55 protein-coding genes and 2 pseudogenes (1 of these 57 only partly in view) are annotated in these 55,767 nt (G+C 64.0%); 31 read left to right on the forward strand and 26 right to left on the reverse strand.

Going from position 1 to position 55,767, the window contains the following annotated elements; translation table 11 throughout:
• Positions 1 to 326: 326 nt before the first annotated feature.
• From U0S50_RS15095 to U0S50_RS15110, 4 genes and pseudogenes are all read right to left on the reverse strand, one after another.
• Positions 327 to 1,241 (reverse strand): Abi family protein, encoded by a 915-nt coding sequence (locus tag U0S50_RS15095; RefSeq protein ID WP_067111988.1) that lies wholly within the window; start codon positions 1,239 to 1,241, stop codon positions 327 to 329.
• A 228-nt stretch (positions 1,242 to 1,469) separates the two neighbouring features.
• Complete coding sequence (locus U0S50_RS15100; RefSeq protein ID WP_067111991.1) at positions 1,470 to 2,396, reverse strand: nucleotidyltransferase and HEPN domain-containing protein; 927 nt, start codon at positions 2,394 to 2,396, stop codon at positions 1,470 to 1,472.
• Between the two features lie 65 nt (positions 2,397 to 2,461).
• The gene (locus tag U0S50_RS15105) at positions 2,462 to 2,587 is read right to left on the reverse strand and encodes a hypothetical protein (RefSeq protein ID WP_255211504.1); all 126 of its coding nucleotides are present in this window, start codon (positions 2,585 to 2,587) and stop codon (positions 2,462 to 2,464) included.
• Between the two features lie 28 nt (positions 2,588 to 2,615).
• Positions 2,616 to 2,855, reverse strand: a pseudogene (locus U0S50_RS15110) (ParB/RepB/Spo0J family partition protein); the annotation flags it as partial.
• Between U0S50_RS15110 and U0S50_RS15115 the strand changes: the two are divergent.
• The 10 genes from U0S50_RS15115 (at position 2,854) to U0S50_RS15160 (ending at position 13,922) form a co-directional block, all read left to right on the forward strand.
• On the forward strand, positions 2,854 to 4,068 hold the full coding sequence (locus U0S50_RS15115; protein WP_255211502.1) for a TonB-dependent receptor: 1,215 nt from the start codon (positions 2,854 to 2,856) through the stop codon (positions 4,066 to 4,068). The pseudogene U0S50_RS15110 and the gene U0S50_RS15115 sit on opposite strands and share 2 nt — an antisense overlap.
• A 384-nt stretch (positions 4,069 to 4,452) precedes the next feature.
• Complete coding sequence (locus U0S50_RS15120) at positions 4,453 to 4,773, forward strand: energy transducer TonB family protein (RefSeq protein ID WP_082797190.1); 321 nt, start codon at positions 4,453 to 4,455, stop codon at positions 4,771 to 4,773.
• Positions 4,774 to 4,851: 78 nt separating this feature from the next.
• A complete protein-coding gene (locus U0S50_RS15125) occupies positions 4,852 to 5,553 on the forward strand; it encodes a VIT1/CCC1 transporter family protein (protein ID WP_067111996.1) in 702 nt (233 codons plus the stop codon).
• A 79-nt stretch (positions 5,554 to 5,632) separates the two neighbouring features.
• Positions 5,633 to 6,358: a cytochrome b/b6 domain-containing protein gene (locus tag U0S50_RS15130; RefSeq protein WP_067112008.1), complete on the forward strand. Its 726-nt coding sequence runs from the start codon at positions 5,633 to 5,635 to the stop codon at positions 6,356 to 6,358.
• A gap of 85 nt (positions 6,359 to 6,443) precedes the next feature.
• On the forward strand, positions 6,444 to 7,121 hold the full coding sequence (locus U0S50_RS15135; RefSeq protein WP_067112000.1) for a response regulator transcription factor: 678 nt from the start codon (positions 6,444 to 6,446) through the stop codon (positions 7,119 to 7,121).
• On the forward strand, positions 7,118 to 8,134 hold the full coding sequence (locus tag U0S50_RS15140) for a sensor histidine kinase (protein WP_067112003.1): 1,017 nt from the start codon (positions 7,118 to 7,120) through the stop codon (positions 8,132 to 8,134). Before U0S50_RS15135 ends, U0S50_RS15140 begins: the two co-directional genes overlap by 4 nt.
• Before the next feature lie 58 nt (positions 8,135 to 8,192).
• Positions 8,193 to 9,305 carry an efflux RND transporter periplasmic adaptor subunit gene (locus U0S50_RS15145; RefSeq protein ID WP_067112005.1) on the forward strand — a complete coding sequence of 371 codons (1,113 nt, stop codon included), beginning with the start codon at positions 8,193 to 8,195 and terminating at the stop codon, positions 9,303 to 9,305.
• Between the two features lie 9 nt (positions 9,306 to 9,314).
• The gene (locus tag U0S50_RS15150; protein WP_322309567.1) at positions 9,315 to 12,386 is read left to right on the forward strand and encodes an efflux RND transporter permease subunit; all 3,072 of its coding nucleotides are present in this window, start codon (positions 9,315 to 9,317) and stop codon (positions 12,384 to 12,386) included.
• Complete coding sequence (locus U0S50_RS15155; RefSeq protein ID WP_067113265.1) at positions 12,379 to 12,678, forward strand: DUF3240 family protein; 300 nt, start codon at positions 12,379 to 12,381, stop codon at positions 12,676 to 12,678. Before U0S50_RS15150 ends, U0S50_RS15155 begins: the two co-directional genes overlap by 8 nt.
• Complete coding sequence (locus tag U0S50_RS15160; protein ID WP_067113263.1) at positions 12,675 to 13,922, forward strand: TolC family protein; 1,248 nt, start codon at positions 12,675 to 12,677, stop codon at positions 13,920 to 13,922. Before U0S50_RS15155 ends, U0S50_RS15160 begins: the two co-directional genes overlap by 4 nt.
• A gap of 7 nt (positions 13,923 to 13,929) precedes the next feature.
• Here U0S50_RS15160 and U0S50_RS15165 read toward each other — a convergent pair whose 3' ends face one another.
• From U0S50_RS15165 to U0S50_RS15195, 7 genes are read right to left on the reverse strand one after another with little or no spacing between them, the layout of a single operon-like run.
• Positions 13,930 to 14,790: a class I SAM-dependent methyltransferase gene (locus U0S50_RS15165; RefSeq protein WP_067113255.1), complete on the reverse strand. Its 861-nt coding sequence runs from the start codon at positions 14,788 to 14,790 to the stop codon at positions 13,930 to 13,932.
• Entirely contained in the window at positions 14,787 to 16,271 is a 1,485-nt protein-coding gene (locus tag U0S50_RS15170) for an efflux transporter outer membrane subunit (RefSeq protein WP_067113254.1), read from the reverse strand. Before U0S50_RS15170 ends, U0S50_RS15165 begins: the two co-directional genes overlap by 4 nt.
• Positions 16,268 to 17,392 carry an ABC transporter permease gene (locus U0S50_RS15175; protein WP_067113252.1) on the reverse strand — a complete coding sequence of 375 codons (1,125 nt, stop codon included), beginning with the start codon at positions 17,390 to 17,392 and terminating at the stop codon, positions 16,268 to 16,270. Before U0S50_RS15175 ends, U0S50_RS15170 begins: the two co-directional genes overlap by 4 nt.
• 6 nt (positions 17,393 to 17,398) lie before the next feature.
• Positions 17,399 to 18,556: an ABC transporter permease gene (locus tag U0S50_RS15180; RefSeq protein ID WP_322309568.1), complete on the reverse strand. Its 1,158-nt coding sequence runs from the start codon at positions 18,554 to 18,556 to the stop codon at positions 17,399 to 17,401.
• Entirely contained in the window at positions 18,553 to 20,325 is a 1,773-nt protein-coding gene (locus tag U0S50_RS15185) for an ATP-binding cassette domain-containing protein (RefSeq protein ID WP_067113542.1), read from the reverse strand. Before U0S50_RS15185 ends, U0S50_RS15180 begins: the two co-directional genes overlap by 4 nt.
• Before the next feature lies 1 nt (position 20,326).
• On the reverse strand, positions 20,327 to 21,358 hold the full coding sequence (gene hlyD / locus U0S50_RS15190; RefSeq protein ID WP_067113539.1) for a secretion protein HlyD: 1,032 nt from the start codon (positions 21,356 to 21,358) through the stop codon (positions 20,327 to 20,329).
• The gene (locus U0S50_RS15195) at positions 21,355 to 21,963 is read right to left on the reverse strand and encodes a TetR/AcrR family transcriptional regulator (protein WP_067113536.1); all 609 of its coding nucleotides are present in this window, start codon (positions 21,961 to 21,963) and stop codon (positions 21,355 to 21,357) included. The genes hlyD and U0S50_RS15195 overlap by 4 nt, the downstream gene beginning before the upstream one ends.
• A 237-nt stretch (positions 21,964 to 22,200) precedes the next feature.
• On the opposite strand from U0S50_RS15195, the pseudogene U0S50_RS15200 reads away from it, so the two are divergent.
• Positions 22,201 to 22,326, forward strand: a pseudogene (locus U0S50_RS15200) (LysR family transcriptional regulator); the annotation flags it as partial.
• A 380-nt stretch (positions 22,327 to 22,706) separates the two neighbouring features.
• Here the strand turns inward: U0S50_RS15200 and U0S50_RS15205 are convergent.
• Both U0S50_RS15205 and U0S50_RS15210 read right to left on the reverse strand, forming a co-directional pair.
• Positions 22,707 to 22,901 (reverse strand): hypothetical protein, encoded by a 195-nt coding sequence (locus U0S50_RS15205; protein ID WP_067113527.1) that lies wholly within the window; start codon positions 22,899 to 22,901, stop codon positions 22,707 to 22,709.
• A 545-nt stretch (positions 22,902 to 23,446) separates the two neighbouring features.
• Positions 23,447 to 23,746 (reverse strand): DUF736 domain-containing protein, encoded by a 300-nt coding sequence (locus U0S50_RS15210; RefSeq protein ID WP_067113525.1) that lies wholly within the window; start codon positions 23,744 to 23,746, stop codon positions 23,447 to 23,449.
• 744 nt (positions 23,747 to 24,490) lie between these two features.
• Here U0S50_RS15210 and U0S50_RS15215 point away from each other — a divergent pair.
• The 6 genes from U0S50_RS15215 (at position 24,491) to U0S50_RS15240 (ending at position 29,679) form a co-directional block, all read left to right on the forward strand.
• Positions 24,491 to 25,759: a tyrosine-type recombinase/integrase gene (locus U0S50_RS15215; RefSeq protein ID WP_286750525.1), complete on the forward strand. Its 1,269-nt coding sequence runs from the start codon at positions 24,491 to 24,493 to the stop codon at positions 25,757 to 25,759.
• 147 nt (positions 25,760 to 25,906) lie between these two features.
• On the forward strand, positions 25,907 to 26,326 hold the full coding sequence (gene tnpA, locus U0S50_RS15220; protein WP_322309569.1) for an IS66-like element accessory protein TnpA: 420 nt from the start codon (positions 25,907 to 25,909) through the stop codon (positions 26,324 to 26,326).
• The gene (gene tnpB, locus U0S50_RS15225; protein WP_137754517.1) at positions 26,323 to 26,670 is read left to right on the forward strand and encodes an IS66 family insertion sequence element accessory protein TnpB; all 348 of its coding nucleotides are present in this window, start codon (positions 26,323 to 26,325) and stop codon (positions 26,668 to 26,670) included. Before tnpA ends, tnpB begins: the two co-directional genes overlap by 4 nt.
• 62 nt (positions 26,671 to 26,732) lie before the next feature.
• The gene (gene tnpC, locus U0S50_RS15230; RefSeq protein ID WP_322309570.1) at positions 26,733 to 28,265 is read left to right on the forward strand and encodes an IS66 family transposase; all 1,533 of its coding nucleotides are present in this window, start codon (positions 26,733 to 26,735) and stop codon (positions 28,263 to 28,265) included.
• A complete protein-coding gene (locus U0S50_RS15235) occupies positions 28,262 to 28,873 on the forward strand; it encodes a plasmid pRiA4b ORF-3 family protein (RefSeq protein ID WP_037555259.1) in 612 nt (203 codons plus the stop codon). The genes tnpC and U0S50_RS15235 overlap by 4 nt, the downstream gene beginning before the upstream one ends.
• A 287-nt stretch (positions 28,874 to 29,160) precedes the next feature.
• Entirely contained in the window at positions 29,161 to 29,679 is a 519-nt protein-coding gene (locus tag U0S50_RS15240; protein WP_322309571.1) for a DUF305 domain-containing protein, read from the forward strand.
• Between the two features lie 189 nt (positions 29,680 to 29,868).
• On the opposite strand, the gene chrA is transcribed toward U0S50_RS15240, so the two are convergent.
• The gene (gene chrA, locus U0S50_RS15245; RefSeq protein ID WP_322309572.1) at positions 29,869 to 31,095 is read right to left on the reverse strand and encodes a chromate efflux transporter; all 1,227 of its coding nucleotides are present in this window, start codon (positions 31,093 to 31,095) and stop codon (positions 29,869 to 29,871) included.
• On the opposite strand from chrA, the gene U0S50_RS18540 reads away from it, so the two are divergent.
• Both U0S50_RS18540 and hutC read left to right on the forward strand, forming a co-directional pair.
• A complete protein-coding gene (locus U0S50_RS18540) occupies positions 31,076 to 31,423 on the forward strand; it encodes an alpha/beta hydrolase (RefSeq protein ID WP_353745131.1) in 348 nt (115 codons plus the stop codon). The genes chrA and U0S50_RS18540 overlap by 20 nt on opposite strands.
• A gap of 182 nt (positions 31,424 to 31,605) precedes the next feature.
• Positions 31,606 to 32,340, forward strand: coding sequence for a histidine utilization repressor (hutC, locus tag U0S50_RS15250; RefSeq protein WP_217373014.1), 735 nt, complete (start codon positions 31,606 to 31,608; stop codon positions 32,338 to 32,340).
• A 6-nt stretch (positions 32,341 to 32,346) separates the two neighbouring features.
• Here hutC and U0S50_RS15255 read toward each other — a convergent pair whose 3' ends face one another.
• The 10 genes from U0S50_RS15255 to U0S50_RS15300 form a co-directional block, all read right to left on the reverse strand.
• Positions 32,347 to 33,078 (reverse strand): PepSY domain-containing protein, encoded by a 732-nt coding sequence (locus U0S50_RS15255; protein WP_003046347.1) that lies wholly within the window; start codon positions 33,076 to 33,078, stop codon positions 32,347 to 32,349.
• Entirely contained in the window at positions 33,075 to 33,779 is a 705-nt protein-coding gene (locus U0S50_RS15260) for a PepSY domain-containing protein (protein WP_003046351.1), read from the reverse strand. Before U0S50_RS15260 ends, U0S50_RS15255 begins: the two co-directional genes overlap by 4 nt.
• An 11-nt stretch (positions 33,780 to 33,790) precedes the next feature.
• Positions 33,791 to 34,897 (reverse strand): TonB-dependent receptor domain-containing protein, encoded by a 1,107-nt coding sequence (locus U0S50_RS15265; RefSeq protein WP_322309659.1) that lies wholly within the window; start codon positions 34,895 to 34,897, stop codon positions 33,791 to 33,793.
• A gap of 33 nt (positions 34,898 to 34,930) precedes the next feature.
• Positions 34,931 to 36,496 carry a TonB-dependent receptor plug domain-containing protein gene (locus tag U0S50_RS15270; RefSeq protein ID WP_322309573.1) on the reverse strand — a complete coding sequence of 522 codons (1,566 nt, stop codon included), beginning with the start codon at positions 36,494 to 36,496 and terminating at the stop codon, positions 34,931 to 34,933.
• Positions 36,497 to 36,883: 387 nt separating this feature from the next.
• Positions 36,884 to 37,408: a DUF411 domain-containing protein gene (locus U0S50_RS15275; RefSeq protein WP_217373012.1), complete on the reverse strand. Its 525-nt coding sequence runs from the start codon at positions 37,406 to 37,408 to the stop codon at positions 36,884 to 36,886.
• A gap of 40 nt (positions 37,409 to 37,448) precedes the next feature.
• Positions 37,449 to 38,516 (reverse strand): copper resistance protein B, encoded by a 1,068-nt coding sequence (locus U0S50_RS15280; RefSeq protein ID WP_217373011.1) that lies wholly within the window; start codon positions 38,514 to 38,516, stop codon positions 37,449 to 37,451.
• Positions 38,513 to 40,357 (reverse strand): copper resistance system multicopper oxidase, encoded by a 1,845-nt coding sequence (locus U0S50_RS15285; protein WP_217373010.1) that lies wholly within the window; start codon positions 40,355 to 40,357, stop codon positions 38,513 to 38,515. The genes U0S50_RS15280 and U0S50_RS15285 overlap by 4 nt, the downstream gene beginning before the upstream one ends.
• Before the next feature lie 127 nt (positions 40,358 to 40,484).
• Positions 40,485 to 41,051 (reverse strand): RNA polymerase sigma factor, encoded by a 567-nt coding sequence (locus U0S50_RS15290; RefSeq protein WP_217373009.1) that lies wholly within the window; start codon positions 41,049 to 41,051, stop codon positions 40,485 to 40,487.
• Complete coding sequence (locus tag U0S50_RS15295; RefSeq protein ID WP_217373008.1) at positions 41,048 to 41,485, reverse strand: periplasmic heavy metal sensor; 438 nt, start codon at positions 41,483 to 41,485, stop codon at positions 41,048 to 41,050. The genes U0S50_RS15290 and U0S50_RS15295 overlap by 4 nt, the downstream gene beginning before the upstream one ends.
• Before the next feature lies 1 nt (position 41,486).
• Entirely contained in the window at positions 41,487 to 41,753 is a 267-nt protein-coding gene (locus U0S50_RS15300) for a hypothetical protein (protein ID WP_217373007.1), read from the reverse strand.
• Positions 41,754 to 41,895: 142 nt separating this feature from the next.
• Here U0S50_RS15300 and copC point away from each other — a divergent pair, with 142 nt between their 5' ends.
• From copC to U0S50_RS15360, 12 genes are all read left to right on the forward strand, one after another.
• Entirely contained in the window at positions 41,896 to 42,279 is a 384-nt protein-coding gene (gene copC, locus U0S50_RS15305) for a copper homeostasis periplasmic binding protein CopC (protein WP_217373006.1), read from the forward strand.
• A 19-nt stretch (positions 42,280 to 42,298) separates the two neighbouring features.
• Positions 42,299 to 43,252, forward strand: a complete 954-nt coding sequence (copD, locus tag U0S50_RS15310) for a copper homeostasis membrane protein CopD (protein WP_286750441.1) — start codon at positions 42,299 to 42,301, stop codon at positions 43,250 to 43,252.
• A 32-nt stretch (positions 43,253 to 43,284) separates the two neighbouring features.
• Positions 43,285 to 43,974: a helix-turn-helix domain-containing protein gene (locus tag U0S50_RS15315; protein ID WP_217373004.1), complete on the forward strand. Its 690-nt coding sequence runs from the start codon at positions 43,285 to 43,287 to the stop codon at positions 43,972 to 43,974.
• Between the two features lie 125 nt (positions 43,975 to 44,099).
• Entirely contained in the window at positions 44,100 to 44,777 is a 678-nt protein-coding gene (locus tag U0S50_RS15320) for a class I SAM-dependent methyltransferase (protein ID WP_322309574.1), read from the forward strand.
• Positions 44,778 to 44,943: 166 nt separating this feature from the next.
• Positions 44,944 to 47,265, forward strand: coding sequence for a heavy metal translocating P-type ATPase (locus U0S50_RS15325; RefSeq protein WP_217373003.1), 2,322 nt, complete (start codon positions 44,944 to 44,946; stop codon positions 47,263 to 47,265).
• A 53-nt stretch (positions 47,266 to 47,318) separates the two neighbouring features.
• The gene (locus U0S50_RS15330; RefSeq protein ID WP_217373002.1) at positions 47,319 to 47,777 is read left to right on the forward strand and encodes a YybH family protein; all 459 of its coding nucleotides are present in this window, start codon (positions 47,319 to 47,321) and stop codon (positions 47,775 to 47,777) included.
• A gap of 129 nt (positions 47,778 to 47,906) precedes the next feature.
• Positions 47,907 to 48,272, forward strand: coding sequence for a hypothetical protein (locus U0S50_RS15335; protein ID WP_186401293.1), 366 nt, complete (start codon positions 47,907 to 47,909; stop codon positions 48,270 to 48,272).
• 66 nt (positions 48,273 to 48,338) lie between these two features.
• On the forward strand, positions 48,339 to 48,605 hold the full coding sequence (locus U0S50_RS15340) for a hypothetical protein (RefSeq protein WP_186401294.1): 267 nt from the start codon (positions 48,339 to 48,341) through the stop codon (positions 48,603 to 48,605).
• Between the two features lie 64 nt (positions 48,606 to 48,669).
• Entirely contained in the window at positions 48,670 to 49,899 is a 1,230-nt protein-coding gene (locus tag U0S50_RS15345) for a TolC family protein (RefSeq protein WP_186401295.1), read from the forward strand.
• Positions 49,896 to 51,128: an efflux RND transporter periplasmic adaptor subunit gene (locus U0S50_RS15350; protein WP_217373001.1), complete on the forward strand. Its 1,233-nt coding sequence runs from the start codon at positions 49,896 to 49,898 to the stop codon at positions 51,126 to 51,128. Before U0S50_RS15345 ends, U0S50_RS15350 begins: the two co-directional genes overlap by 4 nt.
• Positions 51,125 to 54,259 carry an efflux RND transporter permease subunit gene (locus U0S50_RS15355; RefSeq protein ID WP_322309575.1) on the forward strand — a complete coding sequence of 1,045 codons (3,135 nt, stop codon included), beginning with the start codon at positions 51,125 to 51,127 and terminating at the stop codon, positions 54,257 to 54,259. Before U0S50_RS15350 ends, U0S50_RS15355 begins: the two co-directional genes overlap by 4 nt.
• Positions 54,256 to 54,624 (forward strand): copper-binding protein, encoded by a 369-nt coding sequence (locus U0S50_RS15360; protein WP_317154122.1) that lies wholly within the window; start codon positions 54,256 to 54,258, stop codon positions 54,622 to 54,624. The genes U0S50_RS15355 and U0S50_RS15360 overlap by 4 nt, the downstream gene beginning before the upstream one ends.
• Positions 54,625 to 54,766: 142 nt before the next feature.
• Here U0S50_RS15360 and U0S50_RS15365 read toward each other — a convergent pair whose 3' ends face one another.
• Complete coding sequence (locus tag U0S50_RS15365; RefSeq protein ID WP_317154123.1) at positions 54,767 to 54,988, reverse strand: DUF2274 domain-containing protein; 222 nt, start codon at positions 54,986 to 54,988, stop codon at positions 54,767 to 54,769.
• Positions 54,985 to 55,767, reverse strand: the 3' portion of a protein-coding gene (locus U0S50_RS15370) for a TrbI/VirB10 family protein (RefSeq protein WP_394357199.1). The gene runs 444 nt beyond the window's last position; only the last 783 of its 1,227 coding nucleotides appear in the window; the start codon falls outside the window, past its right edge — the gene reads right to left on this strand; the stop codon is at positions 54,985 to 54,987. Before U0S50_RS15370 ends, U0S50_RS15365 begins: the two co-directional genes overlap by 4 nt.

Consider the following 55,767-nt stretch of genomic DNA (forward strand, 5'->3'; position numbering starts at 1 on the left):
GATATGGGTGTTCGGGCCCGATGAAGACGGCGGCGCCATGGCCTTCACGCCTGACGGCATCGAATGCCTCATCAACCTCATTGCCGAACAATCATAGCGGATCCGCGGCCTTCACCGGATGGCTACGCAATGAGCATGCGGAGATCCCGATCTGCCCTTCGTCGAATGGTCGCTTAGACGGTTGGGGAGATCGTCGCCGGAACGACCTGCATCGGGCGCAGAGTAGCTGTAGTCTGAGTGTCAGTCGAATGACCGCTTCCGGGCATTGGCACATCGCGGCAGGAATGGCCGACAACAGGCGCAAAGCCGACCAGTCGTCTTGCCCATCAAACTTGCCAAAGTGGCCGCTGCAGCCAGTTCGCGGGAAAACCCATCGATCGTATATCGCCCTCGGGATGGGTCGCGATGTGCGCCGCCACATCGGCAAGCCAGGTCGAGTCCGGCGCCACGGTATTGATGACGTGGCCGATCATGCAGATGCCGTTGTAAAGCTTCGCCGGTGCCTGAGTGGCATTCTGGTCGATGGTCGCCTGTAGGGATTTGGGCTTTTGCGCGAGCTTCGGAGGCGTAAGGAAGCCCCGGTTCCACAGCCGGCCGTGATGCGCGCAGATATTACGGATGTCGGTCACATGGCGGACCAAGGGCACGAGAACGGTCTCCGGAAGACCAAGGGGCGCGGCGATGCGCGTTCGAAGAGCGCGGTCTGCGAGGCTCGAATACCAGCGCGAAAGGTGACCGAAGGACATCATTTCTGCGACCATCCAGACCGGCGGCAATGCTGGCAGATCGTAGTTTTGCCGATAATGCTTGATATAGGTCTCGTTCGAACGCCCCACTTCGCCAGCCAGTTTCGAGAGGCGAAGGTGATAGTCGGTGCGGTCGCTATAAAGACTGGCGTCGAGATAGCTGTGTCCATCGCCAAGCCCAGCCAGATGATAAGCCCAGCTTCCGCGCAATGCCACTTCGACATGCTCGGTGCCGCGCATCAAGAGGCGCCGGAGTAGCCGATCGAAATCATAGAGGGCGGTGACGCGTTCGAATGTCGTGCCCGGAAGGAAGCGCGGCCCCACCTGTCCCTTCGGATGTTCGAAATAGAGCCAGTAGGCGCTCAGCCGGTAGTAGCTCACATGGCGGAGCCACGCCTCGGCCGCCGGCTCGTCGGCAACGATCATGCCATTTGCCCGGAGGTGAGCGATTTGCTGCGTGTAGGTGAGAGTCGGTTTGGAATAGGCGCGTGACATTGACCGTCGTCATGCGTCAATGGCGCCCAAAATAAAAGACCCGCCCAGTGTGCATATCCTTGCGGACAGAGGCCGGGCGGGTGCGATTGATGCCCACATAGGATAGACAAGCGAACAAATCAATAACAAGCGTTGCAGCGCAACACGAAATAGGACCCTTCCACCCCGGCGTCACGCGAACGAAGGAAGGAGCGTCCCCAAGGCCCTGCCAAGGGTAGCCACTCCACATCAGGCCGTCGGAATACGGGCCTCCAGTTCGGCGATGCGCTCGGAACAGATCGCATGCACCGCGCGGCCGAGCTCCTCGACATGCGCAGCGAGCCACAGCAGGTCCGCCTCGCTGATGCGATAATGTTTCGAGTAGCGGGCCTTCACATAAGCCTCCTTCAGCTTCTCGAAGCGCGCACGGTCAGCCTTTAACGTGCGGGGCCACGCATCCACGAGCCGCATGTCGATCCGCTCTGCTTGCGTCCGCAAAAAGCCGAGATTGTGAACGTGCGGTGTGTAGAAGGTGCAGACCAGCAAGACACAATGATACAGGCGCTCGACGGCTTGATGGGTGTCAAAGGCAGCATCCTTGAAGTGGCCTTGTTCGCGATAATATTTCGCTCCGCCGAAGCGCTTCATCGCTGCCGGAAACCACTCCTCAAAATATTCCTTCGCCATCGCCAACGCCTGCTCAGGCGTCTTCGGCTTCGGCGTGTGCAATTCCTTATCGTCAAATTCGTAGAGCGCGATCCCGTCGCGCGCGACGTCCATGAAGAAATAGCGCCCGTGCGCCAGCCCGTCGTTCACCTCCTGCAGGGTGTGAACGATGAAATTCACCGGTGTGTGCAGTGTCTTGTCGATCGCAAGTTCGCGGGTCAGGCGGTCCTCGAGTTTCGACCAGAAGTCGATCTTGTCGGTCAGGCGCTTGTCGTTGACGATGATCAGCAAATCGAAGTCCGAGCGATAGCCCTTCGCCGTGTGCGGCTCGTCGACCCAGCCGCCGCGGGCATAGCTGCCGTAGAGGATGATCTTGTCGATCCGGCCCTTTTTCTTCCAGCCCATCGTCGAAAGCGCGACGGCATCTTCGAATTCTTCGAAGATGATCGCCTTTACGCGCTCGAGCTCGCGCTGCTTGTTGGCCGGAAGATGATCGAGATCGGTACGCATCGTTCCTTCCTTCTGTGGTCACAAGCTCGCCCGATGGCAAGCATGGTCGGGTCCAGATCGAAACCTCATGGCGCTTCGCGGATGCGGAAATCCCACACGGGGATGCCGAACGCCCGCGCCTTGCCGACGATATTGTCCTGGATGCCGGTGCCCGAGAAGACGATGAGCCCGGCGGGCATGGCGTCGATCATGCGCTCGTTGCGCTTGAAGGGAGCCGCCTTTCTGCTTCACCAGCAGTTCGAGCGCGCGGAAGCGCCGGCCTCCGGCCGGAATTTCGAACTGCCCCGTTTCCTGCCCTTCGCCATCGAGCAGCGGCCGCACGTTGAGGCTCTGGAGCAATCCGCGGCGGGCGATGTCCGCCGCCAGCGTATCGAGCGATACGCCTGCCTTCACGCGCCGCACATTGGACTGCGACAGGCGCAAGCGGTCGAGAGGAATGTCGCGCGACGGTATGCCCATGAACACCGAGGTTCATAGCGCCGGCTATACGCTCAAGGGCGACATTATGCTGTCCAATCGCGACACGCTGCGTCTCGGGAGCGAATTCCACCACCAATGGCTCAATGACTACTGGCCGGCGGTCGCGGGCCACATGATGATGGGGCCGAATACCTATATCAATGTGAACGGTGCGAAGCGTGACCGGCTTGGCACCTTTGCCGAATGGGAGGCCAAGTGGACGCCGCAACTGACCACCTTGGTCGGCCTCCGCAACGATCAGGTCTGGATGAACACCGGCGAGGTCCAACCCTATTCCACCTCGATGATGAATATGGCTGACGCGATGGCGGCCACCGCGTTCAACGCCGCGGATCGCAAGCGGGATGACAGCAACTGGAGCGCCACGGCCCTTGTCCGCTATGCGCCGAGCGATCAGGCGACGCTCGAACTGGGCTATGCGCGCAAGAGCCGCTCACCCAACGTCTATGAACGCTACAGCTGGGGACGCGGTTCGATGTCGAGCCGGATGATCGGCTGGTTCGGTGATGGCAACGGCTATGTCGGCAATCCCGCCCTGAAGCCCGAAAGGGCCGATACGATAAGTGCCGCAGTCAGTCTGAAAGGCGCCGGCGCCAATGGCTGGACGCTCAGGATCGCGCCCTATTACACGCGCGTCCATGATTATATCGATGTCGTGAAACTGGCCGATTTCACCAATATGATGGGCACGCCGACGGGGTTCGTGCAGCTTCGGTTCGCCAACCGCGAAGCCGAGCTATATGGCGTCGATGTCTCGGGATCGCTTGCGCTATGGCAGTCGTCATCGGCTGGCACGGCGAAACTGACCGCAACGGCAAGCTGGCTGCGCGGGCGTAATCTGGACGACGGCGGGTCGCTCTATCATCAGATGCCGTTCAACGCGACGTTTGCGCTGGAGCATAGGCTCGGGGGCTGGGAGAGCGCGGTCGAACTGGCGGTCGTGGCGGACAAGAACCGGGTCGACGCCACGCGCAAAGAGCCCCGAACGGACGACTATGCGCTCGTCAATCTTCGGACCGGCTATTCTTGGGGTAAGTACCGGCTGGGCCTGGACGTTCAGAACCTGTTCGACAAGGGGTATGATCTGCCACTGGGCGGCATGTCGCTCGGCGATTACAAGGCGACCGGCGACTTGCGGCCGGTGCCTGGTCGAGGCCGCTCCTTCAACATCGGCCTTACTTCGAAATTCTGAGGCATGGCCGCTAGTCCGGCATATCGGCTGACCCAGGCGAGCGATACGAGGGCTTTCGGGTTCCTCGTGTCGCTTGTGCTACATGCGAGTGTTCTTGCGGTCTATAGCCTATGGAGTCACAGTCCGCGTCTTGTCCCCGAAAGGCGGGAGGAACTCCTCACGGTCACGGTCATGGCGCTGCCTTCGCTCGAAACCGAACAACCGCCTGTCCGCCGACCGAATGCCGCCCCCAGACCGGCAAATCAGCTGACGCCCCCCAATACAACTCCAGCGACACGCGCGGGGCAAGGGCCGCAGGCGTCGCCCGATCGGCCCGCCTCCGATCAGGCTGCCTTGACGCTACCTGTCGCACCGTCGCCTTTGCCTGCCCGCATGAACGTCGACATGCCGCTTCCCCAACCTGCTTCGCCGCAGACTGCGTCATCAACGCTCAGCGCCGCGCGTGCGGCCTATCTTCGACGGTTGTGGGAATGGATTGCCGCCCGACGCCCGGCGGGCCTCCATCTTGAAGGCGAGGCGCTGATTAATTTTTCCATCGGTCCTGATGGCGCCTTGCGCGGACTCTCGCTCGCGCAATCCAGCGGCAATACACAACTTGACCGGCTCGCCCTTCGCACGGTTCGCCTGGCGGCGCCCTTTCCGCGCCCGCCAGAAAGCCTCGATGCGGAAAAGCTCGATTTCGTCCTGCCTTTCCATTTCAATTAGCGCCGGAAACAGCATTGCGTCAGGAACTGGTCAGCAAATGCGGTCATGGTCTTGTGCCGACCCTTGGCTGGAGAACCCATGACCCGCTTGCACATCCATCCCGAACGACATGCGGTATCGCGTATCGGCTGGCTCCGCGCGGCCGTCCTTGGCGCCAATGACGGTATCGTTTCCACTGGAAGCCTGATCGTCGGTGTTGCTGCTTCGGGAACGGATCGATCAGGCATCCTCGTTGCCGGCATCGCGGCGCTTGTCGCCGGCGCCATGTCGATGGCCGCCGGCGAATATGTCTCGGTCAGTTCGCAGGCCGATACCGAGAAGGCGGACCTCGCCCGCGAAACGGCGGAACTAACCACGCAGCCCGGATTCGAACGGCAGGAACTGGCGGATATCTATATGGCGCGCGGCCTGGACCCCGATCTTGCGTTCAAGGTAGCCGACCAGCTCATGGCGGACGATGCGCTTGGGGCGCATGCCCGCGACGAACTGGGGATTTCCGACATATCCACGGCGCGGCCGTTGCAGGCGGCACTTACATCCGCCGCGACGTTCAGCGCCGGGGCGATCATGCCGCTGGCGGTGGTCACCGCCGCGCCGGGACAGCAACTGATACCGCTCGTCGTCGCCGTTTCGCTTCTGTGCCTCGTCTTGCTCGGGGCGCTTGGCGCGAAGGCGGGCGGCGCCCCGGTCATGCGGTCGATCGTCCGCGTCACGTTCTGGGGCGCTCTAGCGATGGCGTTGACGGCAGGCGTGGGCGGCCTGTTCGGAGCGGCTGTCTGACGTGATCGCTGCCCCGCGTTCGTCAGCGCGCCGTCAGCAATCGCTCTTATGGCAAAGGCCAAGGAGACAAATGATGTTCATGGCAAAAACGAGCCGCAGCGACAGTTTCAGGGTCTGGGATGCCCCGCTCAGGCTTTTCCACTGGCTGCTGGTCGCAGCCATCACGATTGCCTTTTTGTCCTCGGAAGGGGACAGCCCCATCGCGGACTGGCACATGGCCGCAGGGTGGACCGCCGCCATGCTGCTTGCCTTTCGCCTTGTCTGGGGGTTTATCGGCGGCGAACATGCGCGCTTCGCCAATTTCGTGCGGCCGTCCCGCCTCCTGTCGCACATCCGGGAACTCGCGGCGGGTCATCCACAACGGACGATTGGGCACAATCCGATGGGCGCGCTCGCCGTTCTGGCGTTGCTTATCGTAACCGGCGCGGTGCTGTGGACCGGCATCCAGGTCGACGCGGGGCAGACCGACGAGGATCTTCACGAGGCGATTGCCTATGGCCTGCTCGCACTCATCGGCGTTCATGTCGCAGCGGTGGTACTGATGTCCGTCTTCACCCGCGAAAATCTCGCGCGCGCCATGGTCACCGGCCGCAAGAGCGCCGCTCTGCACCCTGGTGCCCACGATGCCCGCCGACCGGCCGTCGTCGCGGTGCTGCTTGCCGCCATGGTGATGGGGATGACGGTGTTTGGCATCCTGCGCTACGATTCCGCAGCGTTCAGTGCGCAATCGCACGGTGAGGCGAAGCAAGGGCATGAAATCGAAGGTGGAACAGCCGTTCAAGGCGAGGATAATGACCGGGATTGAGACGGCCTCTTTCGATCCCGTCGCGGGACTGATCAGATCGCAGGACGGGAATTGAGGCGGGATCGTGCTAGGAAAGCCGACATAGATGCGCATTCTTGTCATAGAGGATAACGACCGGCTGGCGAAGCTGGTTGCGGACGGCCTTCAGCGCCGGGGCTTTTCGTGCGACATCGCCACCAGCCTGTCCGATGCGGACAGCGCACTGGGCGGCGCGGTCTATGACGCGATCGTGCTCGATCTCGGCTTGCCGGACGGCGATGGCGTCACTTGGCTGGCGAACCGCCGCCAGTATCGGCAAATGCCGCCCGCGATTATCCAGACCGCGCGTGGCGCGCTGGAGGACCGGGTCACGGGGCTTGACGCCGGCGCCGACGATTATGTCGTCAAGCCCGTCGAGATCGACGAACTGGCCGCGCGCATTCGCGCGTTGCTCCGCCGCCCCGGCCCGCGCGTGCAACCTGTGCTGGAAGCAGGCTGCCTGCGGTTCGACACGGCGGCGCGCACGGCGCACCGCGGAGACTGCGCCATAGATCTGTCCCGCAGGGAGGCCGACCTCTTGGAACTGCTGCTGCGGCGGGCGGGCACGGTCGTCCGCCGCGAGACGATCGAGGACGCGCTCTACAATTTCAACGAGCCGGTGACGCCCAATGCCGTGGAAGCGGCGGTCTCCCGCTTGCGCCGGAAGTTGGACGAGGCTGGCGCCACCGGCGCGCTCCACACCATTCGCGGAGTCGGCTATATGCTGAAGGATGTCGCGGCGTGACCTATCGGCGCTCCGTGTCGCGCAAACTTGCGCGAGGGCTTGCTCTCGTCGGCCTTGTCGGCACCATCTTGTTGCTTGCAGCGGTCGTCTTTTTCTACAGTTTGACATTCGACGATCTGACGGCGCAGGATGCGCTGATCAATGCCGTGCGCGAGATGCTGGAGCATGTCGCGCTTCCACTGGTCGTGCTGATGGTGCCCGTCGCCTTCGTCGTGCGGCGCGTGATCCGACAGGCTTTTGACTCCCTTGAGGAAGCCGCAACCGCGATCGAAGCAGCGCGTGGGCACGAACGCGGCTTTCGCATAGACACGTCCCATCTGCCAGCCGAAGCGCTGCCGTTCACGGATGCCGTCAATGATCTGCTCGGCCGCCTCGACGACGCTGCCATGCGCCAGGAAGCCTTTGCCGCCGATGTCGCCCATGAACTGCGCACGCCGCTCGCAGTGCTGTCGCTCGAATTCGACCGGCTCGATCATGACGACGCCGCGCGCCTCAAGCATGACGTTGCCGCGATGCGCCGCCTGGTCGACCAGCTCATGCTGCTCGCCCAGGTCGATGCCGCCGCCGCCGCGCAATTCCCGCTGGAATCCGTGTCCCTTGTCGAGATCGCGCGCGATGTCGTCAGCTTCCTGGCCCCGGACATCATCGCGGAAGGGAAAGCCATCACGCTCGATGCAGGCACCGCGCATCCAGTGGCGCGGGGCCGGCGCGAAGCGATCGCCGCCGCCTTGCGGAATCTCATCGAGAATGCTGTCCGTGTGACGCCACCGGGGGGCACGGTGAATATACGGGTTGGCCCGGATCCGGTGATCGCGGTGGGCGATGGCGGCGAGGGCCTCTCACCCGATCGGCTTCGCGAGCTCGTGCGTCGGCACAGCCGGGCGGACCATGCCAGCACCAGCGGCGCCGGGCTTGGCCTGGCGATCGTCGACCGGATCATGGCGGCGCACGGCGCACGGCTGACCACAGATCCTGCCGCGCGGGAATTGTCTCTGCATTTCCCCGACACCTGAAGCGCCAAGCATTGCGACCCGTCAGGGTTTCGTCAGTTTCGCGCTCTAGGCGAAGCCTATGTCGAAGCGGAACTATGTCCTTGCCGGCCTTGCCGTCATCGCGCTGGCGCTGGGGATCTGGTGGCTTGCCGGGTCCGGCACGGTGCCTGAACCCACCCCTTCATCTTCCGAAGCCGGGCAAGCGGCGCCGGGCGTTCTGCCCGTTGATCGCAAGCAGGCCGCTCAGCTTGGTATCCGCCTGGCGCCCGCCGTCACCGCGAGCGAAGCCCCCATCGCCGTCATTCCGGCGGTGATTCAGCCGCCCGCCAATGCGCGCGTGGCCGTGGCCGCGACCTTTCCCGGCGTGGTCATGCGGACGCTGGTGGTTGAAGGCGATACCGTCCGGCAGGGCCAGCCGCTTGCGGTTATTTCCAGCCGCGACGTGCTGACGATGGGGGCTGACCTGACGCGTGCCAATGCGCGGGCGAGCGTTGCGCGGTCGAACGCGGCCCGGCTCTCGCAGCTTGCCCGCGAAGGTATCATCGCGGGCGCGCGGGCCGATGAAGCCAATGCGCTGGCGGCCGAAGCGGGCGCGGATGTTGGCGAAAAGGCGCGCATCCTTAAAATGGTCAATGGCTCGGGCACAAGGGGCACCTATACGCTGACCGCGCCGATCGCCGGGCGCATCACCACCGCCGGCATCCAGGCGGGCTCTCCGGTGGACGGAACTACCGCGCCTTATGTGATCGACGCCGCCAATCGCTATGAGGCTGTCGGCCAGTTGCCCGAGCGGCTAGTCGGTACGGTACGGCCGGGCATGAGCATATTGATCGAACCCGGCATCGCCGGGCGCGTCACCGCCGTCGGCTCGACGGTAGACCCCGCCACCCGTTCCGCCATGCTCAAGGCCGAGATTCCCGCCGGGCCGGGCATCATCGCTGGGCGCGCGACGAGCCTGTCGCTGTCCGGGCCGGCTCCGGCCGGCGCCGTCAGCGTGCCCAGCGAGGCGATCGCCATGATCGGGGACAAGGCTATCGTCTTCGTTTCCACTGGTGACGGATACGCGGTCCGCGACGTGAAGATGGGCGGTTCCGCTGGGGGACAGACCGTGCTGCTTTCGGGCGTCAGGCCGGGCGAGCAGGTGGTCATTTCCGGCACGAGCGCGCTCAAGGCGCTCGCTTTGTCGCGATAGGTCCGGGCCATGTTGCGTTCGCTGGTCGCCGCCTCGCTCTCCTGGCGTCTGCTCGTCATCGCGCTGGCGCTGGCCGTTGCCGGGCTGGGCACCTGGGCCTTCATGACGCTGCCCGTCGATGCTTATCCGAACATCGCCCAGACGCAGGTGAAGGTCATACTGAAGGCTCCGGGCATGACACCCGAGGAGGTGGAAAGCCGCGTCATCACACCGATCGAGATGGAAATGCTCGGCATTCCCGATCAGGCAATCCTGCGCTCCACCGCCAAATACGCCATCGCCGACATCACCATCGATTTTGTCGACGGCACCGACATCTATTGGGCGCGCCAGCAGGTGGCGGAGCGGCTGTCGAATGTGATGCCCGATCTGCCCGCGTCGATCAGCGGCGGCCTTGCGCCGATCTCCACACCGCTTTCGGACATCTACATGTTCACGATCGAGGGGCCGCTCTCGCTGCAGGAGAAGCGCGAACTGCTCGACTGGACCATCCGTCCGGCGCTGCGCACCGTTCCCGGCGTCGCTGACGTGAACGCGCTGGGCGGCTTTGTCCGGACCTTCGAGGTCAGGCCCGATCCCGTTGCGCTTGCGGCGGCAGGGCTCTCCATCGCCGATATCCAGGCGGCGATCGAAAGCGGCAATCGCAACGATGGCGCCGGGCGCCTGAAAAGCGGCGAGGAAGCCCTGATCGTGCGTGCGGTGGGGGCGATCCGGTCGGTCGAGGATCTTCAGCAACTGGTCATTGTCAGCCGCGGCGACCGCATCGTTCGGCTCGGCGAGCTGGCGACGGTCGGCATTGGCAGCCTCACACGTTATGGCGCGGTCAGCAAGAATGGCCAGGCGGAGGCTGTTCAAGGACTGGTGATCGCCTTGCGCGGCGCCGATGCGCGGCAGGTGGTCGATGGTGTCCGCGCCCGCCTCGCGGAAATCGAAAGCACATTGCCCGCCGGCACCCATGTCGATGTTTTCTACGATCGGTCCGATCTGATCGCGCGCGCCGTCGGCACGGTCGAGAAAGCTCTGCTCGAAGCCGCCGTGCTTGTCGTCGTGCTGCTCATCCTGTTCCTGGGTGACTGGCGGGCGGCGGCGATTGTCGCTGCTACCCTCCCGATGGCGGCGCTCATCACCTTCCTCTTCATGCAGGGTATGGGCCTGTCCGCCAATCTCATGAGCCTTGGGGGCCTGGCTATCGCCATCGGCCTGCTGGTCGACGGGTCGATCGTGGTGGTGGAAAATATCGTCGAACGGCTCGGCCGGGCGCACGAGGAGGGAACCCCGCGCCTCAACCTCGTCTATCAGGCGGCAAGCGAAGTCATCGTGCCGGTCTCGGCCGGGATCGCCATCATTGCGCTGGTCTTCCTGCCGCTGCTGTCATTGCAGGGGCTTGAAGGCAAATTGTTCGCGCCGGTTGCGCTTACCATCGTCTTCGCGCTCGCCGGTTCGCTGCTGCTCGCGCTCACCCTGGTCCCCGTGCTTGCATCCTTCGGTCTCAAAAGCGGCCATCATGGCGAGCCGTGGCTGATGCGCCAGCTCGGCCCTCGCTATTGGGGGCTTCTCGACGGCGCCTTCGCGCGCAAGCGGGTGGTCTACGGGCTGTCGGCGGCGGGGCTTGTCATCGCCGGCATCGCTTATGGCGCGGTCGGCAAGACCTTCATGCCGACGATGGATGAAGGGTCGATCATCGTCCAGCTCACCAAGCTGCCCTCCATCGATCTCGACCAGTCGGTCAAGGGCGACATGGCCGCGCAGCGCGCGCTGATGCGCGTTCCGGAAGTGCAGGACGTGATCGCGCGCGTCGGATCGGACGAAATCGGCCTCGATCCGATGAGCCCCAATGAAACCGACAGCTTCGTTCGTCTGAAGCCGCGCTCCGAATGGCGCGGCGACAAGGATCTCATCGTCGAGGACATGCGCAAGGCGATGGCGGGCCTGCCCGGCATCGAGCCGAGCTTCACTCAGCCGATCGAGATGCGCGTTTCCGAAATGCTGACCGGCGCGCGCGGCGATCTTGCCGTCAAGATCTTCGGGCCGGATCTGGCGATGCTCGGCGAACTGGCGGATCAGGTGCAGCAGATATTGTCGAACGTCGATGGCGCCTCCGAAGTGCTGACCGTCGCCAATGACCGCGTCGATTATCTCCAGCTCGACATCGACCGCGCCGCCGCCGGGCGCTTCGGGATGCCGGTCGACCGCATACAGGATGCGCTGCGCGCGCAGGTCGAAGGCGCCCATGTCGGTATCGTCGCCGATGGCCAGAAGCGCGTGCCGATCGTCATCCGCGGCGACGAGGCGCTGCGCACCGATCCCGCCCGTTTTGCCGATCTGCAATTGCATACGCCGACCGGCATTATCGCGCGGGTCAGCGACATGGCGCGGATCGAGCGGACCGAGGGGCCGGTCAAGCTCGACCATGAGAACGGGTCGCGCTTCGCGCTGGTGCAGGCGTTCGTCTCCGGGCGCGATCTGGTCGGCTATGTCGACGAAGCGAAAGCCGAGGTCGGCGCGAAGGTCAAACTGCCCGCCGGCTACAGCATCGTCTGGGGTGGGCAGTTCGAGAACCAGCAGCGCGCCTCGGCCCGGCTGGCGGTCGTGATTCCGATTGCGCTGCTGCTGATCTTCTTCGTTCTGCTGGCAACGCTGCGCTCGATGCGCGCCTCCGTGCTCATCCTTGTCAACATTCCCTTCGCCATGGTGGGCGGGATCGTCTCGCTCTGGGCTAGCGGCGAATATCTGTCAGTCCCCGCCTCGGTGGGCTTTATCGCGCTGCTTGGCATCGCGGTGCTCAACGGGCTGGTCATGGTCACCTATTTCCGCCAGCTCCGGGCCGATGGGCGGAGCATGGCCGAAACGGTGCGCATCGGCGCCGAGCGCCGCCTGCGCCCCGTCCTGATGACCGCCAGCATCACGGCCTTCGGCCTTGTGCCGCTGCTGTTTGCGACCGGCCCCGGATCGGAGATTCAGCGCCCCCTCGCCATCGTCGTGATCGGCGGCCTCATCACCTCCACCCTGCTGACGCTCATCCTGCTGCCGATCCTGTTCGAGCGTTTCGGCGAAAGCGCGGGAGAAACCGACAATGGCTGACATCCTGCTGACCTTCCATTGCGCCTCGCATGACGCCGATAGCGTGACCGACGCACTCCGCGCCGCCTGCAACGCGCCGATCCATATCGCCGAGCAGGCCGTGCGCGGCTGGGACTTCGGCGACGCCAGCACGGCGGAACGGGTGTCGGGTCTGCTACGCCGCAGCGCGCTGGAACTGATTGTCGATGAGGACGTCCTGGGGACACTGGTTGACGCGGTCACGCAATCGAAGCGGTCGCTGCCAGTGCGCTGGCACGTAGTCCCGGTGTCAGCCCAGGGGAGGATCGCATGAGATCGCCGCTTTTCCTAGGGGCGCTTGTCGCGTTGCTCACGCCCGCCGCGGTTCTGGCCCAGCGCGCCGATTTGCCGCCGAGCGAAAAGGTTGCCGAAGCGCTGGACAATCATCCGGCCGTAGCGGCCGCGCGGGCACGGGTGGACGCAGCCCGTGCCGACCGCGACATGCTGGCGAAGGGAACCCATGAAATTGCCGTTACCGGCAGCTATGTTCGCCGCAGCGTGGACAGGGAAGGCGGCTACGACGAGTTCGACGCCACGATCGCCCGTCCGTTCCGTCTGCCGGGCAAGGCGGCGCTCGATCGCGAGGCCGGCGCTCTGGGCATAGAGGTCGCGGAAAACCGGATGGAGGATGCCCGGCATCAGACGGCTTTGCTGCTCTCCGGCTATTGGAACGATTGGCTGGTTGCCGGTGCGCTGTATCGCAACGACCTCGATACGGTGCGCTGGCTGGAAAAGGAGCTGTCCGCGCTGCGCCGGCGCGTGGCGTTGCGCGATGCGGCGGCGATCGATGTCGATCAGGCCATGGCGGCGCTGGCCCAGGCCCAGGCCCAGGCCGCGAACTCGCTCGCGGCGCGCGAACAGGCGCGTGTGGCGCTTGCCGCGAATTTTCCAGAGATACCGCTTCCCACCGAGCCGCCGGAAACCTCCGTTGCGATGGTGCCGCCGCAGAGGCTTGCGGCGATGCGGGATCTGGTGATCGAACGCAGCCATGAAATCCGCGCCGCCGAGCGTGAGGCACAGCGGCTGGCGGTCGTCGCGCGGCGTGTTCGCGCGGACCGGATTGCCGATCCGTCCTTCGGCGTCCGGCTGTTCAGTGAGCGGAGCGGCATGGAGCAGGGCGCGGGGGTCGTCATGTCGATGCCGCTGGGCGGCGGCCACAGGCGCGCGGCGGCGGACCGGGCTTTTGCGGAAGGCAATGCCGCGCAGCTTGAGCATATGTCCGTCCAGCGGACCGTGAGGGCCATCGCGGACGCCGATCTGTCCAGCGCCACCTTGCGGCTGGAGGCGTGGAAAAACACGGATCTGTCAGCGCAAAGCGCCGCCAACGCGCTGGTCCGAACCGAACGTGGCTACCAGCTCGGCCAGATCGACCTTGGCGACCTGCTCTATGCCCGCCGTCAGGCGGGAGAAGCGCGCCGGTCGGAGATCATGGCGCGATCGGAAGCGGCCCGCGCCCTGCTCAAGCTGGAGATCGACTCACATAGCCTGTGGGTGGTTCACGATGAGGATGGCGGTTGACGCCAGGTCACGCGCGGGCGCTCACCAGCCAGGCTTTCGCGCCCATGCGAACACCTTCATCATCGCAATTGCGCTCGAACAGTTGGACGAGGCTGCGGTGAACGGCCACGCGCGTGTCGTTCCCGCTCGCCCGGACGAGATCGCCGACCTGCATGCCGTCGAGCACGAAGCGGGTGGCGCTCTCGGGATCGCTGCCGGGTCCGCCGACGCGCTGATCCCCGGTCCAGGCGTCGAACGATATGTTGGAGAAACCGGCGCTTCGCAGAAGATCGGTCACATAGTCCTGCTCACCCAGCGCGAACGGACCAGGCTCGCGCGGCTGCGGCGTGGGCAGGTCGATATGCCGACGGATTGCGGCCATGACATTGCGCTGCCACGGATTGTCGGCGATCGGCGCCCACACCGCGATGTCGAGCCTTCCACTAGCACGCAGCATTCGGCGCAGATTGGCGAAGGCGGCATAGGGATCGGGAAAGAACATCGTGCCGAAGCGGGAATGCAGCCGGTCGAAGGGGGCTTCTTCAGGCATGGCCGTCGCGGCGTCGCCTTGTTCGAAGCGGATGTTGGCAAGACCGGCGCGCTGCGCCCGATCCGTTGCCGCCGCCACCAGTTCGGGCGATATGTCGAGGCCGAGCGCCAATCCCGTGTTGCCCGTCCTTTCGGCGATCCGCCTCGTCGTCCAGCCGCCGCCGCAGCCGATATCGACCACCTTCTCCCCGGCAACATAGGCTGCTCGCGCGAGCAGCGCTTCGCCGATCGGTTCGATCATGCTCTCGAAACGATCGAGCTGGGCAAGCCAGCGTGTGCCCGCTTCACCCGCCCAGTCGTGCGCGGCAGGTTCCTTGCTGTTCCCGTCAGCGTCATTCATTGCCCTTCTCCCACTGTGGCACCAATTGAAACGTGTTTGGAAGTCGGCGCATCGGGCAAGTCCCAGCCCCCACCGATCGCCTTGTACAACGCCACCAGTTGCACCGCCGTTGTGGCATGCGCGCGGGCGCAGGCGGTTTCAGCTTCGTGCAGGAGGCGCTCGGCCGCAAGCAGTTCAATCCGCGCGATATCGCCGGCGGCAAAACGAGCCTCGGCGTGGCTGAAACTCCGGCGTGAAGCCTCGAGCGCCGTTTGACGACGCGCGAGCGCATCGCGTCCGGCGTCATAGTCGCTCAAGGCGCGCTCCGCGTCGCCCAATGCGGCCAGGACGGCCTGTTCATAGCCCAGCGCGGCCTGCCGCTGAACGGCCTCCCGCGCGCGTATCTCCGCACGTACGCGGCCGCCGTCGAACAAGCGCCAGGAAATGAGCGGCAGGATCGAGTAGCGGGTGCTGGAGGCGTCGAACCAGTCGCCCGTGCTAAGCGCCTGAAATCCGCCGCCCGCTGCGATAGAGAGCCTGGGAAACAGTTCGGCGGTCGCCACGCCGATCTCGGCGGTGCTGGAGGCGAGGCGCCGTTCGGCAGCCAGAACATCGGGGCGACGCCGCAATATATCGGCACGTTCCCCCACGGGCAGCGCCGGCAGTATGAGAGACGACGCGGTGGCATCGAGCAGCTTGAGTTCACGTTCCGGCGGTGAGCCGAGCAGGACACCAAGGCCGAGCACCGCCCCGCGCTGCCGTGCCTCTATGCCCGGCAGCAGGGCGTTGGCGGCGGCCCAGCGTTCATGGGCTGCGTCCACGTCGGCACCGGCAACATCGCCGAGCGCAGCGCGTCCGCGCATGAGTTCCAGCGTTTGGTGCAGCGTCGCCACCGTCGCCCGCTGCGCGCGTAATTCTTCTCTGGCGCCGGTCGCCTCGAACCATGCGCGTGCGACTTCGGCCGCGATCCGCATACGCACGCCCTGCGCCTCCGCTTCGGTCGCCTGCAAGCGGGCGTTCGCGCCTTCCAGCGCCCGCCGGTTGGCGCCGAACAGGTCGAGTTCCCAGGCCGCGTCGAAGCCGGCTTCGTAGATCGTCTGAGACGCATCGAGGCTGGGAATGGACCCAACGGGCAGCGGGCCGTTCTCGCTTTGCCGACGCTGGTTCACACTGGCGCCAGCAGAAACCGTGGGCAGTTGCCGGCCAGCGGCGCGGTCTCGCAGCGCGCGCGCCTCGTCGATCCGCGCGGCAGCTTGACGGATATCCAGATTTTGCGCCAGTGCGGTATCGACCAGCCTCTCCAGTTCGGGATCGCCCAGGGCCCTCCACCAGCGGGTAAGGCCGGTTGGCGCGGAGTCTGCCGCGACCGGCCGGGTCCAGCCGCTGCCGGTATCAACGGACGGTGGCGCGCGATAGTCGGGGCCGACGACACAGGCCGTCAACGAGGTGCAGCCGACTATCACCGCCGCAAGGTGCGGCCACCGATGGGGGATGCGTATCATTGCAGGCGTCCTCGAACGAAGATGGTGGCCATGGTGAGCGACACCAGGGCGATCAGCGCCAATGGCCAGAGGCTGGCAAATATGTCGCCGGGCGCCATGGCTTTCAGAAAGCTGCCTTCGACGATGATCAGGAAATGGGTGAGCGGAATCGCCTGCGCCAGCCATTGCAGCAGCATGGGCATGTTCTCGACCGGCGTGGCAAAGCCCGACATCAGGACGGATGGCACGCCGATCGCGAAGGCGCCAAGGATGGCTTGCTGCTGGGTCGCGCTGATCGCCGAAATCATCAGGCCGATGCCCACCACCGACAGGATGAACAGGACCAGGCTGACAAACAGCAGCGCGAACGACCCGTTGAACGGAATCCGGAACGGTCCCGCAGCAGCCGCCATCATCAGAAGTCCGAGCATGGTGCCGATAACTAGCGCCGGCAAGGATTTGGACAGGATGATTTCCAGCGTGGAGGTTGGCGACACCAGCAACTGGTCGAAGGTTCCCAGTTCGCGTTCACGGGCGATCGACAGCGAGGTTATGAGCAGCGCGCTGAAGAACGCCAGGATGCCCGAGAGGCCGGGCACGATGAACCAGCGATAGGTCAGATTGGGATTGAACCAGTTGCGCACCGCCACCGGCGTCGCAGGACCTGTGCCGGGGTTGGCCTCCGCGCCGACTTCGGCGGCGATGGCGGAGAGATAACTGGCGGTGATCTGTCCTGAATTGCTGCGCCGGCCGTCGATCAGCATCTGAACGCGACCGCTGTCTCCGGCAGCGATTGCGCGCGAAAAGTCCGGTTGGATATCGATCGCCGCGATCACCTTGCCCTGGTCGATCAGGCGTCCCAGTTCCTGACTGTCGGTCACGCGATAGACTTGGGTAATGAAGTCGGCCCGATCGAGCCGCGTGATCAGTTCATGCGACCAGCGGCCCGCATCCTGATTGTGCACGGCAATATCGACATTGCGCACTTCGAGCGTTGCGGCGAAGGCGAACACCAGCAGTTGCAGCAGCGGCGGCATGAACACCACCATGCGGCTGCGCGGATCGCGCAGGATGCTCAGCACTTCCTTGACGAACTGGGCTCGCAGCCGGGTGAAACTGAAATAGCTATCGGGTCGCGCCATCGCCGCTCACTCCAGGTTCTTGCGCGTGGCGCGCTTTGCCAGAAGGAAAAACAGGATGCCGATTGCGCCCATCGCCAACAGGTTCGGCACGAAGACGGCCCAGATGTCTCCGGTCAGAAAGACGGTTTTCAGCGAAGACACGAAATAACGCGCCGGTATCGCCCAGGTGATGGCCCGGATCGGCGCGGGCATCGCGTCGATCTCATAGAGAAAGCCCGACAGCATGAAGGCCGGCAGAAAGCCGGAGAACAAGGCGATCTGCGCGGCCAGGAACTGGTTGCGGGTGACAGACGAAATCAGCAGTCCCTGACCCAGCGCCGGCACCATGAAGGTGGCCGAAAGCAGCAGGAGCGCCGCCAGCGATCCGCGCAGCGGCACGCCGAACACGAAGACCGCCAGCGCGGTCGCACCGAGCGTGGCCAGCATGCCGAGCGCAAAATAGGGCAGGAGCTTGCCGATCAGGATTTCCGCGACCGATGCGGGGGTGGAGAGCACCGCTTCCATCGTGCCGCGTTCCCATTCGCGCGCCACCACCAGCGCGGTCAGCATGGTGCCGATGATGGTCATGACAATGGCGATGGCGCCGGGCACCAGCGCGCGGCGGCTTTCCAGTTCGGCGTTGAACCAGTAGCGCGGCTCCATCGTGACGACCGAGCGTGGCGTCTCGCCATCAAGCCCGCCCCGCCAGGTCTGCACCACGCCCTGCGCATAGTTGGTGACATAGTTGGCGGTATTGGGCTGCGAACCGTCGGCGATGATCTGCACCAGAGGTCGCGTGCCGCGATCAGCCAGGCGCTGCTCGAAATCCTGCGGGATCACCACCAATCCGCGCAAGTCGCCCGAGACAACCCGGTCGGCGACCTCGCGCCGGTCATGGGCGAAGGTGACGTCCAGATAACGGGTGCCGGCGAAGGCGGCGGCCAGCGATTGCGCCGAAGCAGACTGCGATTCCTGCACGACACCGATGCGCACCGCGCGCACGTCGAGCGACACCGCATAGGAAAACAGCAGCAGCAACACGACCGGAAGGGCGAAGGCGATCAGCAGCGTGGACGGATCGCGCATCGCCTGCAGGCTTTCCTTGAACACCAGCGCCCAAAGGCGCTTCGGATCGAAGCGGCGCATGGCTTGAAGGTCCGTTCGCAATCCGCCCGCGCCGTTCATGCGGCAACTCCGCTGCGGGCTTCGTCAGCGCGGTCCTCGGCTTCGACCAGATGAATGAAGGCGTCTTCCATGGTCGGGTCCGGCCGGAGATCGCTGACCGCGCCGCGTTTGAGGGCGTCCGGCGTGTCGAGCGCGATCAGCCGGGCGCGATAGAGCATCGCCACCCGATCACAATATTCCGCCTCGTCCATGAAGTGGGTGGTGACCATCACCGTCACCCCCTTGCGGGCAAGGCCGTTGATATGGGTCCAGAATTCGCGGCGCGTGATGGGATCGACGCCCGAAGTCGGTTCATCCAGGAACAGCACGGGCGGGCGGTGCATCACCGCGCAGGCCAGCGCCAGACGTTGCCTGACCCCGAGCGGCAGGGACTCCGGCGCCGCCGACAGCCAGGGTTGCAGCCCGAAGATGTCGATCATCTCGTCGATCCGCGCCTGCCGCGCGGCGCCTTTCAGGCCATAGACGCCCGCGGAGAACTCCAGGTTCTGCCGCACGGACAGCAGGCCATAGAGCGAGAATTTCTGCGCCATATAGCCAAGCTGGCCTTTGGCAGCACCGGTCGCCCGGCGCAGGTCCAGCCCCACCACCTGCGCTTCGCCGCTGGTGGGTTTGAGCAGGCCGCACAGCATCTTGAAGGTAGTCGATTTGCCGGCGCCGTTCGGCCCGAGCAGACCGAATATCTCGCCCTTGCGGACCTCGAAGCTCACCATGTCGGTGGCGGTGAAATCGCCGAAACGCTTGGTCAGATCGCGGCAGGAGACGGCAACGTCTGAAGCCAGTTCGACCGGCGGCATCCCTTCGGCAAGCGCCGATGTGCCGCCCGGACCGCCGCCCAGAAGATCAATGAAGGCATCCTCGAAGCGGGCAGGCACCGCTTTCAGTTGCGCGCCGACCCGATCGGCGAGCGCGCTAATTTGCTCGGTTCCCGCATCGGCGCGCAGCACCACGCGGACGCCGGCGCCCTGGATCACCCCGTCGCCGACACTGTCCAGGCTGAGCACTTCGGCTAGCACGGCCCGCCGCCGCTCGCCGACCTGTTCCAGCCGAAAGCTCCGGCTTGTAAGGCGCGCGGTCAGCTCTCCGGGCGGTCCGTCATAAGCGAGCTGCCCTTCGTTGAGCAGCAGCACATTGTCGCAGCGTTCGGCTTCGTCGAGATAGGCAGTCGACCAGACCACGGCCATCCCTTCGTCGGTCAGCGCCTGCACCATGCGCCACAGGTCCTGACGGCTGACCGGATCGACGCCGACGCCCGGTTCGTCGAGCAGCAGGACGGCAGGCCGGGCCATCAACGCGCAGGCGAGGCCCAGCTTCTGCTTCATGCCGCCGGAGAGCTTGCCCGCCAGGCGTCCGGTAAAAGGGGCAAGGCGCGTGAAGTCGAGCAATTGGGCAAACAGGTCGGTGTGCCCATCGGCATCCATGCCGCGCAGCTGTGCATAGAGGCGCATATTCTCCATGACCGACAGGTCTTCGTAGAGCCCGAAGCGTTGCGGCATGTAGCCTGTCGCAACATGGATGGCGTCATTGTCGTCCGCCACATCGAAGCCCGCTACCGTGGCGTGGCCGCTGTTCGGCACCAGCAGTCCTGTCAGGATACGCATCAGGGTGGTCTTGCCCGCGCCGTCCGGCCCGACCAGCCCGGTCAGTCGGCCATAGCTTATCTGCGCGCTGAGATCCTGTAACGCAGGCGCACTGCCGAAATGCTTGCTCAACCTGTCGATGACGACCGCGACATCGCCATTTTGCTCCTGTGGCGCGGTGGCGGGCGGCACGTCAGCGGCCTTTGGCGCGCGCGCCGGTGGCTTGTCCGGCTTCGACCTCGATCGTTACCGGCATGCCCTGACGCAGCGCAGCATCGGCATTGGTGACCACGATCCGCAGGCGATAGACCAGATCCGTGCGCAGATCGGTGGTTTCTACCGTTTTTGGCGTGAACTCCGCCCGCGGTGATATGAACCCGATCTGGCCTTGATAGGTCTTGTCGGACGAGTCGCTGCGAACGCGCACCCGCATTCCGGGCGCGATGCGCCCCAGATCCGGTTCGCCGACATAGGCGCGGACATAAACCGGTGCATCAAGGCTGAGGCTATAGACCGGGCTTTGGCTGACAACCATGCTGCCGGGTTCGCGCACCCGTGCGATGATTGTGCCGGTGCCGGGTGCAAGCAGAACCGTGTCGGCAAGAGCGGTGGCGGCTTGAGCCCGTGCTGCCTGTGCGGCGGCGAGGCGGGCTTGCCCGGCCGCGATGTCTTCCTTGCGAAACCCTTCGGTGGCTTGCGAATGCGCGGCCCGGGCCGCTTTGACACTGGCGGCGGCCTGATCGCGCGCAGTGCGCGCGGCATCGACCGTCTTTTGACTGGCGGCTCCCGACGCGAGCAACTGGCTCTGCCGATCAAAATTACGCTCCGTGTCCCTGGCGACGGCCAGGGCCTGATTGAGGGCCTCCTGCGCCTGCGCAATCTCCTGCGGCCGCAGCCCGCGGCGCAGTTTGTCGAGGTCTGCCTGTGCGACCGCTACGGCGGCGTCGGCGGCCGCGAGCGCTTCCTCGAACGGCTGCGCGTCGAGAGTCGCCATATGTGCGCCCGGCTCGACATGATCGCCTTCATCGAACAGCATCTGCGCGACGCGGCCGGACTGGCGGAAGGCCAATTGCACCTCCCGAATATCGACATTGCCGTACAGATTGAGGGCGTCGCCGTCGCGGCTGCCCCGCTGCATCCACAGCCATCCAGCACCGATGATCGCGATGACGGCCGCAATGATCAGGATCCGCTTTGTCGTGCCGGACAGGCGGATGTTCTTCATGATGATGCTCCGACGCCGCGCAGATAGATGGCGAACACGCCGGGCGCATCGCTGCGGATGCGGGTCACATCGCCCGCCAGCATGGATTGCATGACCAGGCCCTGGACCGTGCCGATGAACAGGGTGGCCGCGGCTTCCGGATCGAGGTCCGCATGCAGTTCGCCCCGTGCCTTTCCGGCGTCGAGCAGGGTATGCAGCCGTTCGCCATAATGGCGGATCAGGGTCTGGGCCATGCGCTTGGGAAGCGTCTCGCCCGGTCGCTGCAACTCCCCGAACAGCATTCGCGGCACACCGGGGTGGTCAGACACGAAATCGATATGCGTCATGAAAACCGCCTCAAGCGCGGCAGCCGGAGAGGCGGCTTCTTCGATCGCCTTGTCCACGCGGGCGAGCAACCGCTCGGTCACCCAGGACATGACCGCCTGCAGGATGGCGTCCTTGGTCGGGAAGTGGCGGAAGAGAGCGCCCTGGGTCAGACCCATCCGCTGGGCGATGGCCGTCGTTGTGATGTCGCTCGGGTTCTGTTCCGCGGCCAGGTCGACCACCGCCTCCACGGTCGCCGCCCGTCGCTCGTCAGCGGGAAGATGTTTGGAACGCCCATTCATTGTTCGCGCCTTCAAAAGAAAGTAATTTATTACTTTCTATCTTTTTCGTATACCAACCGCAAGAGGGAACCGCCGAGGGGCAAACTTCATGAACGTCAAGAGCGGGAGAGGAGAAGGCCTGAAGGTCGGTCACAGCGTGCCCGAGCGGCCTTTCGCGGTAAACTAAGGCTTCGAACCAATCGCGTTGCCAGCTTGATCCATTTGCGCGGACTGGATGTGAACGAAGTGAGTTGAGGTATGATCGAACTACGCCAGCTACGCTACCTGCTTGCGGCGGCCGAAGCGGGCAGTTTCAGCCGGGCGGCGCGGAACATGAATATCAAACAAGCTACGCTCAGCCGACACATCCTCGAAATCGAGAAGGCTTCGCGGCGCTCCTGCCAGTATTGGGCGCTGCCACCGTCGCCGTGCCTGATATTGTCCATGACTGCTTTCCTTTCTTCAAATCGCCAGCAGGGCGATGGCTGGGCCATCGCTCCTGCCTTCGCGTCGAGCAGCCGGGGGTGTGGGGGGCAGCAAGAATCTGCCGGAGTGGTGCGGACGGGCGCCCTGGCGCCAACCCGGTCCGGCCGATTGTTGTTGCTGGGGAGCGGGGGCGGAGCGCCCTGATTCCCACTCAAGAAAATGATCGCCGGGATACCGGCTCGGCCACCGGGCCGACACGACGGTCGATGGCGCACGCTGCTTTATGAAAGAAGAAAGCGCCCCGCCATCGCTGGCGAGACGCTCTTGCAGTCTGCCGGTTATTCCTCGATCTCGATCTCAAAGACAGTGTTCCATGGAAGGCAAATGGCTACATGCCTGTGCTTGACCGCAAGGACGATCCCGAAGCGATCGACGGCGACAAGGGTGGCCGCCTCATACATATCGTCCAGCGTTGTGACGTTGACGGTGGTAATCGCAAATTCGGCCAGCACCGTGCGGAGATATTCGAGCATCTTGTTCGTCCTTTCCTGCTTCGGGACCGCTCCATGCGGTCTCGTGGCGGTTCAGGGACCGGGAACATTCGGCGGCGCACCGCTGGCTCGGGGTTCCTGTCGCGCTCGCGCGGCGGGGTGGGCTTGCGGCCATCGGACGGCCGAAGGGCCGCTTTTTTGCTTCGCGATGCAAAGCGCGCCAGCACGGCGGAAAAAAGCGGCCCGGCGCCGTTGCGCCGACAGGTGGCCCCGGTCAGAACAGCCACGAGAGAGGCCGCGAGGGGCGGTCACGCAGGCAGGACGGGAGAGATGACGCTCCCGGCAAAGCCCGAAAAATCTGCCATCCGGTCTACAGTGCGCAAGACCACATGGAGGCTGTCCCTGGCGACGATCACGCCGTCATGGCGACGCACAGGAAGCTGCCGCATGGCGCCGGCGCGGCCCCAAGGCCGATCTCGCTTTCGATCGGTCCCGCCAGATCACGACGGCCGATACGGTTTCACCCGGCGCAGATCCTTTGTCGAAAATTGAGAGCGCCCCGCCTTACTGACGGGACGCTCTCGCGATCAGTCGACTTTCAACTCGAACTTGCCGGTTACCTTGGTCGAGACAAGCCGAAGATGAACGTCCGGCGCTAGGACCGGATTGAGATTGAATGAAGCGTAAGGCTTTCCGTCCCTGGCGGACTTGAGCCAGCCGACACCGAACTCGATGCTCTCATCGTCGGCGGCAACGATGCGATAGTCGGGCGACTTGTCGCTCGCCTTGTCGTCGACCCGGAGGATTTCCACCTTTTCGCTGGTGCCGAAAAACCGGATTTCACCGTGGAAGCCGCGATCGGTTGCCTTGAAGTTTCCGCAGATCATGTCGTTAGTCCTTTCTTGCTTCGGGACCGCGCCCATCGCGGCCTCGATGGCTGTCACCCGGACGAGGGACGACCGGCCCGCACCCGAAGGGCGGAACGAAGTGGCAGACGGCGGCGGACGGCTTTTTTGTTTCGCGATGCAAAGTCGGCTTGTCCGGCGGCGGAAAAATCCGTTCGATGCCGTTGCGGGAAGATGGGTGGACCTCGACCAGACAAGCCATTGGAGAGGCCCCGTGGGCGGCGATCCCGCGCAAGATCAGGGGTATGGTGAGATAATCGGAGGCGCTTTACGGTCACTGGTCGAAGCAATGTCAACGACGGTTCGGTATCACGAAGGAGCGTGAAAGCCGGGGCTTAACCAGCCCTTCGCCGATGCTACCGCACTGCTCCGATGAACGACTTTGGGGACTCCGGCTCGCTCATACCTTGGAATGCGTTGTAGCCCGGTTGTAGCCCAGCCCAAAAATGAAAGAAGGCCGCTTTCGCGACCTTGTATAACCCACTGATTTTCTTGAAGTTTTTGGAGCGGGCGAAGGGATTCGAACCCTCGACCCCAACCTTGGCAACTTGAACGCGATTCGCTTCGACTTCTTCTTTTTCTACGCTACCGCCCTATAATTGCTTATTTTCTTGAGATTATCGCTGCGGCGCCCTATCCTAGCCTAGCCGCTGAAACGCCGTACAGCGCTGACAATTTGCTGACAATGCCTCGATTCGAGATTTTGTCAGCAAGAGGATTGAGAGCATGCCGACGAGCAAGTTGACAAAACGCACGATCGACGCGGTCATTTCGCCGGCCTCGAAGCAGCTCATCTATTGGGACACCGAGATCAAAGGATTCGGGCTACGCGTCCTTCCCTCGGGCCTGAAGACGTTCATCGTTCAGTATCGCAATGCAGAGGGCATTCAGCGCCGGATGAACCTCGGTCGCTTTGGCGTTCTTACGGTCGAACAGGCGCGCGATCTCGCCCGGCTCAAGCTGGCCGCCGTCATAGTCGGGCAGGATCCGGCCGATGAGGCTCGTCAGTCGCGCAACGCGATGACGGTCGCAGAGATGTGCGACTGGTATCTCACCGAAGCTCGCGCCGGAAATATCCTCGGCCGGAAGAACCTTCCCATCAAGTCTTCATCGCTCGACATGGACGAGAGTCGTATTCGGACCCACATCATTCCCTTGCTTGGAAAGCGCGTGGTCAAGCATCTGAAGATAGCGGATGTCGAGCAGATGCAGACGGACGTAAAGAACGGAAAGACGGCGAAGCCGCGAACCGGGGGGCGTGGCGGAAAAGCGACCGGTGGCCCTGGTGTTGCCGGGCGGTGCGTTGGCACGCTCCAGGCCATCATCGGGCACGCCAAGCACAAGGGCCTGCTGGAGGTTCACCCGACCCATGGCGCGAGGAAACTCGCCGGAAAAAAGAAGACGCGTCGGCTTAGCGTCACGGAACTCGAATTGCTCGGGAAGGCGATTGCCTATGCCGAGATCAATGGCGAGAATCCGGTTGCGCTCGGCGTGTTGCGAACCTTGCTGCTGACCGGATATCGCCGACAGGAAGCGCAGGCTATGCATCACGACTGGCTACATGCAGATCGTGGATATGTGGCCTTTCCGGACACGAAAGGCGGCGCGCAAATTCGCGCCATCGGGCCTGCCGCGATCCGAGTACTCGTCGCGCAAGCCGGCATTGCCGGCAATCCCCACACGTTTCCATCGGCAGTGGGAAGCGGGCCCTTCACCGCCGTTAGCGAATGCCTCAAACGGGTTTGCGGTCTTGCGGGAATAAAGGGCGTCACTCCGCATACGCTTCGGCACACGTTCGGCAGCGTCGCCGGCGATCTTGGTTTTTCCGAACTTACGATCCGCGCCATGCTCGGCCATGCGTCGCAGAATGTCACGCAAGACTATGTCCACATCGACGAAGCTCTGAAGTTGGCTGTGCAGCGGACGTCGAACGAAATCGATCGCCTGCTCCGTCGCGGCGCAGCAATGCTTCGAACCACTGATCTGGCAGCGTAAACGCCACGCTGAAAAGGAGCAGGTCCGCCGCCGACTCCTCGAATGAGATAAATGCCCTTACTCATTGGTCACGTAAGCGTGTCCTGAAGGCCGCCTTGCAGGAAGCTGCTGCGCGGTGCTGATAGCCGCTCTTTGCGAGGAGCGGTGATGAACGAGGATATCGCGGCGACGGGAGCGAGTGCTCTTACGACCGGTCATATGAGTGATCATATGAGCAGTCGGATCGCGGTCGTGGGCGGGCGTCGTCGCTGGTCGGTGGATCAGAAGCTGTCGATCCTGCGCGAGGCGTTCGGCCCTGACGGCTCGGTCTCGGCGACGTGCCAGCGACACGCGGTCGGCAGCGGGATGCTCTATACGTGGCGCCGGCAAGCACTGGCGGGTGATTTGACGGGAGCGAAGCGCACGCCGGTGCCATCGTTCGCCGAGGTCGAGGTGTCGGCGCCGGCCACCGCGACGGCAGGCAGCGGCCAGATCGGGATCGAGCTGCCGTCAGGCGTGCGGCTCACCGTCGACGCGGCGGTTGATGCCGATGCGCTGGCACGGGTGTTGTCCGTCCTTGCCCGATGATCCCGTTACCACCGACAACGCGCATTTATCTGGCCTGCGGCGCCACCGACATGCGCAAGGGGTTCGATGGTCTCGCGGTGCTGGTGCAGCAGGTGCTGGAGAAGAGTCCGCACTCGGGCGCGCTGTTCGCGTTCCGCGGCAAGCGCGGCGATCTGGTCAAGCTGCTCTGGTATGACGGCCAGGGCCTGTGCCTGTTCTCGAAGCGCATGGACCGGGGCCGGTTCATCTGGCCGATCACCAAGGCGGGCAAAGTCAGCCTCACCGCGGCGCAGCTTTCGATGCTGCTTGAGGGCATCGACTGGCGGCGTCCCGAACGCACCGCGGCGCCCCTGCTTGCAGGGTAAAAAGTGGCGGATTAGTGAGGGTTCTACTGGCATCGCGGCGCCGCTTTTGCTAGGCGTCCGGGGTGTCGGAACCAGCCTCTTCCAGCATCGACAAGGACGCCCGGATCGCCGAACTCGAAGCCGCTCTCGCGGCCCGCGATACGCTGATCGATACCCTGCGGCACCAGCTTGCCCAGCTCCGACGCATGACCTTCGGCCAGTCGTCGGAGAAGCTCGCGCTGCAGATCGAACAGCTCGAGCTCGCTCTCGAAGAACTCGAAGGCGAAGCCGAGGTCGCGGATAGCCGAACGACCGACAGGGTGCCCGCCGAGCGGGTATCGCCGGTGCGCGCCTTGCCCGATCATCTGCTGCGCGCGGAACGGCGGATCGAGCCCGAGGCCGGCAGTTGCACCTGTCCCGATTGCGGCGGCGCGCTGCGTCCGTTGGGCGATGACCGCGACGAGCAACTCGACGTCGCCCCGATCCAGTGGCGCGTCATCCGCACCGTGCGGCCCAAGTATAGCTGCCGCGCCTGTGAGAAGATCGTCCAGGCACCGGCGCCAGCGAAGGCGATAACACGCGGTAAGGCGAGCTTTGCCACGCTCGCCCATGTCGTCGTGAACAAGTTCGATCATCATCTCCCGCTTTACCGCCAGGCAGAGATGATGGCAGCGCAGGGTATCGACATCGATCGCTCCACCCTCGCCGGCTGGGCGGGCCAGGCCGCGCATCTGCTCGACCCGATCGTCAGCCGCATCCGCGAAGAAGGGCTGAAGGCCGCCAAGCTGCACACTGACGACACGCCGGTGCCGATGCTCGTGCCCGGCAAGGGCCGCACCGCGCAGGCACGGCTCTGGGCCTATGTCGTCGATGACCGCGCATCGGGCGCCGCAACCCCGGCACTCGCCTGGTATCGGTTCACCCCTGATCGCAGCGGCATCCATCCGCAGAGCGAGCTCAGATCGTTCACCGGCCTTCTCCAGGCCGACGGCTATGCCGGATATGAGAAGCTCTATGAAGGCAACCGCATCCGCGAGGTCGCCTGCTGGGCACACTTTCGCCGCAAGATCTTCGAGTGCCACCAGACGAGCCCGACGCCGCTTACCACCGACCTGCTGACACGTATCGCCGGGCTCTACCGGATCGAAGAGGATGTGCGCGGCCAGCCGCCCGATATCCGGCGCCGACAACGACAGGAGCAAGCCAGGCCGCAGATCGATGCGCTTCGCGGCGCGATCGACGACGCCCTGCGTCGTCTGTCGCCCAAGTCGGCGATGGCGAAGGCGCTTGCCTATGGCCGCAAGCGTTGGGATGCGCTCACCCGCTACATCGATGACGGCATCGCGGAGATCGACAACAATATCGCCGAGCGCGCGATCCGCGCCATCGCGATCGGCCGCAAGAACTGGCTGTTCGCCGGATCGAAGGCTGGCGGCGAACGCGCCGCTGCCACCTACTCGGTCATCGAGACAGCCAAGCTCAACGGCGTCGAGCCGCAGGCCTATATCGCCGATGTCATCGAGAAGATCGCATCGGGCTGGCCCGCCTCCCGCTGGGACGAGCTCATGCCGTGGAACTGGACAGCGCAAAGCGCACCCGTCAGCATGGCGGCATGACCGACCAGATCGCACGGATTCGCATCACGCTCGAAGACATGAAGCCCGCCATCTGGCGCCGTGTCGAACTTCCCGTCACCAACAGCCTCAAGACCCTGCACCTCGCGATCCAGGCCTGCATGCTCTTCGAGAACTACCATCTGTTCCGTTTCGACGTCGGCGATGCCGCCTATGGCATCCGCTTCGATGATGATGACGCTTTCATGGTCCGCACCCGCGATGCCGCCAATATGCGCATCGGCAAGCTCGTCGAGCGCGGCATCACCAGCTTCACCTACACCTATGATTTCGGGGACAACTGGCGACATCGTATCGAGATCGAAGAGATCACACCCGCCATCCCCGGCATCGATTACCCGCGCTTCGTCGATGGCGAACGACGAGCCCCGCCCGAAGATGTCGGCGGAACCCCGGGGTTTGAAGAGTTCCTCAATGCCATGGCCAAGCCGCGCCATCCCGAGCGCGCATCCATGGTGCAATGGTATGGCGGCGTCTTCGATCCCACCGATATCGGCGCCGACGAGATCAACGCACGCATGGCGAAGCTCGCCAAGCGACGAGCACAGGGAAGAGCCGCCTACGCCGACGCTAAATCCCGCGACAGCTAATCGATGGCGGCTTCCTGACCACGCTTACTTGGTCACCCCTCTCGTTGTAAACAAGATGCGCCAGGATCACAGCCATTGGCCACTAGCCATCCGTCAGTGTTCAGACTGGAATCCGGCAAGATCGGTCAGCATTTGGAAGAACTTCGCGGATCGAGAACTGGCCCACCAGGACGCGACTCGCGGTGAAGAATGATCGCCGAAAGGGAACAGAGTTCGGTCGTCCGGCATTCATTCCATAACCCGCAATCGGAATTGCTTTGCCGCATCATACGAAAGGAGCAAGAGCCATGAACGGCGACATGAAAAAGCATGGATCGAGCTACGGCCGGTTTGCGGCGATGATCGCGACGTCGACCATTGTCATGTTCGGCCTGATGTATCTGAACAGCTACGCGCTCGATCATATTTACTACAGCCAGACGAGAGCTTGGATGGCGGTCTATATGGGCGCCGTGATGGCCATCATCATGCTTGGCTTCATGTGGTCGATGTACAATAACCGCCGAATGAATGCGATCATCGTGGCCGCCAGCCTGATCGTCTTCGCAACCTCGTTATGGCTCGTTCGCAGCCAGCAAACCGTCGACGATGTTTCCTACATGAAGGCGATGATCCCGCATCATTCGATCGCCATCATGACCAGCGAACGGGCGAAGATTCGCGATCCCAGGGTCCGCAAGCTCGCCGATGGCATCATCGAGGCGCAGGTTCGGGAAATTGATGAGATGAAGGCATTGATAGTGGATCTCGAGCGGCATCCGATTGCCGCAGACGCGCCGTTGCTGCCCGATTACAGGGAGCGATAGATCCAGCGCAAAATCATCTGGTCCGGCGGCAAATCTCGCATCTTTTGCGAGACCTGATGATGCCGGCACAGCTGGGTAAAATGCCGAGCAGCCATCAACCGCCATTCGTACCGCAGGGATGCGCCATCCCCATTATTTCATCTCCGAGCTTGTTCGCGCTAGATTCGCGTCCGAGATTATGTATCGCAACTATATGACTGCAAGTGCCAGCGCGGCTCCAACGGTCCCGGCAACGAGCGCGAGCGGAGGGCAGCGAAATCGCAGCACAATCAGCAATCCGACGCCCACTATTAGAGCATCGGCGAAAGATTTTACGCCGGACGTCCAGAGCGGGTCATAAAGCGCGGCCGCCAGAATGCCGACGACGACCGCATTGACCCCCATGATCGCGGCCTGCGCGCGAGCATTTTTTGCGATCGCCGCGCGAAACGGCAACGCGCCCGCGACGAGCAACAGCCCTGGCAGAAAAATTGCGACGATGGCGATCAGTCCGCCTGCGAGTGGCGCATCCGGTGAGCCGACGGCTCCGAGGTAGGCCGACAGTGCGAACAATGGTCCTGGCAGAGCCTGCGCCGCGCCATAACCGGTCAGGAAAGCCGTATCGTCCACGAAACCCGGGACCAGTTCAGCGTGGAGCAACGGCAGAACGACGTGACCGCCCCCAAATACGAGCGCCCCGGCGCGATAGAAAATACCCGCAAGCTCGAAGAGCGAGCCGCCCCGCCCGGCAACCGGGAGAAGGAGAAGAATAGTGGCAGCCCCCGTCAGCATCAGGAAACTGGCTCTGCGCGTCGGAATCCACCCGCCATTCCCTATGCTGGACCGGACTTTCGGCGTGCAAACAAGCAGCCCGGAAAGAGCGCCAAGCGCAATGAATCCGATCTGCGTCACAGGCGACGCCAGAACCAGCATCCCCGCCGCCGCGGCCAAAGCGATGGTTCGGCGAGACCAATCGGGCACAAGGGTCCGCGCCATCCCGAAAAGCGCCTGAGCCACAATGGCAACTGCGGCAAGTTTCAGGCCGTGCAGCACTGCAGTCGCCATGTCGCCTTCGAGATGGCCGGCCATCGCGGCAAAGCCAAACATCAGCGCTGCCGAAGGAAATGTAAATGCCGTCCATGCGGCAAGCCCGCCCAACGGACCTGCGCGCATCAGGCCGAGCGCAAACCCCGCTTGGCTCGAAGCGGGGCCAGGAAGGAACTGACAGAGCGCCAGCAACTCGGCAAAACCGCTGTCGTCGATCCAGAGACGACGGATGACAAGCTCGTCACGAAAATAGCCCAGATGTGCAATCGGCCCGCCAAACGACGTCACCCCGAGCTTCAGGAAGGCCGCAAATACTTCGCGGGCACTGCCAGCGCGAACAGATGGCCGCTCGTTGCCCGATATATCCTCCATGCCTCCAACTAGTCTCACTGTCTTCTCAACTCAATTGGCCGGTACACAAACCGCTCCGCGGATTGGTGCTAGCGGCAATGTAAAGCGGCCCATCAAGCACCTCCTTGCACCGCAGGACGCGCAGCGTGCGATCCGCCTGGTCCGCTCGCGCGCCGGCGAACTCAAGATCGGTCCCCATAAGATTGGTGTCATAGGCTTCTCAGCCGGCGGGTATGTGGTCGCCCAGACCAGCAATATATTAGAAGCAGCCTATGAGCCGGTCGACGAAACAGACACAGGGAGCAGCCGGCCTGATTTTGCCATCGCGATGTTCCCCGGCCACCTTTGCCGAGCCAGGTTTCTTTGAAAAAAAGGAGCACGCCGCTGCGCTCGACGAGCGGACAAGGACGCTCGTCATTTCGTTGCGACATCGACGATTGGCAGCCTTCTCTTTTAACTAGCTGGGAAACCGTGAAGTTGTATAGACGACCTATGAGTCCTTCGCCCACTCGGAAGCCCAAAGTTTCAATGCCCAAGCCCCGAGAGGCAATGCCTTCCCTCGACCATGCCGGTGATGAATCGACACCACGCTACGTTGTTATCAAGCAGAGTATTTCCGACGCCGTTCGCGATGGTCGCCTCCAACCAGGCGACCGTGTTCCCTCGGAAGCAGAACTAGTTCAACAATTCGACGTTTCGCGCATGACGGCGAATCGTGCTCTCCGCGAGCTACAGGCTGCCGGTGTTGTCGTGCGGCGCGCTGGAAGTGGCTCGTTCATCGCGGAGCCGAGGCCGATCGGCCAGATGATCGAAATCCGCAACATCGCCGAGGAAATCCGCGAGCGAGGTCATGCCTATCGTGCCAGCGTGATCCAGAACCGGGAAGAGCGCGCCAATGTCGACACGGCGGCGCTGCTCGAAGTTTCGGTAGGGACCAAATTATTCCATTCGATCATCGTCCATCACGAGGCCGAATTCCCGATTCAGATCGAGGAGCGTTTCGTCCTCGCGTCGATCGCGCCCGATTATGGCACGCTCGACTTCACACGGATGACACCGAACGAATATCTGACGTGCATCGCGCCGCTCGAACGGGTCGAGCACCGTGTCTGTGCGACGATGCCCGACGAACGAATGCGTGGCATGTTAGGGCTGTCCGCGAGCGAGCCGGTACTCCAGATGACGCGCCGGACATGGAGCCGGTCGCGTCTCGTGTCGCATGCCTGGCTGACACACCCCGGCACCCGGTTCGAACTGTCGGCCGCCTTCTCGATCGACGATTGACGCCGATCAGCTGGTTCGAGCGACAACCACAGGTTTGCGACGGCGTAGCCAGCGGAAATCGGCGCGACTGAAGCTTTTGAACAGCAGGTAGAAGCCGGTTCCGGAAAGCCAGAGTACGCCGAAGGCGACGAAGATGATCAGCGGATGATTGAAGCTCTTCCGGTTGATGTAGTCCATATTGTGGAGCATCCAGAAGAAGTCCCATGTCCGCCAGGTATCGCCACGCATCACCAGGAAACGAGCGGTGTCGAGCGAAACATAGGCACTGCTGTTTTCGGCGTCCGCGAAATCGACGCGCCACATCGCGCCTTCATGGTCGCGCGATTCAAGATTGGGTTTGGCGAGCACACTTACGTTGCGGATCGGCGCCTCGTTCATCATCGCCGCGACATCGCGGGCGACCTGCTCGTCGACCCGAATATCCTCGCCGCTCGTCGCATCGACAAGGCGTGTGCCCCCGGCGGCGCGGACCTCATAGACCGGCCGCGCACCGAGATCGCGCAGAACCACGCCAGTGACGGGTTCGCCGCGCGGCAGGGCGGCGACATCGAAATATTCGCCGGCGGGCAGCGCGTGCGCGTGCGACATGCCGCCGCCGTGCCCGCCGACCTTGTCCTTGTCGAGCAGCGCCATCACCGAACCGCTGAGCGCCCAGAGCAGGAACTGCAGACCGAGGATCAGCCCCACCCATTTATGGATACGCCGGAAAAAGAGCGGGGTCAGCCGGATGCGTTTCATGCCTGCTTCCTTTTGCGGCGTTTGAAAGACCAGATCAGCAGCCAAGCGCCGGAGAGCGCCATCGCAAAGGCGCTCCAGGTCGCGACGCGGAGCAGCGGATTGTTGACGTCGGTCCGCTCGTCATAGTCCATAATATGCAGCATCCACGCGAAGTCGAAAACGCGCCACAGCGCGTGGCGGCGCGAGATGAGCTCACCCGTCGCCGGCGACAGATAGAGCGTCGGCCGGTTCCAGCCTTCGAACTCGACCTGCCAATATGGTGGCTTGCGCGCCTGCATTTCCTGAGGTGCCTCGGTCAAAAGTCGCACCGAAACGATCTTGCCGTCACCCGTGTAGATGCGCCGTGCCTGTTCGCGGACCTGGGACTCGGTCAGGGCAGGCAGCGGCGCACCCGAACGCGCGTCGAACAGGCGCGCGCCTTCAGGGGTCTCGGCGCGCCAGACCGGTTGGCCGAAAAAGCGCTGGAGACGGATTTCGGACACCCCCGGCGCGGCCGCGACGACCTTCGACGGCGCTGCGAGGCCATCGAGGTCGAAGGGCTGGGCCACCGGGGAGCGCACCAGATGATCGCCGTGGATGGTGTCGATGTGAACGACCACCATGTAGAAGCCGGTCAACGTCCAGAGCAAAGCCTGGACACCCACGACCAGCGCCAGCCATTTATGCGTTCGCCGAACGAGCAGCGGCCAACGTATCGCCATCTCCTGGTTCCTCAGAAGGCGGTGCGGAAACCGACATAGAAGCGCCGTCCGAGCAGATCGTAGGTCATCGTGTCGGTGTTCGCATCGGTGAAGCTCTGGATATAGGGCGCCTTGCGATCGAAGACATTGTCGACGCCGACCTGGAAGCGCGTCTTCTCGTCAATCTTGAAGGCGACCTGGAGATTGTGGTAGAAGACGTTCGGCGTGCTGTAGCCGATTTCGCCGGGCGCCGCATTGAAGTCGGTCGCCTTGCCGATCCATTGGGTCGACCAGGTGGCGCTGACGCCATCCTTCTCGGCGGTCAGCACGCCATAGCCGCGCCATTTGGGATAGCCGCCATTGCCGCCGCCGATGAAGCCGTCGAAATCGATCGGGTCGCCGCCGGGGAACGGCAGAACGACATATTTGTTGAGATAAGTCAGGTTGACGTCGAGCGAGATGTTCACGCTGCCGATGCCGCCCGCATAGACGAGCCCCAGATCGAGGCCATTCATCTCCTCGCGCCCTGTATTGATCGGCTGCGCGGATAGGAAGGTCACTTCGCCCGTCAGCGGGCTGCGCGTGAAATCGTCGCAGAAAGGGTGCGACAGATTCTGGCTCGCATAGCATATCGACAGCTTGGTCGATCCGGGGATGGCGCGAATCGCATCCTTGATCTTGATGTCGAACCAGTCGGCGGTCAGCGACAGACCGGGAACCAGCCCTTTGGGCGAGATCACCGTGCCGACGGTCCAGGTCGTCGAGCTTTCGGGTTTCAGATTCTCGTTGCCGCCGACCGTGGTGAGGATCGTCGTGCCGAGCTGCACATAGTTGGCGGGAACACCCGACGCCTGGCAATTGGCGATCAGCGTCGCATTACCGCTCGTCGAATAGCGCGAACAGGGATCGGTGGTGGTCAGATTGCCTTCCGATACGCCGCCGTAAAGTTCGGGCACGTTGGGAATGCGGAAGCCGGTGCCATAGGTCCCGCGCAGGCGGAAGCTGTCGCTGATCATCCAGTCGAGGCTAGCCTTGTAATTCCAGTCGCTGCCGAACAGATTATAGTCCGAATAGCGCACCGCGCCGTCCAGCGTCAGCGCCTCGAAGAAAGGCTTGCCCGCGAGGATCGGAACCGACAGCTCGAGATAGGCTTCCTTCGCCGTGGTCGAACCCTAAATCGGATCCTGCTGGTTCGTGTTGGCAATACCGAGCACGGTCAGCGGATCGGGATCGCGCCAGCCCTTTTCCTTGCGATAGACGACCCCTGTCGCAAAGGAGACGGGGCCAGCTGGCAGGTTGAACAGGCTGCCGTTGAGATCGGCGGTGACCGTCGCCAGTTCGTTGCCGCCGCGATCGCGCGAGGTGAAAAGGATATAGTCGAGAACCTCGGGGGTCAGGTCGCCGGCGCCCAGATAGTCAGCGCAGGGGATCGCAGCTCCAACCGTCACGCTGCACTTGCTCGGGTCGATCGAGTTGCGAACGCGTTCGAGGTTGGCGATGTTGGTCGATCCGTCGATCGCCGTGTTGCGTCCGAACGCCCCCGCGACTTCCCACGCCCAATCGTTGGACAATTTTCCGCGCAGGCCAAAGGTGCCCTGCCAGGTGTCGGTTTCCTGGAAGAACTGACGCGGCCCTGGTTCGGCAAGCCGGCGCTGGATGAGCACGATGTCCTGCCCGGTCGGGTTGGTGGGATTGCTCGCGGCGATCGACAGGTTGCGCAGCGTGCCCGGGGTCGCAATCTGGTTCGACTTGCGGAAGGTATAGAGAAACTCGCCGAACGCCTCGATATTGTCGGTCAGGTCATAGTCGGCAAAGAAGGCCGTGCTGACGCGCTGGACCGGGCTGACCGCGTTGAGGAAGGGCGCCGAATTGAAATTATGCTTCGCCGCGCTGTACGGCTCGAAGAAGTCGCCATCGCCGCCGGGAGTTTGATTGAAGTTGATTTGTTGCCCGTTGGGCAACACGGCGCGGCCGCCGATCGTCGAGGCACTGTTGACGCACGATAGCGAACCTGGCGTGACCTCAGCGAGCGAACAGGGCGCGCGCGTCGCCATATTGACCGCGCTGGTCTTCTGATACGTCGCGGCGATCATGACACCACCACGATCATTGCGGATGCCCCAGATCAGGTCGGCGGAAAAATCGGAACCGTCGCCCTCGCCCGTGATGCCATAGCGCGCGCTCAGGCCAAGACCTTCATAATCGGTCCGGGTGACCAGGTTGACAACACCCGCCATCGCGTCCGCGCCATAAATTGCCGACGCGCCGTCCTTCAGCACGTCGGTACGCGCCAGCGCGACGACCGGGATCATGTTCAAGTCCGGCGACGAGTTCGCGCCGGTGCCGCCCGCCACGAGACGGCGACCATTAAGCAGCACGAGCGTGCGCTTGATGCCAAGCCCGCGCAAGTTCACCTGCGCCGTGCCATAGCCGTTGCTTGTCCAATAGGCCGAGGTCTGGTTGCCCGCAAAACCCGCATTGGCGGGAAGGCGCTGCAATACCGTTTCGATGTTGACGATCCCGGTATTCTCGATCTGCTCGGCCGAGACGACCGTGGCAGGTCCGACGCCCGCGAGATCCTGGCGGCGGATGCGTGAACCCGTCACGACGATGTCCGAACCATTCGGCGCGTCGGTGGCGACGGGCGGCGGCGCGGACGATTCGTCCTGCGCAAGTGCCGGCGTTGCCAAGACCGCGACTGCCGCGACGCTGGCGAGCAAAAATGTCCTGATCATCATAGCGAAACCCCCTGTTGGTTGGCTGATTCCCCTCAGAGAGCATCAAATGTATATACAGGTCAACAGGAATTTATCGAATCATATCAATTAGTTATTCCGCAGAATTTAGGCGCAGAACATGTGTTAAATACGCATCCGAATGCTCTACCCCTCATCGATTTTAAAATTTTTTTTCGGATAGAGATCCGTTCGCGCAAGGAGCGAGGCGAAGCCGCTCCCAGCTTCCTCACGAAATGACAAGACAAGCCGGCCGACGCAGCGCGATGCAGCAGTCGCAAGACTGCTCAACGCGCAAATATCTGTTCCAGCAAAGCGCGCGAGCGGTTGGGCTCCGCCGAAAAGCGCGGGCCTTGCATCGTCGGGTCCCACCCAATCCATCCGGAGCGGTCAGGCGGTGAAAACCATCGCTTTCCCGTCCGCGCCGAATGCCATCACGTCGAATGCGTCCACGCTTCCATCCGGCATTTCCATTCCCGGCGAACCGCGCGGCATGCCGGGTACGGCGAGACCGCGAAGGTCGCGTGGCCGGTCGTCGAGGAGTCTGGCGACATGCCGCATTGGTACATGTCCCTCGATCGCGTAGCCGCCGACTATGGCGGTGTGGCAGGACGCCATTTGCCGGGGGACACCATATCGCGCCTTCACGGCAGCCATGTCGGCGCGGTTCTCCACGGTTACGGCATAGCCCTCGGCACGGGCGATCTCTGCCCAGGCCTCGCAGCAGCCGCATTCGGGGTCGCGATAGACGAGCATGGTTTCGGCGCTCGTCGTCCCGGCAAGCGGCTCGCTCGCCGGCCGCCTGTTCCCGCGGTCAGCAGCCGAACCCGAGGACGAATTGCATGCCGCAAGCGCCATTCCGGATCCGGCCGCAACCAGGCCGAGAAGATGGCGGCGGGTCATCGAACCTTTCATGTCATTTCTCCAAAAACATGGCTTCCATCCCGCATGTCACCTAGAACCAGGCCCGCGCCCCCATCACGAAGCTGAAACTGCTCGCGTCCTCGCCTGCAGCACGGGCGAAACGCGCCGTGTCGCCGACCTTGCGCGCCCATTCGATGCCGACATAGGGCGCGAACTCCTTCACAACCTCGTAGCGCAAGCGAAGCCCCAGCTCGAGATCGGAGAGACCCGAGCCGGTTCCGGTTTCGGGGACATTTTGAAGGGCAAAATTAAACTCGGCCATCGGCTGCAGGATCAGCTTCTGAGTAATGCGCTGGTCGTAATAGCCCGCGAGGCGGCCAAGAAGATCGCCCTTGTTCGAAAGGAACAGCGCACCCTCGACCTCGAACCAATATGGGGCGAGTCCCTCGAAACCGATCGTCGCATAGGTGCGGTCGGGGCCAGGTCCAAGATCCTGCCTGATCCCGGCCTGTGCGTTGAAATAGGGGCCGATGGCCCGGCTATAGAGCCCCTGCACCTCGGCGGTTTCGACTCCCTCGCCGAACACGCCCTCGCCTTCGCTCTTGAGCGTCAGCCGGTTGATATCGCCACCATACCAGGCCTCTCCGTCCCAGCGAAAACCGTCCCGGCCCTTGCGCGCCTGATATTCAGCGAGGTTGAAGCTGATGAAAGCGAGGGTTTGCCCGCCGTTTTCCTCCATCATGGCATGCCGGGACCGTTCCATTTCGGCTTTCGGGTAGATGCGGTCGGCATACCAGTCGCCTGGGGGCGCCGGGGCGACGGCATCGCCCGGCGGCAAGTCCGTTCCGCTCGCGCCGTCCATCCCCGGCATCGCCTCCATTCCGGGCATATTTTCCATCCCGGCCATTGTATCGCCGGTGTCGGCCTTCGGGGTACAATGACCCATCGCGGCATGTTCTGGTGGGCAGGTCGGGGCTTCGGGTGCCATGTCCATGCCTTGCATGCTGTCATGGTCCATCGGCACTTCAACCGGCACATCGGGCGCAGGAGCGGCAGCGGGTTTCGAACCGTGCATCGAATGGTCCATCGACTGCGCAGCAGCCGGAACGGCGAAAGCAAGCGGAGCGATTCCCGACAGAAGAAGCGCGATCCGGGTCATTGCGCTTCCTCCTTCGGACGGACGCTGACAACACGCATCATCCCCGCGTGCATGTGATAGAGAAGGTGGCAGTGGAACGCCCAGTCGCCGGGCGCGTCGGCGGTCAGATCGAAGCTCGCGATCCCGCCCGGCTGGACGAGCACCGTATGCTTGCGCGGCGCATGATCGCCTTTCCCCGTGACCAGTTCGAAAAAATGGCCATGCAGATGGATTGGGTGGCTCATCATCGAATCGTTGATAAGATTGATCCGCACCCGCTCGCCCTCGATGAACGGGATCGGTTCGTGATAGTCGGACATCTTGATACCGTCGAACGACCACATGAAACGCTCCATGTTGCCGGTGAGGTGAATGTCGAGCGAGCGCGACGCGGCGCGCACATCGGGGTTGCGCTCGAGCGCGACAAGATCATGGTATGTCAGAACCCGGTGACCGACATCCTCGAGCCCCTGACCCGGCTCGCCCATGCGATCCATCGGCATCGGCGAGATGGTCTGGACGCTCGGGTCGCGCTTGACCTGCGGCGCGACACTGAAATCACGCATGCTGTGCTGCATGCCGCCAGAGCTATGATCCATGCCCGCCATCGCGCCGCCTTCGCCGGCGGGGGTGCAATGGCCCATCTTGGCATGTTCGGGAGGGCAGGACGGGTCGCTCGCGGGCATCGGCATGACGCCCATGTCGCCGCCGCCATGGTCCATCCCCGCCATCGAACCGCCCGACATGTCCATGTCGCCCATGCCCATATCCTTCATCGTCGCGAGCGGACGTTCGCGAAGCGGCGGCACTTCGGCGACCATCCCGGCTCGCGGCGCCAGCGTCGCCCGCCCCATGCCCGACCGGTCATTGGCCTCGGCGACCAGCGTGTAGGCGCGATCCTCGACCGGGGTCACGATGACATCATAGGTTTCGGCCACACCGATCTGGAATTCGTCGATCGCGACCGGGACGACATTCAATCCATCGGCCTGCACGACGGTCATCGAAAGGCCGGGAATGCGGACGTTGAAGATCGACATGGCCGAGGCGTTGATGATCCGCAGCCGCACGCGTTCGCCGGGATTGAACAGCGCGGTCCAATTATCCTTCGGACCATGGCCGTTGACGAGATAGGTATAGGTCGATCCGGTCACGTCGGCGATGTCGGTTGGATCCATGCGCATCTTGCCCCAGTCGATGCGCTCCGCGAGCGGCTGGTCCTTGCCAGCGAGGAGGCCGGCAAGCGTCTGGCGTTGCATGTTGAAATGGCCGGGATCGACCTTGAGCTTGTGGAAAATCGCCTCGGGCGAGAGCTGGCTGTGATCCGAAAGGACCACGACATGTTCGCGGTCATAGCCGATAGGGTCGGGTTCGGCGGGATCGATGACGATCGGCCCGTAATGGCCAAGCTGTTCCTGAAGCCCCGAGTGGCTGTGATACCAGTAGGTGCCCGACTGGACGACCGGGAATTCGTAAACAAAGGTCGAGCGCGGCTTGATGCCCGGAAAGCTGATGCCGGGGACACCGTCCATCTGGAAGGGCAGGATTATGCCGTGCCAGTGGATCGAGCTGTCCTCGTCGAGATCATTGACAACGGTAAGGCGCGCGGTCTGCCCTTCCTTGAGCCGCACGAGCGGCGCAGGCACCGTGCCGTTGATCCCTATTGCGCGGCTTAATTTTCCGTCGATTCGCATCGTCTGGCGCGCGATGCGCAGCGTAATATCGTTGCCGGATACGGTAGGAACAGGAGCGGTAGCGCCCGAAGACACCGGCTGGGCCCAAGCGGGGAACCATGCGGCCATTGCCGCGGCGGCGCCTCCGCCCAAAGCTCCACTGACGAAACGACGCCTTTCCATCTGCATATTCTTTCCGACCGTTATTGACTCTTCCTATAGCCATACGCGGCCGAGACGGCCGTCCCTCAACAAAAATGCTCTTGATAGATAGCTACCACGCGAAACGAACAGCCCATGGGTCAATCCTGCACGTTCATGTTCCTGCGAGCAATTCCCTGAGCTTCGTCCGCGCGCGATAGAGGCGGGTCTCAACCGTCTTCTCGCTCACCTGCAAGATGGCGGCGGTCTCGGCCTGGCTGACCTCATCGACGCCGCGCAGTATCAGAACCTCGCGCAAATTATTCGGCAATTGATCGATTGCCTGGCGCACTCGCGCAATCTCAAGTTTGTCGGTCACCGCGGCGTCGGGCGCAGGGCTATCGCTAGCCACATGATGGGCGCTCTGGAGCGGAAGCGCGCGGGAAAAAAAGGCCCGCACCTTGCGCCGGCGCGCCCAGTCGCGACATTTGTTGAGCGCGATCCGGGCAATCCACGCGCGGAAGGGGCGATCGCCATCGAAGCGGCCGAGCGCCGCCAGACCCGATATGAACGTCTCCTGCGTCAAATCCAGCGCCTCATCGGCATCGCCGATCTGCTTGACGATCAGTCGGTAGACACCAGCCTTGTAGCGGCGCAGAAATTCGCGACAAACTTCGTCGCCGCGGGTGTCGGCAAGCGCCGCCAGTTCCTGATCGCTACATTGCGTCAGGTCGATATTCACCGCGCGTCGGCGGTCAGCGCCTTGACCACGCTCTTGTCGAACATTTCCGCCTGGGCGGGGGTCAGCACCCCTCGCATCGCGAATAAATGCCGGAGCGTTTCCTTTTGCAGATCGCCCATCACCCGGTGCGTTTCGTCGATCGCCTCGGTGACGCGCGGCCCATAGCCATGTTCGGCCTCGATCGCCTGCGCAAGCCGCACATTAGCGCCCCGCATCTCGAGCTCGAGCGCCCTGCGGCGCACCGTGAAGTCGGTTTCGATCTTATCCAGCTTCGCCTTCTGCGCCGCCGTCAGATCGAGATCGCCGTGAAGAAGCGCGTGCAATTCCGTTTCACTCGCCTTCGGCGCGTCGGATACGGCGCGGCCCACAAAGACACCCGCAATTGCCGCGGCGAATGCGATGAGTCCCACAAGGATGAGGCGGCGTGATGCCATCCTATTGCGTGTCCAGCAGGCTCGAGGGGGCCAGAGCGCTCGACGGGCCAAAGGGGCTGAGCGGGCTTGCCGCGACCGCCGGCTGCGATACCGCACTTCCCGCAACCATTCCGCCGCCGAGCGAGACAAAAGCGGCAAGTGCCATGATGCGGCGCATCGCCACCGCTTCGCGGCGACGGATTCGGAGCGCGCCCATGACGCGGTCGTCGAGCGCATCGAGCGCAGCGGGCAAGTCGACCCGTTTCAAAATGCGAAGTTCCTCATCCATGGATCGTCTCTTCCAGCTGTTCCGTAATCCTAAATACGCGCCGAAGCGCGCCATCCCTCACATCGCGATCATGGCACAATATTTGAGGGCCATGCCAATATCCTGCGTATTAGCAGGACAGACACGCAATTGGAGGTGTTTCATGTTCAAATCGCTTCTCCCCTCGGCTGCCGCCGCTTTTGCCCTCTTGCTTATGCCGGCCGCCGCCAACGCGCACACAAAGCTCGTCGGCTCGACGCCGGCCGCCAATTCGACCGTTGCCAAAGTGACGTCGGTCAATTTGCAGTTCAACGAGAAGGTGATCGCCTCGACGCTCAAGACCGAACTGGTCATGACCGGAATGCCCGGCATGGCCAATCACGCGCCGATGAAGGTGCCTTACTCGTCGATGATGGGCAAGGACGGCAAGTCGGCGATGCTGATGCTCAAGCGGCCGCTCTCGCCCGGAACCTACAAGGTCAGCTGGTCGGCCGCGGGCGCCGACACGCATCGTATGGGCAGCGAATTCAGCTTCACCGTCAAGTAAGGCGGTGAGCGACCCCCTATTGATCGGCATCAGGTTCGCGCTCTACGCGGACCTGATGCTCATCGCCGGCCTCGCGACGTTCCCGCTCTATGCGCTGACCCGAAGCGAACGCCTTGCGCCGCAGTCGATGATGGCCGCGATCTGGCGCGCTGAGCGATGGCTCTGCACCGCCGGACTGCTTCTCTCCATCTTGGGAATGGGCGTGCTCGCGGCTTCGATGCAGGGCGTAAGCCTATTATCGCTGGAACTCCAGCCTTTCTGGGACCTTGTACGCGAGACCGACGTCGGGACAGCCTGGGTCTACCGGAGCGCAGCGCTGCTGCTCGCGCTGGCAGTCCCGATCTGGATGGTCCGCTGGCCGACAACTTCGGCCGCCGTACTCGCGGCCGCAGGCTCGGTGGCCGTCGCGAGTCTGGTCTGGTCCGGCCACGCCGGCGCGACCGAAGGTGCCGTAGGCACCGTGCACCGGATCAGCGACATCTTGCACCTGATCGCAGCCGCGGTCTGGATCGGCGCGATCGGCGCCTTCCTGATCCTGATCTCACCGCGCCATGTCCGCGAATGGCCGGGCGGACTCCAAATTGCGGTGCGGAGCCTCGATCAATTCTCGCGCGTCGGCACGATCTGCGTCCTCGTCATCGCCGCCACCGGCCTCATCAATAGCCAGATGATCGTCGGCGCCGAGAATCTCGGCCGGTCTCTCGCGTCGCCCTATGGACAATTGCTCCTTGCCAAGCTCGCGCTGTTTGGACTGATGCTTGCGCTCGCGGCCGCCAATCGCTGGCGACTGACGCCTGCGCTCGCGGTGGCGGCTGCAGGCGACGATGCAGAAAGCGTCGATTCCGATCCAGATGCAGCGCTCGCGGCCATGCGCAGGAGCCTGATCATCGAAGCGTCGGCCGCGCTCGCCATACTCGCGCTGGTTGCCTGGTTCGGGACGCTCGAACCCTTCGTCGCCGCCGATCCGGTTTGACGCTCAGCACCGCCTCTTGGTCCGGCTCGATCATGCTCGGGACCGGCTGGGCATTGATCGATGCGCGCATCGGGACCAGCCGTCCCCATAGCCATGTGGCGCATCAGATCAGCCTCGCCGTCGAACGCGACCTCGAAATTTCCGGCGACGCCGACATGATAGTCCCTGCCGGACACGCCGTTGCCATAGCATCGCAAGTCCGGCACTGCCTGGGGCCGCCGGGCGCCCTCGTGCGGTCATTTTATCTCGACCCGCTTTTTCGTGCCGGCACCGGGCTGTCCGTCGGATCGATGCCGATCCTGTTGACGCCGGGTGAGTTGGCCGGCCTCGACGGGAAAGCAAGCGGCGCGGACGCGAAGCGCTGGGCGTCCGGCTATCTCGATCGGTCGCGGGCGCATCCGGTGGATGCACGCCTGTCCGAGGCGCTCGCGGCCCCTGATGATTTGTCGAGTGCCCGCGCCCTGGCCGACGTTGCCTGCCTCTCACCCTCGCGCCTGCGCGAAATCGTCAACCGCGACTTCGGCGTGCCTCCGGCCAAATTGCTGCAATGGCTCCAGCTTCAGCGCGCAGTGCGGACGCTGGTCGGCGGCGGAGGTCTCGCCGACGCCGCGGCGGCGGGAGGCTTTGCCGATCAGTCACACTTCACGCGCCGCTGCGCCCAATGGCTCGGAGTGACGCCTTCGGCTGGCCTCAGCGCCTTCGCTTTCGAAATCGTGCCCTGAGCGGCATGCGCCTGGCTCCGGCGAAACATTCAAGACGGGCGCGCCAGCTCGCCCCTAAACGTCTCGTCGAGACCCGCGCGTGGCCGCAATCCAGCGGCAAGCCAAAGCGTCGAAAGGAGACGGCCATGCCCGACCCGATACCCGAGGCGCGTTCCTACACGCCAGTGGCAGGATATCACTTCCTGACGCCCTTTTATGATTTCGGCGTCGCGGTGACTACGCGCGAGCGCGTGTGGCGCGACCGTCTCGTTCACCATATGGCGCTCGCCGAAGGAGAGGTCATTCTCGACATCGGTTCGGGTACGGGCAATCTCGCGCTGGCGATCGCCCGCCATAGCCCGGGCGTCCGCTATCTTGGCATCGACCCCGACGAAGTAGCAACGCGAATTGCCCAAACCAAGACCGCGCAGATTGTTCCACCGCCGGAGTTTCGTGTTGGCTTTTTCGGGGCTTCGGCGATCGATGACTGGCCTTCGCCCGCCAAGATAGCGCTTTGCCTCGTTCTTCATCAGGTCGGGCTTGAGGAAAAAGCACGCCTGCTTCGCGAGGCCTGGCAGGTGCTCGCACCCGGCGGCAAACTCTATGTCGCGGACTATGGGGAACAGCGCAGCCGCCTCATGCGGTTGCTGTTCCGCCTGACGATCCAGCAGCTCGATGGCGTCCAAGACACCCAACCCAATGCCGATGGATTGCTACCGGTGCTGATGAGAGAGGCCGGCTTTCGCGATGTTCGCGAACCTGAGACGTTTCGCACGCCAACCGGTGCGATCGCGATCATCGAGGCCAACAAACCCCGGATCTGATTGCACAGGGCAAAGAAAATCCGAGGGATAACCGCTCTTCTTGCGTATCGATAGGAGCGGCTTCATTCTGGAACCGTCAGGGAAAGCCGCCTACGGCGAACACGGCCGGCGGCGTTCGGACGCCCCGCCACCAAGCGGGCATCCTACATGTACAGGAGCGGCGACGATGCACGATCATCAGGGCGCGGAAAAAGGCAGAGGGAGCACCACCGATCCGGTCTGCGGCATGACGGTCGATCCGGCCACCACGCCGCACAAGGCGACGCACGGCGGCAACCATCATCATTTTTGCAGCGCGGGCTGCCTCGCCAAATTCGAGGCCGATCCCGATCTTTACGCCGCAAAAAGCGAGCCGACCGCAGCCGACGCACCCGAGGGGGCCATCTGGACCTGCCCGATGCATCCCGAGATCCAACGCCCCGGCCCTGGAAGCTGCCCGATCTGCGGCATGGCACTCGAGCCCGTCATGCCAACCGCGTCGGACGGCCCCAGCGAAGAATATCACGACATGCGGCGTCGCTTCTGGGTCGGCCTCCTTCTCGCCCTTCCAGTCTTTGCACTTGAGATGGGCGGCCATTTGACGGGCCTCCACGAGGTCGTCGGCCGCCAGACGAGCAACTTGATCCAGATGTTGCTCGCGACCCCCGTCGTTTTATGGGCTGGCTGGCCCTTCTTCGAGCGCGCCTGGCTCTCGATCCGCAACAAGAGCCTCAACATGTTCACCCTCATTGCGATGGGAACGGGCGTTGCCTGGGGCTACAGCATGATCGCGGCGATTGTCCCGCAAATCTTCCCGGCAGCCTTCCGCGCCGCCGACGGCTCGGTCGCGGTCTATTTCGAGGCCGCCGCGGTAATCACGGTGCTGGTGCTGCTCGGGCAGGTGCTCGAACTCAGGGCCCGCGAGACGACGAGCGGCGCAATCCGCGCGCTACTTGACCTGACGCCGAAGCTCGCCCGGCGCGTCCGCGCTGACGGGAGCGACGAAGAGGTCGCGCTCGAGGAGGTCGCGGTCGGCGACATGCTGCGCATCCGTCCGGGCGAAAAAGTCCCCGTCGATGGCATCGTCGCAGAAGGCCGCGGAACGGTGGACGAATCGATGGTCACGGGCGAGTCGATGCCGGTGACCAAGGAGGCCGGCGCGGCGCTGATCGGCGGGACGATCAACCAGACCGGCGGCCTGCTCATGCGCAGCGAGAAGGTCGGGCGCGATACGATGCTCGCGCGGATCGTACAGATGGTCGCCGACGCGCAGCGCAGCCGGGCGCCGATCCAGCGTCTTGCCGATACCGTTTCGGGCTGGTTCGTACCCGGCGTCATAGTGGTCGCCATTGTCGCTTTCATTGTCTGGTCGCTTCTCGGCCCCGCGCCTGCCATGGCCTATGGCCTTATCGCCGCCGTCTCGGTGCTCATCATCGCCTGCCCCTGCGCGCTCGGCCTCGCTACGCCGATGTCGATCATGGTCGGCGTGGGTCGCGGCGCCGAAGCCGGCGTGCTGATCAAGAATGCCGAGGCGCTTGAACGGATGGAGAAGGTCGACACGCTCGTCGTCGACAAGACCGGGACGCTGACCGAAGGCAGACCCTCGGTCGTCGCGATCGAAGTCGCCGACGGCTTCGAGGAGCAGGATGTGCTGCGGATCGCCGCGAGCCTCGAGCGCAGCAGCGAACATCCATTGGCGGCCGCGATCGTCAGGGCGGCCGAAGACCGCGGCCTCGCGCTGGTGGAGCCATCGGGGGTCGACCAGCCGGTCGGCAAGGGCATCGTCGGGGCGGTCGACGACAAGGCGATCGTCCTTGGCAATGCGAGCTTTCTCGAAGAATATGACGTCGATCTGGGCGCACTCGCCGCGGCGGCCGACCGCCTTCGCACTGACGGCGCGACGGCGATCTACATCGCGGTCAACGGCAAGGCGGCCGGCGTCATCGCTATCGCAGATCCGGTCAAGGAGACGACGAGCGACGCACTCGCGGCGCTGCGCGAAGCCGGAATCAAGGTCATCATGCTCACCGGCGACAATCGCGTCACCGCCGAGGCGATCGCACGGCGGCTCGGCATCGACAATGTCGAGGCCGACGTCCTCCCCGACCAGAAGAGCGCCGTCGTTCAGCGGCTGCGCGAAGAGGGCGGGATCGTCGCCATGGCCGGCGACGGGGTCAACGACGCCCCCGCGCTTGCCGCCGCCGATGTCGGCATCGCCATGGGTTCGGGAACCGACGTCGCCATCGAAAGCGCGGGCGTCACACTATTGCGCGGCGACCTCCTCGGCATCGTGCGGGCGCGGCATCTCAGCCATGCGACAATGGCGAATATCCGCCAGAATCTCTTCTTCGCCTTCGCCTATAATGCCGCGGGCATTCCGGTGGCGGCGGGCGTGCTTTACCCGATCTTCGGGCTGCTCCTGTCGCCGATCATCGCCGCCGCGGCGATGGCGCTCTCGTCGGTGAGCGTGATCGCCAATTCGCTGCGGCTGCGGTTCGTGAAAATCTGATCGAAGCGTCGCCGCGCCGTTCGGCGGCGGGTATTGAGAAAGGGAGAATGGGGATGAGAGGTTTCATTGCAGCGGCGATCGGACTGGCGCTGGCCATGGCGATTCCCGCCCAAGCGGCCGCAACCCCGGATTATCAGGCGGCCGCCGCGACGCTGGCGCAATATAAGCAGGCGATCGAGAGCCGCGACCTGTCGGGCGTCGAAGCCCTGTTCGCGCCCGACGCCCAGATCTTCGAGTCGGGCGGCGTCGAAGGAAATTTCGCCCATTATCGCGACCATCATCTCGCGCCCGAGCTCAAGGCGTTCAGGTCCTTCGCCTTCAAGGACTATAAGGTTTCGGTGCGGGGCGAAGGCGAGGTTGCGATCGCCACCGAGACCTATTCCTACACGATCATACTCGCGAGCGGCGAAACGGTCGAACGTGATGGCGTTGCGACGAGCGTGCTTAAGTGGACGGACGGCAAATGGCGGATCATCAGCCTGCACAGTTCTTCGCGCAAGCCGAAGGCCTGATGGCGGCGGGCGGGGCAAGGATTATCTGGCCCGGGTGTAACCGCGGAGGGGCTGCTCACGAACAACGCAGCAGTCCAGGCGCCGCAATTTCAGTTTGACGCCAGGAGTGACAAGGAACATGCTTCGACCGTGAAACGTTGGCTTTCTCTGCTGCTTCTCTTCGGAGCTGTGCTGGGCCTTCTCGGCCAGGAAGCCGCGTTTGCGTCTGCTCCGGCAATCCCGATGTCCGATACGACAACCGCGGCGACGTCGATGAGCGACGAGTGCGCCGAAATGATGGGAATGGACAAATCCGAGGGCGACGCGCCCTGCAAGGGTCTGACGTTCGATTGCATTGCCAAGATGGGTTGCGCGCTCCCGCCCCTCGTCATTTCGTCGCCCATGCTGATCGTGGCGGCGACTCACATGACAGGGCTGCTCGACCCGCTACCGATCCAGCCGCTGGATGGCCGGACATTCGGGCCCGAACCCAATCCACCGCTAATTCTCGGCTGAATTGCACGATGCCCGCCGACCCGTTTCGGCGCTCATTTTCTTGCTTTCTCAACCGAGGAATTCAACATGAAACCGCTTTTTGCCGTTGCCGCGCTCGCGGCAGCGACGCTTGCCGCTCCCGTTTTTGCCCAAGTGCAATCGGGCGGCCGTTATGAATGGCAGACCCGCCAGGTTCCGGGACCGAACAAGTCCAATGCCACGTCGCGAGTCCGCGTCTGGGTGAAGGACAAACCGGCGCAAATGGCCGAGTGCGATTGCGACATGATGAAGGCCGATCCGGCCGGTTGCATGAAGAAAATGTCCCGCGGCTCCATGCCACACCCCGGCGCGTAAAGCTCTCCGCCCTCGGCACAGAGGCGTCGGGGGCGGTCTTGTCCGGTCCACAAAAGGGGACATCATGCGCAATTTTTTTGCGGCGACCATGCTGATCGCGCTGCCCGCGACGCTTCATGCCGAGCCGTTGACACTCGACGCCGCGCTGCGGCTGGCCGAAACCCAGGCGCCCGAACTGCGCGGACGCGAAGCGGGGATCGACGCCGCCGAGTCGGCGGCGATCGCGGCCGACCGGTTGCCCGATCCCAAACTCGATCTGGCCATCAAGGATTTCCCGGTCACCGGCCCCGACGCGGGCCGCCTCAACCGCGACAATTTCACGATGCAGGTGATCGGTATCAGCCAGGAATTCACCCATCCCGCCAAGCGCCGGGCGCGTGCGACGCGCGCGCTGGCCGAAATCGGGATCGCGCGCGCCGACGAAGCGGTCGCGGCGCAGGACGTCCGGCTGGCGACGGCGCTCGCCTGGATCGACCTTTTCTATGCCAAGAAACGGCTCAAGAAGCTCGAATTGCTCGATGCCGAGCTCGACGATTTGCAGGCGACGGTGACCGCGCGGTTGGCCAGCGGCGCGGCGCGGCCGGCGCAGGCGCTCGAACCCGAACAGCTCCGCGCCGAGATTCAGGATCGCCGCAGCGGGCTCGCCGCCGAGGTTGCGCGCGCCCGCGCGCAGCTCGCGCGCTTCACCGGCGACGCCGCCGCCGACACGGCAGGCGCGCCGCCGCCGCCGGTCGTCGATGAAAGCGCGCTGCGCTCCGGAATCGACGCGCTGCCGCGGCTGCGCGCGCTCGATGCGCGCGCGCTGGCGGCCGATGCCGAAACCGGGCTCGCACGCGCCGACAAGCGGCCCGACTGGAACGTCTCGGCGGCCTATGGGCGGCGCGAGCCCAATTATGGCGACCTCGTCACGCTCGGCGTCACCATCGACTTGCCGCTCTTCGCCAAGAAGCGGCAGGACCCGAAGATCTCCGCGCGGGCGAGCGAGGCGACGCGCGCGCGGCTCGATCGCGAAGCGGCAAAGCGCGACATCGCCGCGGCCCTCGACGCCGATCTCGCCGATCATCACATGCATCACGAACAGCTCGGCAATGCGCAGTCGCGGCTGGTGCCACTGGCGAAGAAGCGCGCCGAGCTTGACCTCGCCAGCTACGCCGCCGGCCAGCTCGACCTCGGGACCGCATTGCTCTCGACGCTCGCGCTGGCCGAAGCCGAAGTGGATGTACTGGCGCGCGAGGCCGAGGTCGCGCGCGACGCGATCCGGATCAATTATATCTATGGGGAGACAGGGCGATGACCGAAGCGACGACAGCGGTGCGGTGGCGCGCCGGGATTTTGGCCGCGGTGCTGATCGCGGGCGGCGGCGGTTACTGGATCGGGCAGCGCGGCGCGGACGACGTGCCGACGGGCGCCACAAGCGATGGGCGCAAGATCCTCTATTATTACGACCCGATGTTCCCGAACCAGAAGTTCGACAAGCCGGGCAAGTCGCCCTTCATGGATATGGAGCTGGAACCCAAATATGCCGACGAAGGCGGCGGGGCCGACGCCGCGCCGGGCTTTTCGATCGATCCGTCGGCGATGCAAAATCTCGGAATGCGCGTCGTCGCCGCCGAGATGGGCAGCCTCGCGGCGACCTTCGACGTCACCGGCGCGGTCGATTTCAACGAACGCGACGTCGCGATCGTCCAGGCGCGTTCGGACGGCTTTGTCGAGCGCGTCTATCGGCTGGCCCCGGGCGACGTCATCGGCGCCGGGACGCCGATCGCCGATGTTCAGTCGCCCGATTGGGGCGGCGCGCAGACCGAATATCTGAGCGTCAAGAAGCTCGGCCGGCCCGAGCTGACAGCGGCGGCGCGGCAGCGGCTGCGTCTGATCGGCATGTCCGACGCCGTTATCAACCGGGTCGATCGGACCGGGCGGACAAGCGGAACCGTTACGATCAGTTCGCCGATCGGCGGCGTCGTGCAGAGCCTCAGCGCGCGGGCGGGCGTTACGCTGGCGCAGGGCCAGACGCTCGCCGAAATCTCGGGGCTGGCCACCGTCTGGCTAAACGCCTCCTTGCCCGAGGCTCAGGCCGGGGCGGTGCGCGTCGGCCAGCGCGCGGTTGCGACGCTCACCGCCTTTCCCGGCGAAACATTTGGCGGGCGCGTCATCGCGATCCTGCCGACGACGCAGGTCGACAGCCGGACGCTGACCGTGCGCATCGAACTCGCCAATCGCGGCGGCCGGCTGCGCCCGGGCATGTTCGCCAATGTCACGCTCGGCGGCGACGCCAAACCCGCGCTGCTGGTGCCGAGCGAGGCGGTCATCCGCACCGGCACGCGCAGCATCGTCATGCTGGCGACGGGCGACGGGCGCTATCATCCCGCCGAAGTGCAAACAGGGCGCGAGGGCGGCGGCCAGACCGAAATCCTGCAGGGGCTGGCGGTGGGCGAGAGGGTCGTCGCATCGGGCCAGTTCCTGCTCGATTCCGAGGCGAGCCTGACCGGCATCGCCGTCCGCCCGCTCGGTGACGCGAAATGATCGAGCGGATCATTCGCGCCTCGGTCGCGGCACGCGGACTGGTCGTTGCCGCGGCACTGATCCTGACCCTCGTCGGTGTCGCCGCAGTGCGGACGACCCCAGTCGATGCGATTCCCGATCTGTCGGACGTTCAGGTCATCATCCGCACCACCTATCCGGGGCAGGCGCCGCGGATCGTCGAGGATCAGGTGACCTATCCGATCAGTTCGACGATGCTGTCGGTGCCGGGCGCGCGCGTCGTGCGCGGCTATAGCTTTGTCGGCGACAGTTTCGTCTATGTGCTGTTCGACGACGACACCGACCTGTATTGGGCGCGCAGCCGGGTGCTCGAATATCTGAGCCAGGTGCAGGGAAAATTGCCCGACGGCGCGACCGCGTCGATCGGACCCGATGCGACCGGCGTCGGCTGGATCTATGAATATGCGCTGGTCGACAAAAACGGACGGCATGATCTGGCCGAACTGCGCTCGATCCAGGACTGGTTCCTGCGTTACGAATTGAAAGCCGTCCCCGACGTCGCCGAGGTCGCGACCATCGGCGGGATGGTCAAACAATATCAGATCGTCCTCGATCCCCAAAAACTGGCATCCTATGGCGTCACCGTGCGCGAAGTCAGCGACGCCCTGACCGCCGCCAATCAGGAAACCGGCGGCGCGACGGTCGAACTGGCCGAGGCCGAATATATAGTTCGCGCCAGCGGCTATCTGAAGACCCTCGACGATTTCCGCGCCGTGTCGATCCGCACCGCCGCGGGCGGAGTCCCGGTGACGGTGGGCGACATTGCGACGGTGCAAATCGGTCCCGAGATGCGGCGCGGAATCGCTGAACTTGATGGCGAAGGCGAAGTCACCGGCGGGGTGATCGTCATGCGGCAAGGCAAGAACGCCCGCGAGGTGATCGAGAATGTCCGGGCCAAGCTGAATTCGCTAAAGGCCAGCCTTCCGCCGGGGGTGGAGATCGTCACCACCTATGACCGCTCGGGGCTGATCGACCGCGCGGTCGATAATCTGACCTCGAAGCTCGTCGAGGAATTCATCGTCGTGGCGATCGTCTGTGCGCTGTTCCTGTGGCACGCGCGATCGGCCCTGGTGGCGATTCTGACGCTGCCGCTCGGCATCCTCATCGCCTTCATCGCGATGCGCGCACAAGGCCTGAACGCCAATATATTGTCGCTCGGCGGCATCGCGATCGCGATCGGAGCGATGGTCGATGCAGCGGTCGTGATGATCGAAAATGCGCACAAGCATATCGAACGCTGGGCGCACGAGAATCCCGACCGGAAATTGGAAGGGACCGAACGCTGGCGCGCGATCACCGGCGCGGCAGCCGAGGTCGGCCCGGCACTGTTCCTCAGCCTGCTCATCATCACTTTTTCCTTCATCCCGATTTTCGCGCTTCAGGGACAGGAGGGTCGGCTGTTCGCGCCGCTCGCCTTCACCAAAACCTATGCGATGGCGGCGGCGGCCCTGCTTTCGATCACGCTCGTCCCGGTGCTGATGGGCTGGCTCATTCGCGGCAAGATTCCCGGCGAGAATGCCAATCCGATCAATCGCTGGCTGACCCGCCTCTACCGCCCCGGGCTCGATTGGGTGCTCGCGCGTCCGAAACAGGCGTTGTTCATCGCCCTACTGGTCTTTGCGACCAGCCTGTGGCCGATGGCGCGGCTTGGCGGCGAGTTCATGCCGCAAATGAACGAAGGCGACCTCCTCTATATGCCCTCGGCGCTGCCCGGGCTTTCGGTGGCCGAAGCGGGCAAATTGCTCCAGCAGACCGACCGTCTGATCAAGACGGTCCCCGAGGTTAGCCGTGTGTTCGGCAAGGCGGGGCGCGCCGACACCGCGACCGATCCGGCGCCGATCGAAATGTTCGAAACGACGATCCAGTTCAAACCCAAGAGCGAATGGCGCGCGGGGATGACACCGGAAAAACTGATCGAGGAACTCGACGCGCGGGTGCGCGTGCCGGGGCTCGCCAATTTCTGGGTGCCGCCGATCCGCAACCGGATCGATATGCTGGCGACGGGGATCAAAAGCCCGATCGGGATCAAGGTCGCGGGATCCGACCTCAAGGCCATCGACGCCAGCGCCAAGCGGATCGAGGATGTCGTCAAGACGGTGCCCGGCGTCGCATCGGCGCTCGCCGAACGGCTCACCGGCGGGCGCTACATCGATGTCCAGATCGATCGCGGTGCAGCGGCGCGCTATGGAATGAACATCGCCGATGTTCAAGCCATCGTATCGGGCGCGATTGGCGGCGCGACGATCGGGCAGACGGTCGAGGGGCTGGCGCGCTATCCGATCAGCGTGCGCTACCCGCGCGAAATCCGCGACAGCCTCGATGAAATCATCAACCTGCCGGTGCTGACCCCGACGCGCCAGCAGATCACGCTCGGCACCGTCGCCGAAGTGCGGATCAGCGACGGTCCGCCGATGCTGCGCAGCGAGAATGGCCGCCCGGTGACCTGGATTTACGTCGATGGCCGCGGGCGCGATTTGCAAACGCTGGTCGCCGACATCCAGGCGGCGATCGCGCGCGAGGTCAAGCTGCCGCCGGGGGTCAGCGTCTCCTACACCGGCCAGTTCGAATTTCTGGTGCGCGCGACCGAGCGGATGAAGATAGTCGTCCCGGTGACGCTCGCGATCATCTTCGGGCTGCTCTATCTGACCTTCCGGCGGCTCGACGAGGCGTTGCTCATCATGGGGACCCTGCCGTTCGCGCTCACCGGCGGGTTGTGGCTGCTCTATCTGCTCGGCTACAACCAGTCGGTCGCCAGCGCCGTCGGCTTTATCGCGCTGGCGGGGGTGTCGGCCGAGTTCGGGGTGGTGATGCTGATCTACCTCAAGCAGGCGCTCGCTGCACGCAGCGACGGCGATGTCGCGGCGGGGGTGCGCGACGGCGCGCTGCTGCGCGTACGGCCCAAGGCGATGACCGTCGCGGTCATCCTCGCAGGCCTGTTCCCGATCCTCGTTGGGACCGGAACCGGCTCCGAGGTGATGAGCCGGATCGCCGCACCGATGGTCGGCGGCATGCTCACCGCGCCGCTGCTGTCGATGTTCATCATTCCCGCCGCTTATCTGCTGATGCGCAGGCGAGCGGCAAAACCAGCTCAACCCAAAGGAGAAACGAAATGAAGAAACTGTCGATCATCGCGCTGGGCCTTGCGCTCGCCGCAGCGCTTGCCGGCTGCGACAAGCAAGGCGAAGCGCCGAAAGCCGAAGAGAAGGCAGCCATGGCCGATGATGCTGGAACCATGGCGACGCCGGCCGAAACCAAGCATGGCAAGGGCACGGCGACCGTGACCGCGATCGATAGCGCGAATGACCAGGTTACGCTCGATCATGGCGCGATCACCGAGCTCGAATGGCCGCCGATGACGATGGCCTTCGCCGCAAAGCCCGAACTGCTGAAAGACATCAAGGTTGGCAACAAGGTCGCGTTCGAACTGGACTGGAACGGCAAGGCTGGAACAATCACCAAGCTCGACAAGGCGCCCTAGCCCACCCTGGGGCTCCCTGCACGTCCGGCGCGGCATCATCGGGCAGCGTCTGCCCTTCATTCGGTGCGCGCGATCCGGCTTCCATCTCGACGACGTCCGCGAACTCCTACCATGGCTGACGATCGGTCCGGTTGCTAGCGGATCAGCGCCGCCGCCGCTCGGTCGCGAAGCCTCGGTCGGTTGCGATAAAGCGCTCGATCATAGGGACGGCGATCTTTTCGGCCGGCACGGGCTCGGCAAGACCGGTCGCCTTGGCATGCACCTCGGCATAGGCGATCAGATCGCGGTACAGCGCCCCCGGCAGTTCGATCGACAGCTTCACCGGCTTGTCGTCGGCGATCGGCCCCAGTCTGAGCTTGCTCATAGCGCCGTACCAGCCGCGGGCTCGAGGATCAGGTCGCGGGTGACGATGACACGCAGCGCGAAGCCCGGCCGGACGGTCAGGGTTGGCGGCACATTCATCTGGCGCTCGACCAACCGACGACCCGACTGGTTGATCGTATCCTGCGATCCGTCGCGCAGCGCCCTTATCAGCGCGTCATCGCCATTCGATCCAAGTTCGGCCCCGACCCCGAGCAGGGTGGAGACGAGGGCGGCGCGGAGCATCCGTCCCCAATGATGATCGGTCCGGTCGGAGAGCCCTGCCATGCCGGCGGCATCGACTCCGGGCTGCCGATCGAGACGGAGCGACCGGCCGCCGGGCAGGATGAGCCGATCCCAGGCGAGCAAGAGGCGCTGCTGTCCTGCCGCGATCTCATTGTCATACTCGCCGACGAGGCGCGCGCCCTGGGGAATAAGCAGGATCTTCCCGCTCGGACTGTCATAGACATTCTGGGTCACTTGCGCGGTTACCTGCCCGGGGAGATCGGAGCGGATGCCGGTGATCAGCGCGGCGGGAATTACGCTGCCGCTCTGAAGGATGAAGGGCGACGATGGCGCCTCGATGCGCTCGGCGCTTTCGAAGGGCCGACGCGCCCCGCCTTCCAGAAAGGCGCGCTGCGCCGACACGGGCGGGAGCGCCGACGCGCCGGACGCCGGGGCCGAAGCGGCGGGCTGTTCCATTCCCGCGCGAAGGCTGTCCGATACCGGCGCCGCCGTACCATCTGCTCCCAGAAAGAGCCGGCTCGACTTGGCGGTGTCGGC

The organism is Sphingopyxis sp. (genome assembly GCF_034380315.1).
Lineage (GTDB): Bacteria > Pseudomonadota > Alphaproteobacteria > Sphingomonadales > Sphingomonadaceae > Sphingopyxis.

What these genes read in the sequence shown, in the direction of transcription:
- U0S50_RS15095 (WP_067111988.1), bottom strand. Translation starts at nt 1,241, where the DNA reads ATGTCACGCGCCTATTCCAAACCGACTCTCACCTACACGCAGCAAATC.
- U0S50_RS15100 (WP_067111991.1), bottom strand. Translation starts at nt 2,396, where the DNA reads ATGCGTACCGATCTCGATCATCTTCCGGCCAACAAGCAGCGCGAGCTC.
- U0S50_RS15105 (WP_255211504.1), bottom strand. Translation starts at nt 2,587, where the DNA reads ATGATCGACGCCATGCCCGCCGGGCTCATCGTCTTCTCGGGCACCGGC.
- U0S50_RS15115 (WP_255211502.1), top strand. Translation starts at nt 2,854, where the DNA reads ATGAACACCGAGGTTCATAGCGCCGGCTATACGCTCAAGGGCGACATT.
- U0S50_RS15120 (WP_082797190.1), top strand. Translation starts at nt 4,453, where the DNA reads ATGCCGCTTCCCCAACCTGCTTCGCCGCAGACTGCGTCATCAACGCTC.
- U0S50_RS15125 (WP_067111996.1), top strand. Translation starts at nt 4,852, where the DNA reads ATGACCCGCTTGCACATCCATCCCGAACGACATGCGGTATCGCGTATC.
- U0S50_RS15130 (WP_067112008.1), top strand. Translation starts at nt 5,633, where the DNA reads ATGGCAAAAACGAGCCGCAGCGACAGTTTCAGGGTCTGGGATGCCCCG.
- U0S50_RS15135 (WP_067112000.1), top strand. Translation starts at nt 6,444, where the DNA reads ATGCGCATTCTTGTCATAGAGGATAACGACCGGCTGGCGAAGCTGGTT.
- U0S50_RS15145 (WP_067112005.1), top strand. Translation starts at nt 8,193, where the DNA reads ATGTCGAAGCGGAACTATGTCCTTGCCGGCCTTGCCGTCATCGCGCTG.
- U0S50_RS15150 (WP_322309567.1), top strand. Translation starts at nt 9,315, where the DNA reads ATGTTGCGTTCGCTGGTCGCCGCCTCGCTCTCCTGGCGTCTGCTCGTC.
- U0S50_RS15155 (WP_067113265.1), top strand. Translation starts at nt 12,379, where the DNA reads ATGGCTGACATCCTGCTGACCTTCCATTGCGCCTCGCATGACGCCGAT.
- U0S50_RS15160 (WP_067113263.1), top strand. Translation starts at nt 12,675, where the DNA reads ATGAGATCGCCGCTTTTCCTAGGGGCGCTTGTCGCGTTGCTCACGCCC.
- U0S50_RS15165 (WP_067113255.1), bottom strand. Translation starts at nt 14,790, where the DNA reads ATGAATGACGCTGACGGGAACAGCAAGGAACCTGCCGCGCACGACTGG.
- U0S50_RS15170 (WP_067113254.1), bottom strand. Translation starts at nt 16,271, where the DNA reads ATGATACGCATCCCCCATCGGTGGCCGCACCTTGCGGCGGTGATAGTC.
- U0S50_RS15175 (WP_067113252.1), bottom strand. Translation starts at nt 17,392, where the DNA reads ATGGCGCGACCCGATAGCTATTTCAGTTTCACCCGGCTGCGAGCCCAG.
- U0S50_RS15180 (WP_322309568.1), bottom strand. Translation starts at nt 18,556, where the DNA reads ATGAACGGCGCGGGCGGATTGCGAACGGACCTTCAAGCCATGCGCCGC.
- hlyD (WP_067113539.1), bottom strand. Translation starts at nt 21,358, where the DNA reads ATGAAGAACATCCGCCTGTCCGGCACGACAAAGCGGATCCTGATCATT.
- U0S50_RS15195 (WP_067113536.1), bottom strand. Translation starts at nt 21,963, where the DNA reads ATGAATGGGCGTTCCAAACATCTTCCCGCTGACGAGCGACGGGCGGCG.
- U0S50_RS15205 (WP_067113527.1), bottom strand. Translation starts at nt 22,901, where the DNA reads ATGCTCGAATATCTCCGCACGGTGCTGGCCGAATTTGCGATTACCACC.
- U0S50_RS15210 (WP_067113525.1), bottom strand. Translation starts at nt 23,746, where the DNA reads ATGATCTGCGGAAACTTCAAGGCAACCGATCGCGGCTTCCACGGTGAA.
- U0S50_RS15215 (WP_286750525.1), top strand. Translation starts at nt 24,491, where the DNA reads ATGCCGACGAGCAAGTTGACAAAACGCACGATCGACGCGGTCATTTCG.
- tnpA (WP_322309569.1), top strand. Translation starts at nt 25,907, where the DNA reads ATGAACGAGGATATCGCGGCGACGGGAGCGAGTGCTCTTACGACCGGT.
- tnpB (WP_137754517.1), top strand. Translation starts at nt 26,323, where the DNA reads ATGATCCCGTTACCACCGACAACGCGCATTTATCTGGCCTGCGGCGCC.
- U0S50_RS15235 (WP_037555259.1), top strand. Translation starts at nt 28,262, where the DNA reads ATGACCGACCAGATCGCACGGATTCGCATCACGCTCGAAGACATGAAG.
- U0S50_RS15240 (WP_322309571.1), top strand. Translation starts at nt 29,161, where the DNA reads ATGAACGGCGACATGAAAAAGCATGGATCGAGCTACGGCCGGTTTGCG.
- U0S50_RS18540 (WP_353745131.1), top strand. Translation starts at nt 31,076, where the DNA reads ATGCCTCCAACTAGTCTCACTGTCTTCTCAACTCAATTGGCCGGTACA.
- hutC (WP_217373014.1), top strand. Translation starts at nt 31,606, where the DNA reads ATGCCTTCCCTCGACCATGCCGGTGATGAATCGACACCACGCTACGTT.
- U0S50_RS15255 (WP_003046347.1), bottom strand. Translation starts at nt 33,078, where the DNA reads ATGAAACGCATCCGGCTGACCCCGCTCTTTTTCCGGCGTATCCATAAA.
- U0S50_RS15260 (WP_003046351.1), bottom strand. Translation starts at nt 33,779, where the DNA reads ATGGCGATACGTTGGCCGCTGCTCGTTCGGCGAACGCATAAATGGCTG.
- U0S50_RS15270 (WP_322309573.1), bottom strand. Translation starts at nt 36,496, where the DNA reads ATGATGATCAGGACATTTTTGCTCGCCAGCGTCGCGGCAGTCGCGGTC.
- U0S50_RS15275 (WP_217373012.1), bottom strand. Translation starts at nt 37,408, where the DNA reads ATGAAAGGTTCGATGACCCGCCGCCATCTTCTCGGCCTGGTTGCGGCC.
- U0S50_RS15280 (WP_217373011.1), bottom strand. Translation starts at nt 38,516, where the DNA reads ATGACCCGGATCGCGCTTCTTCTGTCGGGAATCGCTCCGCTTGCTTTC.
- U0S50_RS15285 (WP_217373010.1), bottom strand. Translation starts at nt 40,357, where the DNA reads ATGCAGATGGAAAGGCGTCGTTTCGTCAGTGGAGCTTTGGGCGGAGGC.
- U0S50_RS15295 (WP_217373008.1), bottom strand. Translation starts at nt 41,485, where the DNA reads ATGGCATCACGCCGCCTCATCCTTGTGGGACTCATCGCATTCGCCGCG.
- U0S50_RS15300 (WP_217373007.1), bottom strand. Translation starts at nt 41,753, where the DNA reads ATGGATGAGGAACTTCGCATTTTGAAACGGGTCGACTTGCCCGCTGCG.
- copC (WP_217373006.1), top strand. Translation starts at nt 41,896, where the DNA reads ATGTTCAAATCGCTTCTCCCCTCGGCTGCCGCCGCTTTTGCCCTCTTG.
- U0S50_RS15315 (WP_217373004.1), top strand. Translation starts at nt 43,285, where the DNA reads ATGCTCGGGACCGGCTGGGCATTGATCGATGCGCGCATCGGGACCAGC.
- U0S50_RS15320 (WP_322309574.1), top strand. Translation starts at nt 44,100, where the DNA reads ATGCCCGACCCGATACCCGAGGCGCGTTCCTACACGCCAGTGGCAGGA.
- U0S50_RS15325 (WP_217373003.1), top strand. Translation starts at nt 44,944, where the DNA reads ATGCACGATCATCAGGGCGCGGAAAAAGGCAGAGGGAGCACCACCGAT.
- U0S50_RS15330 (WP_217373002.1), top strand. Translation starts at nt 47,319, where the DNA reads ATGAGAGGTTTCATTGCAGCGGCGATCGGACTGGCGCTGGCCATGGCG.
- U0S50_RS15340 (WP_186401294.1), top strand. Translation starts at nt 48,339, where the DNA reads ATGAAACCGCTTTTTGCCGTTGCCGCGCTCGCGGCAGCGACGCTTGCC.
- U0S50_RS15345 (WP_186401295.1), top strand. Translation starts at nt 48,670, where the DNA reads ATGCGCAATTTTTTTGCGGCGACCATGCTGATCGCGCTGCCCGCGACG.
- U0S50_RS15350 (WP_217373001.1), top strand. Translation starts at nt 49,896, where the DNA reads ATGACCGAAGCGACGACAGCGGTGCGGTGGCGCGCCGGGATTTTGGCC.
- U0S50_RS15355 (WP_322309575.1), top strand. Translation starts at nt 51,125, where the DNA reads ATGATCGAGCGGATCATTCGCGCCTCGGTCGCGGCACGCGGACTGGTC.
- U0S50_RS15360 (WP_317154122.1), top strand. Translation starts at nt 54,256, where the DNA reads ATGAAGAAACTGTCGATCATCGCGCTGGGCCTTGCGCTCGCCGCAGCG.
- U0S50_RS15365 (WP_317154123.1), bottom strand. Translation starts at nt 54,988, where the DNA reads ATGAGCAAGCTCAGACTGGGGCCGATCGCCGACGACAAGCCGGTGAAG.